Raw genomic sequence first — 55,265 nt, 5'->3', positions numbered from 1 at the left:
GAGGAGAGGACGAGCCGCCCGGAAGCGCCGCGCGCGGCAGATCAGATCCGGACCGTCACCCGCGCCCCGTCGTCCTCCAGGTGAACCGAGTCGATGAACCGCACCACCCGCGTGGCGTACCCCATGACCAGCGTGTGCGTCCGGGCCCCACCACCGAAGCGGCGCACGCCGCTCAGCAGCTCGCCGTACGTGATGCCGGTCGCGCTGAACACCATCTGCCGGCCCGGCGCGAGATCGTTCGTCCGGTACACCCGCTTCTCGTCCACGCCCATCGAGGCGAAGCGTTCACGCATGGCGTCGTCCTCCGCGATGAATCGCCCCTGGATCTCCGCGCCCAGGCACTTCATGGCCGCCGCCGACAGCACGCCCTCGGGCGCGCCGCCCGACCCCATCAGCGCGTGGACGCCGGTGCCGCGCACGCCCACCTGCAGGCTGGCGACCACGTCGCCGTCCCCGATCAGTTTCACGCGGGCGCCCGTCGCCCGTACCTGCCGGATCAGGTCCGCGTGCCGCTCGCGGTCCAGGATGGTGATCATCAGGTCGTCCACGTCACGTTCCAGGCTCTGGGCCAGCACGTTCAGGTTCGCCTCGACCGGCCAGTCCAGGTTCACCTTCCCGGCGGCGGGGGGCGGCACGACCAGCTTGTCCATGTAGCAGTCCGGCGCGTGCATCAGCCCGCCCCGTTCGGACAGGGCAATCACGGCCAGCCCGTTCGGGAGGCCCTTGGCAGTCACGCTGGTGCCCTCGACCGGGTCCACGGCGATGTCCACCTCGTACTGCCCGGTGCCGACCTTCTCGCCGATGTACAGCATGGGCGCCTCGTCCATCTCGCCCTCACCGATCACGACCGTGCCGCGGATGTCCAGCGAGTTCAGCAGCTCGCGCATGGCCTCGGTGCCGGCGCCGTCCACGGCGTTCTTGTCGCCCATGCCCATGAAGCGGCTGGCAGCCAGTGCCGCGCCCTCGGTGACGCGCGCCGTTTCCAGCACCAGCGCATGCTCGAAATGATTGGTGTCCGTGCGCCCCTCGGCGCTCCGCTCGCTGCCCTTGTGCCGTTTAGCCGTCATGCTCCGAACGTAACACGAGTCACCGGAACCCGCCGCCGGGAGCGGTTCCACCCCCCCCTGCTTCGTGTCACCCGCCGGGGGAGCGGTCCCCGGCCACCCGCTACCTCAGCACGGCAGCTACCTCAGGACGCCCGCCCACACCAGCAACCCCCACAGCACCACCGGAATCGCCAGCGACCCCACGATCAGCTTCAGCAGCCGCCACCAGTCGTTCAGGAACTCCCTCATGCCGCCCAGCGTAGCAGCCGCCCGCTGCCGCGACCGGGTCACCCGTCACCTGGAGGTCCCGCTGCCGGAAGGCACTTCACGCTGTCTTACCGCAGGCGCCCGCACGGGGGCCGCACTCCGTACACTGGGCGGCATGACCATCAGCGAACTGGCCGGTAAACGCGCTCCCCGGAGCCTGCTGACGAACATTCCCCGCCTGGTGGCGCACTACTACGAGACCCGCCCGCTGCCCAGCGACCCGCTGCAACGCGTGGCGTTCGGCACCAGCGGCCACCGCGGCAACAGCCTCGCCGGGACCTTCAACGAGACGCACATCCTGGCCATCTCGCAGGCTGTCGCCGAGTACCGCGCGCAGGCCGGGATCACCGGGCCGCTGTACATGGGCCTGGACACCCACGCCCTGTCCGAACCCGCCTGGATGACCGCGCTGGAGGTCCTGATCGCCAACGGCGTGCGCGTGCGCGTCCAGCCCGGTCTGTTCACGCCCACCCCGCTGGTCAGCTACGCCATCCTGGAACACAACCGCACCGGAACGGACGGTGTGGCGGACGGGATCGTGATCACGCCCAGCCACAACCCCCCGCAGGACGGCGGCTTCAAGTACAACCCGCCCAGCGGCGGCCCCGCCGACACCGACGTCACGAAAGTCGTGCAGGCCCGCGCCAACCAGATCATGGAAGACGAACTGCGCGACGTGCAGCGCGTGTCCCTCGAAGACGCCATGGCCGCCCTGGAGGAATTCGACTTCATCACCCCCTACGTCACGCAACTGCCCGACGTGATCGACCTGGACGCCATCCGCGCCAGCGGCGTGCGGATCGGCGTGGACCCGCTGGGCGGCAGCAGCCTCCCGGTCTGGCAGGCCATCGGGGCGGCGCACGACCTGAACCTGACCATCGTGAACGACGTCATCGACCCCAGCTTCGCGTTCATGAGCGTGGACCGCGACGGCAAGATCCGCATGGACTGCTCCAGCCCCCACGCCATGGCGGGCCTGCTGGCCCTCAAGGGCGACTTCGACGTCGCCATCGGCAACGACCCGGACGCCGACCGGCACGGCATCGTCACCACCGACGGCCTGATGAACCCCAACCACTACCTCGCGGTGATGATCGAGTACCTGTTCCAGCACCGCCCCGGCTGGCGCGCGGACGCCGCCATCGGCAAGACGCTGGTCAGCAGCGCCCTGATCGACCGGGTGGGCGCCAGCATCGGCCGCCGCGTCGTGGAGGTGCCGGTGGGCTTCAAGTACTTCGTGGCGGGCCTCCAGGACGGCTCCTTCGGCTTCGGCGGCGAGGAGAGCGCCGGCGCCAGCTTCCTGCGCCGCGACGGCCGCGCCTGGAGCACCGACAAGGACGGCCTGATCCCCGGCCTGCTCGCCGCCGAGATCACCGCCCGCACCGGCCAGACCCCCAGCGCCCGCTTCGCGGACCTGAGCGCCCGCCTCGGCGCGACCGCCTACGACCGCCAGGACGCGCCCGCCACGCCCGACCAGAAACGCATCCTGGGCAGCCTCTCGCCCGAACAGGTCACCGCCACCACCCTGGGCGGCGACCCCATCACCGCGAAACTCACCCGCGCGCCCGGCAACGACGAAGCCATCGGCGGCCTGAAAGTCACCACCGACGAGGCCTGGTTCGCCGCGCGCCCCAGCGGCACCGAGGACGTGTACAAGATCTACGCCGAGAGCTTCCGGGGCCAGGAGCACCTGCAACAGGTCATGAACGAGGCGCGCGACGTGGTCGCCGCCGCGCTGGGAGGGCAGTGACCATGAGTCGCGCCCCCACCGACCCGGACAGCACCGGCACCCCCCTGACACAGGAGGAACTGCTGCAGGTCGTCATCACCCGCGAGGAAATCCGGGACGTGGAATTCGACTGGTTCGCTGCCGACACGCGCGGCCACGTCGCGCAGTTCCTCGCGGCCGGGGACGACACCGTGCCGGAAGCTGCCCTGCAGAGCGAGGGCCTGCTGGAACGCACGCACGTCTGGATCGACGTGCGCCCCGAAACCGAGGACCCCAACGCCCCCGCCGGCGGGTTCGACGAGCACCTGACCCCCGCCCAGCGGCGCGGCGCGTTCGTGTACGACCGCATTCCCGGCAGGGCGGGCGTGTACCGCCTCGTGGCCGCCCCCCGCACCCCCTTCACCCTCAGTGACATGCCCGCCAACCTCCAGGCATACCTGAACACCCTGCGGCTGAACGTCACCTTCGGCGCGCCGCACCTGTTCATCGGACCGGACGGCCGCGCCCACGAGGTCACCCCCGACCCGGAAACGCCACCCGCCACCTGAACGGCCCGTGAAGGCCGGGCGGGACGGGCGGTACAGTGACCCCGTGAGTCTCCCGCCGTCCGGTCCGCCCCCCGCACCCCCCGAACTGAACATGTCCTTCGAGGACGCCGGACCGCCCGACGCCCCCCCACCCGCCAACCCGAAGAAATCGCTGCGGGCGAACACCCTCATCGTCATGCTCGGCACGCTCGGCTCCCGCCTGAGCGGCATCCTGCGCCAGATGGCCCTGAACAACCTGTTCAGCGTGACGCTGGTCGAGGCGTTCAACACGGCCGTCACCATTCCCAACCTGCTGCGCGAACTGCTGGCCGAGGGTGCGCTCGTCAACTCGTTCATCCCGGTGTACAAGACCCTGGACGATGCCGAGCGCAGAAGGCTGGCGCAGGCGTTCAGCGGCGTGCTGATCGCCGTGAACCTGCTCCTGATGGCGGCGGGCATCCTGGCCGCGCCGTACCTCGTGGACCTGCTGCTGGCCGGGCAGTCGAACATCGACCGGGAACTGGCGCTGTTCATGACCCGCATGGTCATGCCGTTCCTGATGCTGATCAGCCTGTCCGCCATCGCCATGGGGTTGCTGAACGCCGACGAGCACTTCCGGGAAAGCAGTTTTGCGCCCGTGGCGTTCAACATCGCCAGCATCGCGGCGCTGGTGCTGCTGCCCAAGCAGGCCGAGTGGCTGGCCTTCGGCTGGCTGATCGGCGGGGTGGCGCAGCTCGTGGTGCAGCTCCCCGCCCTGAACCGCTTCGGGCTGCTGCCCACCCCGGCCCTGATGGGCCACCCGGCGGTGGGCCGCGTGATCCGCCAGATGGCCCCGTTCACCCTGACGGCCGGGGCGCGGCAGTTCCTGAACGTGTACGTGCTGCGCCTGCTGTCCGACGCGCGGCTGTTCGATTCCGGCACGCAGGCCGGGTACTTCAACGCGCAGGCGCTGTTCACCACCGTGAACGGCCTGTTCGTCGTCTCACCCGTCCTGGCGGTCTTCCCGCGCTTCTCGCAGGCCGCCGCCGGGAAGGACTGGCCGCAGTTCCGCGCACTCACCGCCAGCACCATCCGCACCACCACGTTCCTGGCCGCCCCCATGAGTGCCCTGATCATCGCGCTGTCCCCCTACGTGATCAGCGTCATCAACACCCACGCCCCCCGCACTGCCAAGGAAACCGTGAAGTTCCTGGCCGGAGCGGGCATCCTGAGCAGCTGGTCCCTGGCCCTCGTGCCGTGGGCGCTGGTGACGGTGCTGCTGCGAACCTTCTACGCCCGTGAACGCACCCGTGAGGCCGTGACGATCAGCGCCATCGGCTTCGTGCTGGAGGTCGGCCTGTACCGCCTGCTGGTGCCGGGCCTGGGATTGATCGGCTTCGGCCTGAGTACCACCATCAGCGGCCTGCTGATGACGGCCGCCCTGATCGTCCTGTACCGCCGCGCCGTGGGCTTCCCGGCGCGCGAGGTGACGGGCCACCTGCTGCGCGTCGTGCCGCTGGCGGCCGTCTCGGGCGGCGTGGCGTGGCTGATCGCGCGGGCCGTGCCGATCGAACCGGGTTTCATCCTGACCAGCATTCCCGTGCTGGCCCTGGCGGGCGGAGTGGGCCTCGCCGTGTACCTGGGCGGCGCACTCGCCCTGAAACTGCCGGAAGTGGCGGCGGTCACCCGGCGACTGAAACGCTGATCCGTGGGGGACGTGGGGTGTGGGTCGTAGGGGGGTTCTCCCACGACCCACACCCCACGTTCCATCCCCCGGCTACAGCCGGATGCCGATCAGGGCGTAGGCGACCAGGGCGACTTTCTCGCGCAGCAGGTACGAGCGGTCCACCTGGGGGCTGAGGGGGCTGGCGCTGACGTTGGCGTTCAGGCCGATGGCGCGGGCCAGGGCCAGGGCGCGGGGGGCGTGGGCCTCGTCGGTGACGAGGGTCAGGGGCGTGTGGGGGGGCAGGGTCGCGCGGGCGTTCTGCAGGTTCTGCACGGTGGTGCGGCTGCGTTCCTCGGCGATCACGTGGCCCGCGGGGACGCCGTGGCGGGCGAGGTAGGTGGCGCCCACGCCGCCTTCGGTGTAGGGATCCCCGGCCCGGCGGCCGCCCGTGACGACGATCCGCTGCACGCCCCCGGCGCGGTACAGGGTCAGCGCGTGATCCAGGCGGCGCTGGAAGGCGGGGCTGGGTTTCCCGGCGTACTGCGCGGCGCCCAGGACGACCAGGGTGGGGTTCGGTGTGCTGGCGTTCGGGACGCGCAGGTTGGGGGTCAGCACGAAACCGGCAACGAGCAGGGCTGCCACGGCCAGTGGCAGCAGGGTGAGGGTGGCGCCCCGTGAACGCATCGAGCGCAGCCTAGCATGAGGGAAATGACAAGCCTGAGCGGCGTGCGGGCCGTCGGGTGGGAGGCTGGCGGGGGGTGCCGGGCCGGGGCGTAGAGTGGGGGACTTGTACCGGAAGGTGTGATGGGGGCGTGCTACGCTCGGCCCATACCTCCGTTCCGGGGGAGAGACCTTACTTATGCCCAGAACCCTTGTCATTGTCGAGTCGCCCGCCAAAGCCCGCACCATCGAGAAGTACCTCGGAAAGGGGTACGCGGTGGAGTCTTCCATCGGGCACATCCGCGACCTGCCGAAAAGTGCGGCGGACATCCCGGAAAAGTACAGGGGCAAGGCCTGGGCCCGCCTGGGCCTGGACGTCGAGCATGACTTCCAGCCGCTGTACGTCGTGTCGCCCGAGAAGAAGGCGCACGTGGCGAAACTGCGCAAGATGGCGGCCGAGGCCGACGAGATCATCCTGGCGACCGACGATGACCGCGAGGGCGAGAGCATCGCGTGGCACCTGTTTCAGGAACTGAAACCGAAGGTGCCGGTCAAGCGGATGGTGTTCCACGAGATCACCAGGGAAGCCATTCAGGCCGCGATTGCCGCGCCGCGTCAGATCGACACGAACCTCGTGGAGGCGCAGGAGGCCCGCCGCGCCCTGGACCGCCTGTACGGGTACGAGGTCAGCCCGGTCCTGTGGAAGAAGGTCAAGCCGAAACTCTCGGCGGGCCGCGTGCAGAGCGTGGCGACCCGCATGCTGGTGGAACGCGAACGCGAACGCATGCGCTTTGTCAGTGCGTCGTGGTGGGACCTGCTGGTCACCGGGAAGACGGCGGACGCGCAGACCTTCCCGGCCCGCCTGACCGACGTGTCCGGCCCCGACGGACAGATGCAGAAGCTGGCGCTGGGCCGCGACTTCGACCCGCTGACCGGGCGGCTGAAGAGCGGCGTGACGGCCCGCCTGCTGACCGAGGCCGAGGCCCGCGCCCTGGCCGACGGCCTGACCGGTCAGCCCCTGACCGTCACGAGTGCCGAGGAGAAACCCTTCACGCAGCGGCCGTACCCGCCGTTCATCACCTCCACGTTGCAGCAGGAGGGAAGCCGCAAGCTGGGCTTCGCCGCCACGCGCACCATGCGGGCCGCGCAGCGCCTGTACGAGCAGGGCTACATCACGTACATGCGTACCGACAGCACCAACCTGAGCACCGAGGCAGTCACGGCGGCCCGCACGCAGGTCACGCAGATGTACGGCCCCACTTACCTGTCGCCGCAGCCGCGCGTGTACGCCAAGAAAGCCAAGAACGCCCAGGAGGCCCACGAGGCGATCCGCCCGGCCGGCAGCGCCTTCCGCACGCCCGAGAGCCTGCGGGGCGAACTGAGCGGCGACGAGTGGCGCCTGTACGACCTGATCTGGAAACGCACCGTCGCCTGCCAGATGGCCGACGCACGCGGCCGCAGCCTGCGCGTCCGCCTGGGCGGCCAGACGAGCGCCGGCGAGCAGGTCGCCCTGAGCGCCTCGGGCCGCACCATCGACTTCCCCGGCTTCCTGCGCGCCTACGTGGAGGGCAGCGACGACCCGGGCGCCGCGCTGGAAGACCGCGAGACGCCCCTGCCGCCCCTGAAGGAAGGCGAGCGCGTCACCGCCGACAGCGTCAAACCCGAGGGCCACGACACGCAACCCCCCGCCCGCTACACCGAGGCGTCGCTGGTGCAGGCGCTGGAAGGCGCGGGCATCGGGCGCCCCAGCACGTACGCCAGCATCCTGGGCACCATCCAGGACCGCGGGTACGCCATCAAGAAGGGGCAGGCGCTGGTGCCGTCCTGGACGGCGTTCGCGACCAGTGCGCTGCTGGAACACCACTTCTCCTCGCTGGTGGACTACGACTTCACCGCCCGGATGGAAGAGGACCTCGACGACATCGCGGGTGGCCGCGCCCAGCGCGTGCCGTACCTGCGGCGCTTCTACCTGGGCGACCACGGCGAGGGCATGGCCCTGCGGCCCCTGATCGACCGGCAGATGGGCGAGATCGACGCGCGCAGCATCGCCACCATCAGCGTGCCGCGCCTGGAAGGCACCGGCATCGAGGTCCGCGTGGGCCGCTACGGGCCGTACATGGAACGCGGCGAGCAGAAAGCCAACCTGCCCGAGGACATGGCCCCGGACGAACTGACCGCCGGGAAGGCCGAGGAACTCCTGAGCCGTCCCAGCGGCGAGCGGCCCCTGGGCACCGACCCCGACACGGGTCTGCCCGTCGTGGCCCGCGCCGGACGCTACGGCCCGTACGTGACGCTGGGCGACACGAACCCCCCGGTGCGCAGCGCCAGCCTGTTCCCCACCGACGACCTGGACACCCTGACCCTGGAACGCGCGCTGAAACTCCTGAGCCTGCCCCGGCTGGTCGGCACGAGCGGCGGCGAGGAAGTCTGGGCGCTGAACGGCAAGTTCGGCCCGTACCTCAAGCGCGGCAGCGACAGCCGCAGCCTGACCAGCCACGAGCACCTGTTCGAGGTCGGCATCCAGGAGGCCGAGGCGCTGTTCCTGCAGCCGCGCTTCGGGAAGGGCCGCGTGGCCGCCCCGCCCCTCCAGACCTTCGAACTGGAGGGCCGCGCGCCCATCCTGCTGAAATCCGGCCGTTTCGGCCCGTACCTGACCGACGGCGAACGCAACGCCACCCTGCGCAAGGGCGAGGACGACGGCACCCTGAGCGCCGAACGCGCCCTGGAAATCCTGGAGGAACGCGGCAAGGAACCCAAGAAGAAACCCGGCAAGGCCAGCCCGAAGAAAGCGGCCGCCAAGGCCCCGGCCAGGGCAGGTGCGAAGAAGCCCGCCACCAGCAAGGCCAGCACCAGCAAGGCCAGCACCGGCAAGACCGCCACCAAGAAACCGGCGACCAATACAGCTGCCAAGAAAGCTGCCGCGCCCGCCAGGGCGACCTTCACCTGGGCGCAACTCAAGGCCCACCTGGGCGTCCTGAGCAGCCAGGAACAGCAACTCGTGACCGCCACCCGCGAACAGGGCCGCAAGGTCGAAGAGGTGGCGCCCGAACTGGGCCTGGACGTCAAGAAGGCCAAGGGGATGGCCCTGCAGGCCAGCAAGAAACTGAACCAGGCGGCGCGCGGAGAGTAACGTGCCGACCCGCGCCCGCCCCGACACCCCCCAGGCGCTGCACCTGCCCCGGCTGGCGCAGGGCACGCCCGGCGAGTGGGTGCGGCTCCCCGGCGGAAACGTGCGGGTCGTGACCCTGAGCGGCACGCTGACCGGCCCGGCCACGCCCGGCTGGCTGGTGTGCCTGACCGGCGAGGCGGTCGTGGACCTGCCCCTGAACAACTTCGTGCGCCTGCGCCCCGGCGAGGGCTACCACGTGACCCCGCAGCAGCCCTGGACCGCCTTCGGGACCCGCGACGGCACCACGCTGCTCCTGAGCGCCGCGGAGTCCGGGTGACCCGCCCCGTTCCGCACACCCGCGCCGAGTACCCGTACCACCACCCCACCCCGACCCGCTGGGCGGACAACGACGTGTACGGGCACGTGAACAACGTGACGTACTACGCGTACTTCGACACGGCCGTGAACGCCTACCTCGCCGCCCGGGGGGCGCTGGATATTCACGCGGGCGCGGTGATCGGACTGGTCGTCGAGAGTGGCTGCGCGTACTTCGCGCCCGCCGCGTTCCCCGAACCCCTCAGCGTGGGCCTGCGCGTGGGCCGCCTGGGCCGCAGCAGCGTCCGCTACGAACTGGCCGTGTTCCGCGAAGGGGACGACGCGGCCTGCGCGCAGGGGCATTTCGTGCACGTGTACGTGGACCGCGACACCCGCCGCCCCGCCCCGCTACCGCCCGCCCTGCGCGCCGCGCTGGACGCCCTGCGCCCCGGCTGACGGCCATACAAAAGGCACGCGCCCCGCACGGAAGCTGCGGGGCGCGCTGCGTGGCTCGGTTCAGCGTTTCTTCTTCGCGGCCTTCGCCGCTTCCTTCGCGGCTTTCTGCTCGGCCTTCTGGCGCTCCTGCATCTCGCGGCCCATGTCCTCGAGCAGTTGCGCGCCCTGGGCGTCCACGCTGCGCTGCAACTCCAGCAGGGTCGTGGCGACCATGTTGTGCAGCACCCGCTCGACGGGCGTCCTGATCCACCGGTACATCACGCGGGCGTTCAGGGTCAGGGTCACCTCGGTCCCGCCGGGCATGGGTTTGAACGTCCAGCCCTGCGTGAGCTTCTCCAGCGGCCCCACGTTCCGCACGCTCTCCCAGCCGCCCCGCTGCGGCGCCTGCAACTGCCCGTACTTCGCGGTGAAACTCAGGCCCAGCAGGCGGCGCGTGAACTTGAAGCGCACCAGCGCGTTGTTCGCCAGCCGGGCGTTCTCGCCCTCGTACTCGGCTTTCGCGAGGTTGGGGTCCCACTTGACGCGCCGCCTGGGTTCCAGCGCCAGCCGGTACAGCACGTCCGGACGGGCCCTGACCACGATGGTCTGCTTGATGCTGATGGACTCGGACATAGTAACCGTCACTGTAGCGCGAAGCGGCCCGCACCCGCACCGGGACAGGCCTCTCTGCTCGGCCTGAAAGCGGGTGCAGCCCCCTTCACCCGGAGTCCGGATCAGTCCAGGTAGGCCCGCGCCGGCAGCTGCGACACGCGCAGGTTGAACCGCTCGGCGTACCGCACGCCCGCCAGCCGCCCCACGCCCGCGCGGCCCTCCAGGAACTGCTCTTTCGTCCACTGCCAGCGGTAGAAGTCGTGGTAGTACTCCATCACGCGGCCCGCCACGTCAATGGTGTCCGTGATGTCCACGCTGACCTCCGGGTACGGACTGGCCGGCGCGTGGTACTGGTAGAAGCGCACGGGTTCCCGCCACGCGTCCAGGCGGCGCACGTCCTCACCACTCTCGATGGCGTGGTCGCCACTCAGGTCCGGGGCGGGCGGCATGGCGGCCCCGCCGCCCACCTCGTTCACGATCTTCGGAATGCGGGCCAGCGTGATCGCGTCGAAGGCGATCTTCGCGGTCATGCGGTGATCCGGGTGCGGGTGATCGTCACTCCAGGTGATCACGGCGTTCGGCCGGAACCGCGCGTACAGCCGCGCCAGTTGCAGCGCCTCGCCGCGCCCGCCCGTCATGCGGCTGTCCCCCATGTCGAAGAAGTGATGCTGCGCCCCGATCTGCGCCGCCACCCACGCGCCATGCTCGCGGCGCACCCGCGTGACCTCCGCGTGCGGCGCGTCCCCGAACTGACTGGCCAGTTCGCCCAGCGTCGTCCAGACCAGCATGACCTCGTCGCCACGCGCCGCGTGCTTCGCCAGGGTCCCCATGCACCCGATCTCGTCGTCCGGGTGCGCAAACACAGCCATGATCCGCATGCGCCCCAGCATACGCGCCCGCGCCCGGATGCCTCATACGGACTCCGTCTGTTTCGTTGACAATCCGGAAGGGCGCCGGGTTGCCAACTCCACGTCCGGAACCCGCTTCTCTCCTTCTCTGCGGAGCAGCTCTCCGAGTCGCATCCGCTCGGATTGAACGGCTCTGCAAGCCATTCAATCGGAGTCCGTTTCAGCGCAGGAAGCGGATGCTCAGCGGGTACCGGTAAGGCTGCCCCGCACTGACCCGCACGACCGCCACGATCATGAACACGAACGGCACCAGCCCCAGCACCGCCATCACCGGCAGGAAGAACAGGAAGAACGCTCCGAACGTCCCCAGGAACGCCAGCGCCCCCAGGTCCGGCGTGCCCGCCGCCGCCCCCACCGCCCCACCGATCAGGCCCGCGCTGAACAGAATGAACGCCAGCACCCCCACCACCAGTCCGTACAGCCAGAAACTCAGCTGGAAGTTCAGGGCTTCCTTGCCCTGCTCGTCCAGCGCACCACTCCGGTCCCGGAACGCCAGCCACGCCACCAGCGGCCCCAGCACGTTCCCCAGCGTCGGCAGCAGCAGGCCCGCCAGCGGCGACAGGTGCGTGATGATCGCCGGAGTGCGGTCGGGTTCCGGAATGACAGGCAGGGAACGGCTCATGCTTGACAGTACGCCCCGCGCCTCCCTACAGTTCCCGGACAATGACCCGCCCCCGCCCCGCCCCCCGCAAGTCCCCCGCCCAGAAAGCGCAGGACGCCGCGCGCGACCGCCAGGCCCTCCCGGCCGGCATCCAGCCCGCGCAACCCGTGGTGGGCGACCACGTCGAACTGTACAGCGACGGCGCCTGCGACACCCAGGCCGGCCACGGCGGCTGGGCCACCATCCTCAACTGCAAGGGCCGCGAACTCGTCCTCAGCGGGAACGAGGAAGGCACCACCAACAACCGCATGGAACTGCGCGGCCTGCTCGAGGGCCTGAAAGTCCTCAAACGCCCCTGCCACGTCACCGTCGTCACCGACAGCCAGTACCTCCGCAAGGCCTTCACGGACGGCTGGATCCTGAACTGGCAACGCAACGGCTGGAAAACCGCCGCCAAGGACCCCGTGAAAAACCAGGACCTCTGGGAAGAACTGATCGCGCAAGCCAGAACGCACGCCCTGACCTTCGTGTGGGTCAAGGGCCATGCCGGGCACGGCGAGAACGAACGCGTCGACGAACTCGCCGTGCAGGAACGCAAGAAACTCCGGCAGAAGTAGCTCAGCGCGTGAGCGCGCAGCGGGAGCGGCGCAGCATGCCCGGCAGGGTAGTGGTGAGGGGCGCGGGGGTGTATCGGCCAGTGTGCGGATTCGCGGCGGTGGGCGCTGCCCTACGCTGGGCGTATGACCCTGCCGCCTGCTGACTCCCTGCCCGACCCGCCCGTCCTGTCGGACGCGGCCCGCTGGCGGACGTTCCTGTGGCTGTGGGGGTCGCAGGCGCTGAGTGTGCTGGGGGGCGGCCTGAGTGCGTTTGCCATGAACATCTACCTGACGCAGTCGCGTTTTCCGCTGGAGGCGCAGAAGCCGGAGCTGGCGGCGGCGCTGGCCCTGACCGGGCTGGGGTGGGGCGCGGCGGCGATTCTGGGGGCGCCGCTGGCGGGGGCGCTGGCGGACCGCTGGAACCGGCGGCGCATGATGATCACCTGCGACCTGCTGGGGGCGCTGCTGCTGGCGCTGGGCGTGCTGATGGTCACGCTGGGCACGCCGCCCGTGTGGCTGCTGACGCTGTTCACGGCTGCGCTGGGTCTGGTGGGTACGTTTCACGGGTCGGCGTTCGACACGAGTTACTCGTCGCTGGTCACGCGCGACCGCCTGCCGCGCGCGAACGGCCTGATGCAGACCCTCTGGAGTCTGTCTGGGCTGCTCAGTCCGGCGCTGGCGGCGCTGCTGATCGGACTGCCGGCCCTGGCGCGGCAGGGAGAGGGGCCGGGCGTGCTGGCGGGAGCGCTGGCGGGCCTGCCGGACGGCGTGCCGCTGGCGCTGGGCATCGACGCGGCGTCGTTCCTGCTGGCGGCGGCGGTGGTGTCGCGCCTGCACTGGCCGCAACCGCCCCGCCGGGACGGGGGGCGCGGCCGGCCCTCGCTGGCGCAGGACATGCGTTTCGGGTGGTCGTTCATCGGGCGGCGGCCCGCGCTGCTGCACCTGCTGCTGACCTTCGCGGGCGTGAACCTGCTCACCAGCGGCGTGGGCGTCCTGCATCCGCTGCTGGTACGGTTCACGCTGGGCACCCCCGCCGACGGGACCGGCGCGGCCCTGGCGACCCTCTGGACGGCCCTGAGTGCCGGGGGGCTGCTGGGCGGCCTGCTGGTCAGCGTGACGGGCGGCCTGAAGCGGCGGCGGGTGCTGGGCGTGCTGCTGCCCATGATCGCCGCCGGAACCGCGCAGGCCCTGAGCGGCGTGGCGGGCAGCCTGCCCCTGACGGCCGCGTGCGTGCTGTCGTTCGGGGTGATGACGCCGATCATGAACGCGCACTCGCAGAGCATCTGGCAGGCGCAGGTCTCGCCGGAACTGCAGGGCCGGGTGTTCAGCGTGCGCCGCCTGATCGCGCAGTTCACCGCGCCCCTCAGTACCGCGCTGGCCGGGCTGCTCGCCGCGCGGGTGGGGGCCGGGTCGATCCTGCTGTGGTCCGGAGTGCTGATGGCCGTCCTGGCGACCGCGCAACTCCTGAACCCGCACCTGCGCCGCGTGGAGGACCCGCTGCCCGAAGCGCCGCCCCTCACGGCCTGAATCCGGCAGCAGTGGGGGGACGCCACCGGTCGGCGTCCCCCTTCATGGTTCGTGCGTCATACGGATTCCGTCTGCTTCGTTAGCAACCCAGGACAGCACCGGGTTGCCAACTCCACGCCCGGAACCCGTTTCTCTCCTGCTCGCGTCCGCTCGGATGGAACGGTTTTTGCAAACCATTCCATCGGAGTCCGTATCAGCCCTGCCGGTCGAGCCACCCGGCCAGCCACGGCAGTTTCGTCTGCACCTTCTCTCGCAGGCCGTTCCAGTAACGGTGGGACCAGCCTTCGAGGTTGCGCTGCTTGCCGCGCGCGACGGCCAGGGCTCCCTCGGGCACGTCGTCGTGGACGGTGCTGCCGCCCGCGATGAACGCGGCGTCCCCGATCACGCGGGGCGCGACGATGGTGGAGTTACTGCCGATGAACACACCCGCCCCGATGCGGCTGGGGTGTTTGTTCACCCCGTCGAAGTTCGCGATGATGGTCCCGGCCCCCACGTTCGTCTCGTCGCCGATGCTCACGTCACCCAGGTACGCGAGGTGCCCGGCCTTCACGCCCTGCGCGAGACGGGCGTTCTTGGTTTCCACGAAGTTCCCGATGTGCACCGCCTCGCCCAGCACGGTGCCGGGGCGCAGGCGCGCGAACGGCCCCACGTCACTGCGCGCACCCACCTGCGCGCCTTCCAGCACGCTGTGCGGCTTCACGACCACGCCCTCAGCCAGCACGCTGTCCGTGACGACCGAGTACGCGCCGATCTGGGCGCCGTCCGCGACGCGCGTGTCGCCGCGCAGGATCACGCCGGGTTCCAGGGTCACGTCGCGGCCCAGCACGACCGTGTCCTCGATGTACACCGTTTCCGGCATGTGGATGGTCACCCCGGCCCGCATGTGCGCCTGCGTGATGCGCGCCCGGATGATGTTCTCCGCCTCGGCCAGCCCCGTGCGGTCGTTGGCGCCCATGACCTCGTCCGGGTCGGTCAGGCGGAAGGCGTGCGCCTCGGCACCCTCGGCGCGGTACAGGCCCAGCAGGTCCGTCAGGTAGTACTCGCCGCTGGCGTTCTCGTTCGTGATGCGGTGGGCCAGTTCGTTCGCGCGGGCGTCCATCAGGTACACCCCGGAGTTGAATTCCTGCACGGCGCGTTCCTCGGGCGTGGCGTCCTTCTGCTCCACGATGCGTTCCACGTTCCCCTGCGCGTCCCGGATGATCCGGCCGTACCCGGTCGCGTCCGGCAGCACGCCGGTCAGGACCGTGAAGGCCCCGCCCCGCGTGCGGTGGTCGGCCAGCAGGTCGCGGAGCGTCTCGGTGCGCAGCAGCGGCGTGTCGCCGTACAGGACCAGCACGTCCGCGTTCTCGTGGTCGTCCAGGGCGTCCATGCCCGCCAGGAAGGCGTTCCCGGTGCCCAGCTGCTGCTCCTGCCGCGCGAACACCACGCCGCTGCCGGCCAGGGCCGCCTCGACCGCCCCGGCGCCGTGTCCGGTCACGACGACCACGTTCCGCGCGCCGAGTTCCTGCGCGGCCTTCACGGCCCACGCGACCATCGGGCGGCCCGCGACCGGGTGCAGCACCTTGGGCAGCGAGGATTTCATGCGCGTTCCCTGACCGGCGGCCAGGATCACCACGTCCAGCGGACGGTTCGTATCAGTCATACCGCCCCGAAGTGTACCAGCGCCCTGTCGCGCGCGCCGTCAGGGCAGGGCCGCCTGCCACGGCAGCGGGGCCACCACGCGCTTGACGTGGCGGCCCCGGCAGGTGGGCCCCGGCAGGTGCGTGGATCAGGAAGGCTTGAGGGTCGAATCCGGCGCGGGCGCCGCCGGGACGCCCTGACGGCGCAGGCGCACCAAGAAGTAGATGCTGGCCAGGATCAGCGGAATGCTGATCAGCTGCGTTTCCGTGAACAGGCCGATGCCCGCCTTGTCGAGACCCTGGCTGAGGTACACGTCCGGCAGCAGCGGGTTCAGGCGGAAGGTCTCCTCCCACCCGGCACGCAGGATGGAGTACCACAGCCAGAACTGCCAGAACGCCCAGCCGGGAATGCGGCTGCGCAGCCAGAAGTACGACGCGACCGACAGGATCACGCCGATGATCACGCCGTACATCTGCGTGTAGTGCACGGGCGCCGTCATGACGAGCTGCCCGCCGATCTGCTGGCAGTACTGCGAGAGGTCCAGATCCGGATTGGGATTCCGGATGCACATGCCCTCGTGGAATGCGCGGGCGCTGTCCGGCCAGCGGTACCCGACGGCCCAGCCGGTCACGCGGCCCACGGTGTCCGTGCCGTTCATGATGTTCCCGATGCGCCCGCCGATGATCCCGAACGCCACGCCGGGCACGCACAGGTCCGCGTAGCGGTAGAAGTCCATGCCCTTGCGCCGCGCGTAGTACAGCATGACCAGAATCCCGCCGATCAGGCCGCCGTGAATGCTGATGCCGCCCTGCCGGAGGTTGATGATGTCCAGCAGCACGCGCGGGAAAGGAATGTTCTCGAACTGATGCCAGGAGGTCGCCACGAACACGATCCGCGCGCCCACCAGCCCCCAGATGATCATCCAGAGAATCATGTCGTTGAACAGGTCCACGTTCAGGCCGCGTTCGCGCGCCATTTTCGTGCCGACCCACACGCCCGCCACGATGCCGAGCGTGATCAGCACGCCGTACCAGGCAATCGTGAAACTGCCTATCTGAAGAAATACAGGATCCATATGTGCCTCGCAGTCTAGGGCTTTCTGCCGGGCGGGGTTCGGGCCGACGCGCCCGGCATCTGCCCGGCATGAAGAGGCGCGTCCGGCTGCTGCGAGCCTGAACGCGCCAGGGAGAGGGGGCGGTGGGGATTACAGACCCAGGGCGGGCGTCTCGTCGGTGCTCTCCTCGATGGGCGGCAGGCGGAACGCGCGGGACAGGACCACGCCCAGTTCGTACAGCACGTACAGCGGCACGGCCACGATCAGCATGCTCGTGGGGTCCGGGGTGGGCGTGATGATCGCGGCGAACACCATGATCACGACCAGCGCGACCCGCCAGCCCTTGCGCAGCAGCACGTGGTTCACGATGCCGATGCGGGTCAGGATCACGGCCAGGATCGGTAGTTCGAACGACAGGCCGAACGCCACCAGGAAGGTCGTGACCGTCCCGATGTAACTGCCCAGACTGAGGATCGGTGTGACCGCGCCGTTCAGGAAGTCCAGCAGGAAGCGCACCATGGTCGGCAGGACCAGCGTGTACCCGAAGATCGCGCCCACGATGAACGAGAAGCCCGCCCCGATGATGAACGGCAGCGCCCAGCGGCGCTCGTGGTCGTACAGGCCCGGCGCGATGAACGCCCACACCTGCGACAGGATGAACGGCAGCGCGATCGCCAGTCCCGCCCAGAACGAGAGGTTCAGGCTCAGGATGAACTGATCGGTCAGGTTCAGCGTGACCAGCTGCACCTTGTCCTGCTGGTACAGCACCGAGGCGTTCAGGGGCACCTTCACCAGTTCCAGCAGTTGCAGACGGTACTGGAACGCGGCAATCATGCCGATCACCAGGAAGACCGCGCTGATCACGATGCGTTTACGCAGTTCCTCGAGGTGGTCGAACAGCGGCGCGCTTTTCAGGTTGGCGTTCGGATCGGCGGTCATGGTCCGGTCCTCAGTTGCGCCGTTCGGTGACGGGCGCGGCCTGCTCGGTGACGATGGGCGCGCCCGTCACGGGATCCAGCTGACGCGAGGCGACGTCCGTGACGGGCGCGACCGGCTCGTGCGTTTCCTTCTTGAATTCCTTGATGCCCTGCCCGAGGCCCTTGCCGAGTTCCGGGAGTTTGCGGGCGCCGAAGATCAGGGCGATGACGACAACGATCAGGATGATTTCGAGGGGTCCCATGATGTGGCTCCTTGCGGGCCGGGCTGCTGCGCGGCCACGGGGTGAATAGAGGTCGGGGGGGTGGGAGGGAGGTCCGGGTTCCGGCCGGGGGGCCGGACGGGAACGCTTCTGACATGAAGGTATGCGATGGCGCCGGAATCGGATCAGGCGCAGCTCACCTATCAAACCTTAATGGGGGCCGGTCAGCGGAGCGTGAAAGCCGTGCAGGGCGGAGCGTGTGGTTGGCGTCAGATGCTCCAGCCGCCGTCCACGAGCAGTTCCTGCCCCGTCATGTACGCGGCTTCCTTTGAGGCCAGGAACGCCACGGCCGCCGCGACCTCGTTCGGCTCCCCGAAGCGCCGGGCCGGGATGCGCGCCGCGAGCTTCTTCGCGTCCTGCGGGTCGGCGTGCAGCTGCCGCAGGCGCTCGGTGGCGGTGTAGCCGGGCGCGACCGTGTTGCAGGTCACGCCGTCGGCCGCGACCTCCAGCGCCAGGGTCCGCAGGTAGTTGGTCACCCCGGCCCGCAACGCGTTGCTGACCGGCAGGGTGGGGGAGGGCCGGCCCACCGTCAGGCTGGTGACGGCGATCACCCGCCCCCACCCGCGCGCACGCATGGCCGGCACGGTCGCGTTCGCCAGCCGCACGGTACTCATGAAGGTCGTCTGGAAGCCCTGCGCCCAGGCGTCCTCGCTGACGCCGCTGGGCAGTCCGGCCGCCGGGCCGCCCGCGTTGCTGACCAGGATGTCCACGTCACCGGCCGCCGCCACGGCCGCCTGCACGCCCTCCGGGGTGCTGACATCCGCGACCACCCAGCGCGCCCCGATCGCGTCGGCGGCGCGTTTCAGGGCGTCCTCGCCGCGCGCCGCGACCGTCACGTGCGCCCCCATGCGGATCAGGTCGTGCGCCGCCGCCAGCCCGATGCCCTTACTGCCACCCGTCACCAGCGCGCGCCTGCCGTCCAGTCGAAACAGCGTCATGCCCACCAGGGTACACCCGCCCCCCACGCGCCCGCCGGGCACGCGTTACCCTGCCCGCCATGACCCACCCCGATGCCCATCCCGCTCCCAACCCACCGGCCGCGCTGATCGTGGTCGCGACGCCCGGCGAGGCCGCGCACCTGAGCGGCCTGACCGACACGTACCGTCAGAGGCTGCGCGTGCAGGTCACGGTGAGCGGCGTGGGGCCGGTCGCGGCGGCCCTCGCCACGCAACGTGCCCTGCTGGCCGCCCCGTACGCCCTGGCGATCAGCGCCGGGATCGGCGGCGCGTACCCCGCCTCGGGCCTCGCGCCGGGCGACCTGGCGGTGTCCAGCCGCATCATCCAGGCGGACCTGGGCGCCTGGGACGACGGGCAGTTCCTGAACTTCACGGCGCTGGGCCTGTCCGCCCTGCCCCCCGCGCCCGAGGGGGCCGGTCCTCCTGCCGACCCGGCCGTGACTGCCGGGGACTTCCCCGCCTGGGTGCGGGCCGCGCAGGTCGCGGCGCGCGCCGGGGCGCGGCTGGGACCGCTGCTGACGCTGGGCAGCGTCACGGGCGATCACCGGGCCGCGCGGCACCTGGAAGCCCGACACCCCGGCGCCCTCACCGAGGGCATGGAGGGGGCCGGGGTGGCGCACGCCGCGCTGCTCGCGGGCGTTCCCAGCCTGGAGGTGCGCGGCGTGAGCAACCCCGTCGGTCCCCGCGACCGCGCCGCGTGGCGCATCCCGCAGGCCCTCGCCGCCACCCGCCGGGGCGTGGAGGCCGCCCTGCTGACCCTGCTGGACTGAAGCGCGCCGCCCCCGGTCCAGCGGGGCGGCGCAAGGTCGGCCAGTCCGTATCATACGGACTCCGATTGAATGGGCTACAAAGACTATTCAATCCGAGCGGATGCGACTCGGAGAGCTGCTCCGCAGAGAAGGAGCTGGGCGGGTTCCGGATGTGCAGCTGGCAATCCGGTGAACTTCCGGATTGTCGGCGAAACAAACGGAATCCGTATCAGTTGGGATTCATCAGGGACTGGATGGGCGTCACCTGCGCGGGGAAGTTCACGGTCACGTTCACGGTCGTCCCGGCGGGCGTGGCGGGGTCCACGTTGATCCAGTGGCTCGCCAGGACCGGCGGGTTCGGCTGCGGGTCGATGGCGCGCACCAGAACCCGCCCCCTCGCGGGCACGAACGCGCACCAGCTTTCCGGCGCGGCCGTGAACGCCCGCACGGGCAGCACGCTCTGCAGGGTCAGGTCGTCTGGGGTGGCCCAGTACTCGATCAGCAGGCTGGCCTGCGTGCGGCCCAGGTCGCCCTTCGCGACGTCCAGCTGGATCTCCACGGCGTCCGCGTGTCCGGGGACGAGGTTCATCCAGCCCGGCACGACCAGGCGACCACTGCTGGCACTCTTGAACTGCTGCGGGGCGGGATCAGTCATGCCCGACAGAGTAGCGTCTCCCGGTCCCCGCCGTGGACACCGCCGCGGTCCCCCGCGCCCCCCCGCGGAACGGGAAGCGGCCACCGGAGGCCGGTGTCAGCCGCGCAGCGCCGTGCGCAGGATGGCCTGCACGGCCAGGAAGCCCACCACGAAGAACAGCAGCGGCGTGAGGTTCACGCTGAGTTCCGAATCCTTCTCTGGTTCCAGGGGGTTCTGACGGCGGTACTTGATCATGCCTCCCAGCCTACGGCACCCCGGCCCCACGCGTTCCCGGCGGTCTTAAGCGACACTTGTGACTCCTGGCGCGGCCGCTCCGTCCGGCCCAGGCGACCCCCCTGTGAGCGGCGGCATTGCGTCCCCTGTCCGCGCGGGGTAGAACTGCGCCCGTGACCCCCGCCACTGAACCGTCCGCCACCGCGTCCGCCGACACCGCGCTGCCCGGCACGATGCGCGCCCTGAGCAAACTGCACGCCCAGCCGGGCATCTGGATGACCGAGGAACCCGTTCCCACCCCCGGCCCGAACGACCTGCTGATCCGCGTGCGCAAGGGCAGCATCTGCGGCACGGACGTCCACATCTACAAGTGGGACGAGTGGGCGCAGAAGACCATCCCGGTCCCCATGGTCGTGGGACACGAGTACGTCGGGACGGTCGCCGCCATCGGCAGCGAGGTCCGCGGGTTCCAGATCGGGGACCGCGTCAGTGGCGAGGGGCACGTCACCTGCGGCCACTGCCGCAACTGCCGCGCCGGCCGCCGCCACCTGTGCCGCAACACCCTGGGCGTCGGCGTGAACCGCCCCGGCTCCTTCGCGGAGTACCTCGTGCTGCCCGCCTTCAACGCCTTCAAACTCCCGGACGACATTCCCGATGACATCGCCGCGATCTTCGACCCGTTCGGGAACGCCGTGCACACCGCCCTGAGCTTCGACCTGGTGGGCGAGGACGTCCTGATCACGGGCGCCGGACCCATCGGCGTGATGGCCGCCGCCGTCGCCCGGCATGTCGGGGCGCGCAACGTCGTCATCACCGACATCAACGACTACCGCCTGGATCTCGCCCGCCGGATGGGCGTCACCCGCGCCGTGAATGTCGCCCACGAGGACCTGCGCGCCGTCATGACGGAACTCGGCATGACCGAGGGCTTCGACGTCGGCCTGGAGATGAGCGGGTCGGGCCCCGCGTTCGCGCAGATGGTGGACGTCATGAACAACGGCGGCAAGATCGCCCTGCTCGGTATCCCCGCTGGCCGCGTCGACATCGACTGGAACGGCGTCATCTTCAAGATGCTGACCATCAAGGGCATCTACGGCCGCGAGATGTTCGAAACCTGGTACAAGATGGCGGCCCTCATCCAGTCCGGCCTGGACCTGAGCCCCATCATCACCCACCACTACCCCATTCAGGACTACCAGCAGGGCTTCGACGCCATGCTCGGCGGCCAGAGCGGCAAGGTCATCCTGAACTGGGAGTAACGGGCGCAGGAGGCAGGAGGCGGGGCGCGGTGACCAGCTTTTGCCCGCGCATTGCCTCCCGCGCACCACTTTCCCTTCGCCATCTGGCGGATGCTTCCCGTTCCCCCCGTGCGGCATGCTGCGGGGCATGAGCGTTCCCGTGCAGGTGTGGTGGCCCGGTGATCCGGGTGCCTTCGCCTGCTGACGTTCATCGTCGCGCCGCGCCCGGATTCAGTGTCCGGGCGCGGCTTTTTTGGGTCTCTCGTGGAGGTCGGATGATGAAGACAGCAGATGGAGTAGGGGAGAGGCCGCGCGTGCTGACCGGGGATCGCCCGACGGGTCGGCTGCACCTGGGGCACCTGGCGGGGTCGCTGCGGTCGCGGGTGGCGCTTCAGGACTCGCATGAGGTGTTCGTGCTGGTCGCGGACGTGCAGGGCCTGACGGATCACTTCGATAGACCGGAGGTGCTGCGCCGCAACGTCCCGGAGGTGATGCTGGATTACCTGGGCGCGGGGCTGGACCCGGCGCGGGTGACGTTCGTGCGGCAGTCGGGCGTGCCGGAACTGACCGAACTGACCGTGTACCTGCTGAACCTCGTGACCGTGTCGAAGCTGCGGCAGAACCCGACCGTGAAGACCGAGATCGCGCAGAAGGGCTTCGGCGAGGCGGTCCCGGCGGGGTTCTTCATCTACCCGGCGGCGCAGGTGGCGGACATCACGGCGTTCGGCGCGCAGGTCGTGCCGGTGGGCGAGGATCAGTTGCCCATGCTGGAACTGACGCGCGAGGTGGTGCGGCGCTTCAACGGACTGTACGGGCCAGCCGCCGACGGGACGGACGTGCTGGTGGAGCCGCAGGCGCTGCTCTCGGCGTCGCCGCGCCTGCCGGGTCTGGACGGGCAGGCAAAGATGGGCAAGAGCCTCGGCAACGCCGCGTACCTGAGCGACCCGCCCGACGAACTGCGGGAAAAGGTGATGGGCATGTTCACGGACCCGGCGCACCTGCGCGCCAGTGACCCCGGACAGGTGGAGGGGAACCCGGTCTTCGCGTACCTGGACGCCTTCGACCCGGACCCGGCGCGCGTGCAGGCCCTGAAGGACCACTACCGCGCCGGGGGCCTGGGCGACGTGACCGTCAAACGGCACCTGCTGGACGTGCTGGACGCCGAACTGACCCCCATCCGCGAACGCCGCGCCGCGTACGCGCAGGACCCGCAGGCGGTCATGACGTTGCTGCGCGAGGGAACGCAGCGGGGCCGCGAGGTCGCCGCGCACACGCTGGCGCAGGTGCGGGCCGCGCTGCACCTGGCGGAGTAGGCAGCCCGGCTGCAGCAGGGAGGGAGCGGGGAGTGGATGGGGGGCCACTCCCCGCTCCCCCTGCCCCCCACCGTGTGCTCCCGTGCCTACTTTTCCTGAGTGTGGTCGTGTTAACCTGCTTGCTGGAGGCCCGGCACCCGGTCCTGGCGGCGTGACGGCCGCCGTGGGAGTCTGGTGGGTGCCGAGGCGATAAACGACTCATGGACTACTACGAACTGCTGGGCGTGGCCCGTACGGCAAGTGCCGATGAAATCAAATCCGCTTACCGCAAACTGGCGTTGAAGTACCACCCGGACCGCAACAAGGAAGAGGGCGCGGCCGAGAAGTTCACGCAGATCAACGAGGCGTACGCGGTTCTCAGTGACGCCGAGAAACGCGCGCACTTCGACCGGTACGGCAGCGCGCCGGGCGCGGGGATGCCGGGCGGCGATCCGTTCGGCGGGATGGGCGGCGCGGGCTTCGACCCGATGGACATCTTCGAGCAGCTGTTCGGCGGCGCGGTGGGCGGCCGGGGTGGCCGCCGTGGCCCGGCGCGCGGGGACGACCTGGAAACCGAGGCGCACGTGACGCTGGCCCAGGCCCGCGCGGGCGAGGAGATTCAGGTCAGCGTGGACCGCCTGACCGCCTGCGATCACTGCCACGGCACGAAAACCGAGCCGGGCGGGAAACCCCCGAAGACCTGCCCCACCTGCGGCGGTGCGGGCGCGGTGCGGGCGCAGGCGCGCACGATCTTCGGCGTGGTTGAGACGCAGCAGGCCTGCCCCACCTGCCGGGGCGAGGGTCAGACCGTTCAGGATCCCTGCACGGTCTGCAAGGGCCGGGGCCGCACCCTGAAGAGCGAGAAGGTCAGCGTGAAGCTCCCCAGGGGGATCGACGAGGGTTACCGCATCCGCGTGAGCGGCATGGGCAACGAGGGTCCGGGCGGGAACGGCGACCTGTACGTGCACATCGAGATGGAGAAACACCCGGAGTTGCGCCGCGAGCAGGAGCACCTGATCCACACGGCGAAGATCGGGTTCGCGAAGGCCGCGCTGGGCGGGCAGGTCACGGTCCCCACCCTGGACGGCCCGCAGGTGGTCGAGGTGAAGGCCGGCACGCAGCACGGCGAACTGCACCGCCTGCGCGGTCAGGGCATGCCGCGCCTCCAGGGGTCCGGCACGGGTGACCTGATCGTCGAGTACGACGTCATCGTGCCGAAACCCGGCCAGCTGACGCCCGAGGCGCGCGAGGCCCTGCACGCCTACGCGCGCGCGGTCGGGGACGAGGTGAACGAGCGGCACGAGGGCCTGCTCGGCAAGGTCGGGAAGATCTTCCGGGGAGAGTAGGCGAAGAGAGTGGATGGTTGAACGTTGATGGTTGATGGAGTCAAGCCCCGTCAACCATCAACGTTCGACCTGCAACCTGAACTCGTCTTTCAGGGCGGCCAGCGCCGCGTGGTGTCCGGCCATGCCGTGAATGCCGCCGCCGGGCGGCGTGGCGCTGGAGCACAGGTACACCCCTTTCACCGGCGTGCGGTAAGGGGTGGGCGTGGGCACCGGGCGGGCCAGCAGGCCGCGCAGGTCGCCGCGCCCGCCGTTCACGTCCCCGCCGTGGAAGACCGGACTGAACGCCTGGAGTTGCGGGGCGGTCGTGCGGGTGCGGGCCAGGATCAGCCCCTCCCAGCCGGGCGCGAAGCGGTCGATCTGCGCCTCGATCTGCGCCCTGACGTCCTGGTCGCGGCCGTTCGGGACGTGCGCGTATGCCCAGAAGGTGTGCCTCCCGGCGGGGGCGCGGCTGGGGTCGAACAGGGTGTGCTGCGCGGCCAGCACGTACGGGCGCGGGTGCAGGCGGGTCTGCGCGGCGGCCTCGGCGGCGGCGATGTCGGCCGCGTGCCCGCCGATGTGCACGGTGGCGGCGCGGGCCACGCGCGGGTCCTGCCAGGGCATCGGGCCGGACAGGGCGTAATCGAACTTCTGGATGCCCGGACCGTAGCGGTAGCCTTCCAGCGCGGCGCGGTAGCGGGCGGGGGCGCGGTCGCCGAGGATGCCCAGCAGCACGGCGGGGCTGCTGTCCACCAGGGTCACGCGGGCGGGCGGGAGGTCGCGGGCGTCCGCGACGGTCACGCCGGTCACGACCGTGCCTCCCAGGTACTCCAGGTAGGCGCGTAGCGCGTCCGCCAGGGCCTGCGCGCCCCCGCGCGGGAATGGCCAGCCGACCGCGTGGCCCAGCAGCGCCAGCACCAGCGTCATGGCGGACGTGCCGGGCGTGCCCAGCGGCAGGGTGCTGTGCGCGGCCAGTCCGGCCCACAGCGCGCGGGCCTCGGGCGTGCGGAACAGGGTGTCTCCCAGCAGCGCGGCGGGCGGCAGGCCCCGCAGCCCGAAGCGGGCCAGGGTCAGCGGGTGCGAGGGCACGCGCGGCAGCGGGCGCAGGATGTCGTCCAGCAGGCCCTCCCAGTCGGCCAGCAGCGGGGCCATCAGGCGCACCCAGGCCGGGCCGTCGCGGCCCAGGGCGTCGGCGGTGGCGTGCAGGTCGCGTTCCAGCGTCACGCTGCGCCCACCCGGCAGCGGGTGCGCCACGGGGGCGTCCGGGTGAACCCAGTCCAGCCCGAAGGCATGCAGCGGCCACTGCCGGAACGCGGGGCTCGCGGCGGCCAGCGGGTGAATGGCCGACCCGAAGTCATGCACGAAGCCGGGCAGGGTCAGGGGCGCGCTGCTCAGGCCGCCCCCGACCCGGTCGTGCGCCTCGATCACCTGCACGCGCAGGCCCGCGCGGGCCAGGGTCACGGCCGCCGACAGGCCGTTCGGTCCGGCCCCGATCACGACGGCGTCCAGCGCGGGGGGCGGTCCTGCGGGGGGAGCAGTCATGCCCGCAGCGTACCGCCCGGCGCGGGCCGTCCCTGTTGAACAGACGTTCATGCGGCGTGGAGCGCGGCGCGGCCCGGTGTTCCCCGCCCGGGCACGCCCCCGCTCCATGACACCCGTGGGGGCGGACGGGTATGCTGCTTGCCGGTCGGTTCCGCGCCGGGAGGCTCTCTCTTCCGGCGGCGTTCACGGGAACCGCGTTGCGTGCCGCCCCACCGCCCCCCCTTTCCTCCGGAGGATCACCCCTTGTCCGTTCCCCACCGCGCCCCGTCCGAACCGCTTCAGAGTCGCCGTTCCCCCCTGCTGGTCTTCGCCGGTCAGAGCAACCGCCGCCTGGCCCAGTCCATCTGCGACCACCTGGGCGTGCCGCTGGGACGCAGCAAGACCGAGAAGTTCACGAACGACAACCTCATCGTGCACTACGAGGAGTCCCTGCGCGAAGGGGACGTGTTCATCGTGCAGACCTTCAGCACGCCCGTCAGTGACGCCATCATGGAACTGATGCTGATGATCGACGCCGCCAAGAGCGCCAGCGCCGGGCGCGTCACCGCCGTGATCCCGTACTACTCGTACGCGCGCAGCGACAAGAAGGACAGCCCCCGCATCTCCATCGCCGGGCGCCTCGTCGCGGACCTGCTGCAGGAGGCGGGCGCGGACCGCATCCTGACCATGACGCTGCACGCCCCGCAGGTCCACGGCTTCTTCAAGGTGCCGGTCGATCACCTCTCGGCGGACCTGGTGCTCAGCCAGCACTTCAAGAAGTGCGTGCCGGACGCGCACAACGGCGTGGTCCTCGCGCCGGATGCCGGCAGCATCAAGCGCGCCAGTCAGATCGCGCGCCGCCTCGACAGCGGCCTGGCCATGATCGACAAGGAACGCATCTCGGACACCGAGGTCCGCCCGCGCGCCCTGATCGGTGACGTGGACGGCAAGACCGTGTTCATCGTCGACGACGAGATCAGCACCGCCGGTTCGCTGGTGGAGACCGTGAACATCGCCCGCAGCATGGGCGCCAAGGACGTGTACGTGGCCGTCACGCACGGCGTGTACACCGGTCCGGCCATCCAGCGCATCGCGGGGCTGGACGTCACGCAGGTCGCCAGCACGAACACCGTGCATGTCAGCGAGGAGAAGATCGAGGCCGCCAACGGCAAGCTGGCCGTGCTGGACGTCGCTCCGCTGTTCGCGGACGCCATCACGAACATCCACACCGGCGCGAGCGTCAGCACCCTGTTCACCTGATCACAGCGGCGGGGAAGGCGGGAAGGCGATCACGCGGTCACCTTCCCGCCTTCCTTGCCGTTTACGGGCTGGCCGGGGCGAACCGGCGGGCGCGTGGCAGGAGCAGCAGCAGCGTGGCGGCCAGGACGGTGACGAGCAGTCCGGCGTGACCGCCGGTCAGGAAGGCCAGCGGGAGGGCGGCGCAGGCGATCAGCGGAAGCAGGGGCGTGCGGGCCTGCCGGGGGCCGCCCAGGATCACCCAGGCGAGGGCCGCGCCGAGCAGGCTGCCGAGGATCTCGGCGAGCAGCAGGGGGAGGTACGCGGTCAGCACGCCGCCGAACGTGAAGCCCAGCGCGAGGCCCAGCAGCGCGCCGCCGAGCGTGAGGGGCGACAGGGGCGTGCGGCGCGTGACGGCCCACAGGGGAATCAGGAGGGCGGCCAGCACGACGGCGAGGCCCTGCATGAGGTGCACCTTGGTGAGGGTCTCGCGGACGCTGCCCTGCGTGAAGACCACGGCGACGTCCTGCGCGGTCACGGCGTTCTTCAGCTGCCAGCGCAGCGTGGCGGGGCCGCCCAGTGCGGGTCGGGTCTGGCTGGTGGGGAACAGCGAGTACCGCTGGAACCTGGCGGGGCGGTCGGCGGTGACGGTCACGTCCAGGTCGCGGATGGCCTCGCGGCGGCTGAGCTGGTAACTCCAGGCGCGGGAGCCCTGGTGCGCGTAGGCGACCTGCACGTCCACGCTGCCCCCGGCGGGCACCTGTCCCTCCCAGACGCTGCCGCTGAGCAGATCGCTGGCGCTGAGCGCCTGTCCGTTCACGGTCAGGGTGAAGCCGCTGAGGGTGCCGCTCCCGCCGGGCAGCGGGAACGCGAAGCGCAGCGTGGCGGGCGTGCCCAGGGGGTTGCGGAAGCGGTAGCTGGCCTGGAAGGCGGCGTGGTAGTACGTGCCGCGCCCCCCGGCGGGCTCCACGAAGCGCAGGTCGGCGCGGACGACGCTGCGGTCGAAGTCCAGCGGACGCTCGGACTGCATGAGCACGGTGCGGGTGTAGCGCAGGCCCGCCGGGGTGCGGGTGAAGGTCTCGCGCAGGTCCTGCACGGTCTCGCCGGGATTGCCCAGGTACGGCAGCAGGCCGTCCAGGCTGTTGTCCACGCGGACGCGCGTGGCGACGTCGCTGGGCAGCAGGAGGCTGCGGGTGTACGTGTGGCTCTCGAGCAGGGCGGCGCTGGGTGCGACCTGCACGGTCTGCCCGCCGTCGGGGTCGGCGGCGTTGGCGTAGCGGGCGCTCTGCTGCGCGGTGATCCGGGCGTCCACGGCGCGGCGCGACACGTTCAGCATGAGCAGCGCCCCTCCCAGCAGCAGCGCGGCCAGTGCCCACCCGCCGAGGTGCGGCGCGCGGGTGGCCAGCCACCCGAGGGCGAGGCGGGCGCGCTCCCGGTCGATCAGGGCGAGGCCCCCGAGGGCCAGCGCGAGCGCGGCCAGCACCAGGGTGGCGGGCAGGGCGAGGTCGAGCAGGGCGCGGAGTGCGCCGAGCAGGGCGGTCAGGGCGGTCTGAACCATATGGCCTCCGGGAGATGGGGGAGAGGTTGTGGTGGATGTTGCTCCCAGGAGTACATCACTCACGCGGTTCGTGAAGCGTCCCTCTTTGGTTGCAGCGGGCCGGGCGCGGCACGATGGAGCATGACGCTCCTCGAACTGCCCGTGCGGCCCCTGGCCCCCCTGCTGGAGATGCACCTGGGCGCGGGCATCCGCGCGGCGCAGCGGCTGCATGGCGGGGACATCAGCGACACCTTCCGGCTGGACACCACGCGCGGCCCCTTCGTGCTGAAGACCTCGCGGCAGAACGCGGACTGCCGCCTGCCGGACGGGTTCTACGCCGCCGAGGCGCACGGCCTGAGCCTGCTGCGTTCCGCGCCGCTGGTCACCCCGGAAATCATCGCGCATGGCAGCGGTCCCGCCGGGCAACCGTACCTGCTGCTGTCCTGGCTGCCGCCCGGCGACGACACGCCCGCCACGCAGGACGCCCTGGGGCGGGGACTGGCGGCGCTGCACGCCCGTCCTGTGCCGGGGTTCGGGGGCCTGCCGGACAATTATTTCGCGTCCCTGCCGCAGCGCAACCCGCCCGCGGCGAGTGCCGCCGGGTTCTTCTGGGCGGCGCGGCTGGAACCGCTCCTGACCCGTGAGCGGCGGCACCTGACGCCCCGCGACCGCGCGGGCTTCGACACGCTGCGGGGGCGCCTGCCGGCCCTGATCCCGCCCGGGCCGCCCGCGCTGGTGCACGGGGACCTGTGGCACGGGAACGTGCGTTACACGCCGCGCGGCCCGGCCCTGATCGACCCGGCGGTGCGGTACAGCCACCGCGAGGTGGACGTGGCGGCCCTGCGGCTGTTCGGCGGGGTGCCGCGCCGGGTGTTCCAGGCGTACCACGAGGCGTTCCCGCTGGCGGACGGCTGGGAGGCCCGCGCGGCGCTGTGGAACCTGTACCCGCTGCTGGCGCACCTGCTGATGTTCGGCGAGGGATACCTGGGCCGCACGCGGGAGGCGTTGCACGCGGCCCTCGACCTCCGTTAGGTGCGTATTGTAAACCGGTTGATTTATCAAAGCTGAGGGGTCACACTGAGACATGACCACCTCCGTCCTGCCCGCCAGCACCCACGTCGGCGCCGTCCACCTGAACGTCCGCGACCTGGACGGCACCGCCGCGTTCTACGCCACCCTCCTGGGCCTCAGCGCCACCACCCGGACCGACAGCGTCACCCTGGCCGCCCACGGCACGCCGCTCCTGCACCTGCACGCTGCGCCGGACCTGCCCCGCGCGCCCGTCAGCCGACCCGGCCTGTACCACACCGCCTTCCTGCTCCCCACCCGCGCCGACCTCGGCCGCTGGCTGGCGCACGCCGCGCGGCTGGGCCACCGCATCGGCAGCGGCGACCACCTCGTCAGCGAGGCCTTCTACCTGAACGACCCCGAAGGGAACGGCATCGAGGTCTACGCCGACCGCCCCCGCGACACCTGGACATGGCGCGGCGGGCAGGTGCAGATGGACACGAAAGCCGTGGACGCGGCCGCCGTCCTCGGGGCCGCCGGGATCGACCCCGATGGCCTGGACGGTGCGTCGCCCTTCACCGCGCCGCCCTACACTGCGCCGCAGGGCACGACCGTCGGGCACGTCCACCTGAAGGTCGGCAGCGCCGGGGAGGCCGCCCGCTGGTACGCGCACACCCTGGGCCTGGACATCGTCGCGGACCTGGGCAGCGCCGCGTTCCTCTCGTGGGGCGGCTACCACCACCACGTCGGCCTGAACGAATGGCACAGCGCCGGGCAGCCCGCCCCCACCGCGCCGGCCGCCGGACTGGCCGGCGTGACCTTCCACACCCCCGACCTGGGCGCCCTGCGCGCCCACCTCGCGGGCCGCTCGGACGTGCAGGACGCGGGCGACCACCTGACCCTGCGTGACCCCTGGGGCAACCGCGTGACCGTCACCCGGCACTGAACGGGTACGCTGTGGCATGCGCGCCCCCCTCCGAACGCTGCTCCTGGCCCTGCTGACCGGCGCGCAGGCCGCCGCGCCCGCCGGACTGCACCCGGTCCTCGCCACGCTGCCCGGCCGCACCGGCACGTACCTGCTGGGCGGCTGGCAGGACGGACAGTGGCTGACCGGTGCCCAGACCCGGACCCGCCTGAACGGAGGGGAGACGTACACCCGCCTCATCCCCGGCGCGGCCCCCACCCGCGTGCAGGGAGGCCGACCCGCCTCGCTGGGCCAGCCGTGCGAGGACACCTTCGGAGTGAAGGTCACGCCCGAGCGCGAGGGGCTGGCCATCCTGACCTCGGCCCGGCTGAACGCCCAGCCGCGCCCCGTCACCGCGCTGCCCACCCGCAACGCCCCCTACGAGGCCGCCGTGCGGGACGAACTGAAGCGGCTGGGCCTGCCGAATCCACAGGTGAACCTCACCCGATTGATCCGCGCCGACCTGGACGGCAACGGCACGCAGGAAGTCATCATCGAGGCCCGCCGCTTCCAGAACGGCCGGGACGACTTCCCACCGCCCGTCGGGCAGCCCGGCGACTACAGCCTCCTGCTGCTGCGCGCCGTGGTGGGCGGGAAGGTCGTGACCACCGTGCTCGGCGAACACATCGCGCCCCAGACCCCCTGGGACCCCGGCAGCAGCGACCCCATGCCCATGGCGACCCTCCACCGGCTGGCGGGCCTGGCCGACCTGAACGGCGACGGCCGCATGGAACTCATCCAGTACGGCGCGTACTACGAGGGCTCGGGCTTCAGCGTGCAGCAATGGACGCCCGCCGGGCTGAAGGGCACACCGCTGGAAAGTGGCTGCGGCGTCTGAACCTGACCCGGACAGACGCTACACTCGCGCCTGATGAGCGACACGCCCGCCCGCACCCTCGTCGGCCCCGCCGAAGCCCTGCCCGACGGTCAACAGACTGCCGTGGACGTTGGTGGGACCAGCGTGGTCGTCGTGAACTTCGAGGGGCAGTTCTACGCCCTGCGCAACAACTGCACCCACAAGGACTTCCCGCTGCTGGGCGGGGACGTCAGCATGGGCCGCATCACCTGCGAGAAGCACGGCGCCAAGTTCGAACTCGCCACCGGGAAGGCCAGGACGCTGCCCGCCGTGAAACCCGTCAAGCTCTACCGCACGCAGGTCGAGGATGGCCAGCTGTACGTCTCCGAGCTGTAATACGGACTGCCGTTTGTTTCGCCGACAATCCGGAACTTCACCGGATTGCCAGCTCCACGTCCGGAACCGGCTTCTCTCCTTCTCTGCGGAGCAGCTCTCCGAGTCGCATCCGCTCGGATTGAACGGCTTTGTAAGCCATTCAATCGGAGTCCGTATCACCACACATCAGGAGGGGGACGCCGTGACCGTCACGGCGTCCCCTTTGCCTGTTCAGCTCAGAAGCCGCGTTCCGTGTCGCCGTGCACCTGATGCTCCAGTTCGCTCGGCTCACCCTCGGGCAGGTCGCCCGGGCGCTGGCTGACATGCGGCGGCCCCTGCTCACTGGGCGGCGTGTAGCCGGGATTGGGATCCACGGCCGCCTGACGCGACTCCAGCGCCGTCACCGTGGACGCCGTGATCCCCACCCCCGCCGTCGGAACGATGGTGTCGAGATGCTCGCCGCCCAGCCCGGCCACCGTCTGCGCCCCGGCAAACTCGGCGTCCTGCGGCGTGTGCTCCATGGACTGCGGGTCCCGCGTGGCGAGGTGATCGAACGCCCCCGTCACCTCCCTCGCGCTGGGCGGCGCGACCGGCTCGTACCGGCCGTGGTCGGCACTGCCCACGCGGTCCCCGGCGGGCGTGGTGGTGTACGCGCCCTGATGATCGTCCTTCGGGTCGGGCGTGTCGAAACCGGTCTTCGCGCCTTGCTCGCCCGTCACCGGAGCGTTCCCACTACGTTCGTTGTCCATACCTGCCAGTCTGCGCCGTCCCGGTCCGCCCGCGCATTCCGGCTTTCTTCAGGCACCCGAACGGAACTGTTCAGGAACACTCACGCCGGCAGCGGGTCCTCCAGCGAATCGGCCAGCGCCGCGTGCCCCTCCTCACGCGCGAAGTCCGCCGCGCGGCGACCGTCCGCCGTCCGGACCTCCGCGTCCGCGCCCCGCTGCCGCAGGAACAGCACCAGTCCCGCGTCGCCGTTCTGCGCGGCCGCCATCAGCGGCGTGAACCCGCCCTGCTGCGTGGCGTTCACGTCCGCGCCCGCCATGACCAGCGCCCGCGCCAGCGCCCCGTGCCCGCCCGCCACCGCCGAATGCAGCGGCTGCACCCCCATCGCGTTGCGGCTGACCGCGTTCACGTCCGCGCCGCGCGACAGCAGCACCTCCGCGACCCCCGCGTGCCCGAAGAACGCCGCGAGGCCCAGCGGACTGAACCCGTCCCCACTCACGCCATGCACCAGCGCCGGGTCGGCGTCCAGTTCGCGCGTCAGGGCCGCCTCGTCCCCCAGCGCGGCTGCCTCGAACACATCCAGCGGCGCGCCCAGCTCCACCAGCACGCGCGCCATGTCCGCCCGGCCGTAGTACACCGCGAACAGCACCGGACTCACGCCCATCGGACTGGGCAGGCCCAGCAGCCCCGCGTCCCCGTCCACCAGGGCGCGCAGCAGCGCCTCGTCCCGCGTCTTGATCGCCAGGAAGAACGCCGCCTCGCGGTCCCCCACTGTTGCTCCGTCAGTCATGCGCCCAGGGTAGAGGCTCGGGCACTCAGCGTGTGGCCCTCGCCGTAATGCGGGGCGCACAACTCCACGGTCAGGGGCGCATCCGGGGCGGGCCAGCGCACCTCCCAGCGGGCGCCATCCTCGATCAGCAGCAGCGTCAGGGCCAGCGTCCCGTCCGCCTGCCAGCCCGCCCGGACGGTCAGGGCGACGGTGGTGCCCCAGGTGTCCAGCGTCTGCTCCTCCCAGGCGTTCAGGGTGAAGCGGACCGTGTTCGGCGTCCGCCCGTCGAGGACCAGCGTGCCGCGTTCACCCGTGACAGTCAGGGTCGCGGCCTCCAAACCCTCGTCGTTCGGGTCGAAGGTGAAGTGCGCCTGCACGTCCCGCAGCGGGGGCGGATCAAGGAGCTCCGGGACGGGCAGTGTGAGGGTTTCACAACGCACCCGCAGCGCCTCTGTGTCCGCACCGGGCGGCAGGGGAGAGGACTGCGCCGCGCCCAGCAGGGACGCCCAGGTGTGATCCAGCACGCGCTGCATGTCGCCCACGCCCGCCGTGACGGCCAGCACCATGTCCTGCTCCGGCATCACCACGCAGAACTGCCCGAACGCCCCGTCCGCGCGGTACGCGCCGTGACGGCAGCGCCACAGCTGGTACCCGTACCCCTGCGCCCAGTCGCTGATCTCATCGCCGGGGTTCGTGCCGGGCGGGACGTGCGCCGTACCCATCGCGTCCACCCACGCCGGAGCCAGCAGCGTTCGCCCCTGCCACACTCCCCGGTTCAGCAGCAGCTGCCCGAACCTCGCCACGTCCCCCGTCCGCAGGTGCAGGCCCCACCCGCCCAGGTTCACGCCCCCCGCGTTGCTCACCCAGCGCGCCCCCCGAAACCCCAGCGGCTCCAGCAGGCGCGGCGTCAGGTAGTCCAGCAGCGTCTCCCCGGTCGCGCGCTGCACCAGCGCCGACAGCAGGAACGACGCGCCACTGTTGTACACGAAGTGCGTGCCCGGCCTGAACGCCACCGGCTGCGCCAGGAACGCCGCCGCCCAATCCCCGTCCCCCGCTGCCACCAGCGCGTCCGTCACGTCCGCCGCGTGTCCCGTGCGCATGGTCAGCAGGTCCTCGACCCGCATGGCCCGCAGGTGCTCACCTACCACCGGCGGCAGGGCGTCCGGGAAGAGGTCCACCACCCGGTCCTCCACGCTCAGGCGACCCTCCTGCACCAGCAGCCCCACACCCGCCGCCGCGAACGCCTTGCTCATCGAGTACACGTGATGCACCCGCCCCGGCCCGTACGGGAACCAGTGCCCCCCGGCTACCACCCGACCCGAGCGCCGCAACGTGAACCCATGCAGCTCCAGCCCGTCCGCCGCCAGGGCGTCCAGCCACGCCAGCACCGCCCCGGACGGCAGACCCAGCGACTCCGGCGACACCTGAATCATAGAAAGAGGCACGCCTCACGCTACGGGACGTGCCACTGCGGCGGCATCCGCCAGTTGGCGCACCTACCGGTGAATTTCCGTACTGGGCACGCGGCGGCCTGCTCATCGTTGCCCTGCGCCCGTCCACACCCGCAGCCTCTCGATCCCGCTGTTCATGCCAGGATGCCGCATGCACTCCCCAATTCGGCTCCTGAACGAGGCCGGTGTGACCTTTCATGCCCCGGCGACGGCATCGGAGATCAGCGCAGCGGAAATCCAGATCGGACAGCCGTTACCGGACGACCTCAGGAACCTCTACCTCGACCACAACGGCGAAGAGGGGAGTGAGGAGCCGGTGCTCATGGCGCGGCTGCAATCCCTGGAGGAACTGATCGAGGCCTGCCGGGTGTCGGACGAGTTCTGGGAAGACGAGTGTCCGTTCTTCCGTCACCGGTTCCTGCCGGTGTGGGCGGATGGCGGGGGGAATTACTTCGTCGTTTTCGTCCAGGGCGAGGAACGAGGACTGATCGGGCGAATCAACCACGACTGGCCGTATTTCATCGAACCTCACTACCGAGATGCGAACGGGCTGTACGCGGCTCTGCTGGACGCGTATCGCCGTGACGACTTCGACCTGATGCGGGATTACACGGGCGATTCCGGCATGGGACAACAGGAGAGGCAGGTGTTCGACGCGCACCTCGCCACGTACAACCCTGCCCTGGACGCGCCGATCAGGGAGTACCACGGGGCGTTCCTCCTGACCCTGTGCCCCCTGGGCCGTGAGCAGGAGCTGCTGCCCCTCCTCCGTGATGATGGCCTGGCAGTGTTCACCAGTCGCCTTCTGGTTCGCCGGAAGTGTCACTGGGCATTGCCAGCCCTGACTGACGCCGCGCGGGAGCATGCCCCGAATAGCTCCATCGTGTTCAATCTACTGAACGCCATCACCGACCTGGACGCCCCGAACACCGGCGAGGCGCTGGTGAAGCTGGCGCGCGACTTCCCCGTCACCTTGAGCGTGCACTATTTGATTGAGGCGCTACAACGCCATGGCTTCAGGGTGGAGCGTCCGCAGAATGCACAGCAGGCCCGGATCAGGGTCGAGACGGAACCGGACGGTTGGCTGGTTCTGGCGTGGGCAGACAGTTGATGGACGTGGGGTCTGCGCAGGGACGCTAAGCGGTATGTGAAAGACACGCCCCCACTTCTGGGGACGTGCCTCTGCAGCGGAATCCGCCAGTTGGCGTGGCGTTACGCCCGCGCGCGCACCACGACGGCGATGCCCATGCCGCCGCCGATGCACAGGCTGGCGACGCCGGTTTCCTTGCCCAGGCGGCGCAGCTGGTGGATCAGCGTGACGAGCACGCGCGCCCCGGAAGCGCCGATGGGGTGCCCGAGGGCGACGGCGCCGCCCGTGACGTTCACGCGGGCGGGGTCGGCGTTCAGGTCGCGCATGACGGCGAGGGACTGCGCGGCGAAGGCCTCGTTCAGTTCGAACAGGTCCACGTCGGCGACGCTCATTCCGGCGCGGGTCAGGGCGACGGGGACGGCCTTGGCGGGGCCGATGCCCATGATGGCGGGGTCCACGCCGATGGCGGCGTAACTGGCGATCTCGGCCAGGATGGGAAGGCCGTGCGTCTGCGCGTACTCCTCGCTGGCGACCAGCAGCATGGCGGCGCCGTCGTTGATGCCGCTGGCGTTCCCGGCGGTGACGGTCCCGTCCTTCTTGAAGGCGGGTTTCAGTTTGGCGAGGGCCTCGGCGGTGGTGGCGCGCGGGTACTCGTCGGCGCTGAAGGTCGTGGGGCCTTTGCGGCCGGGCACCTCCACGCTGACGAGCTCCTCCGCGAAGAAGTTGCCCTCCAGTGCGGCGGCGGCGCGGGTCTGGCTCTCCAGCGCGAAGGCGTCCTGTTCCTCGCGGGTCAGGTTCCACGCCTCTGCGATGTTCTCGGCGGTGATGCCCATGTGGTAGTTCCCAAACACGTCGGTCAGGCCGTCCGAGAGGATGGAGTCCAGCGCCTGCGCGTGCCCCAGCCGGTACCCCTCACGGGCGCGGGGGAGGAGGTACGGGGCGCGGCTCATGCTCTCGGTGCCGCCCGCGAGGTACAGCCTCCCGTCCCCGGCGCGGATGCCCTGCGCGGCGCTGATGACCGCCTGGAGGCCGCTGCCGCACACGCGGTTCACGGTGAGACCCGGCACGTCATTGGGGAGGCCCGCGCCGATGCCGACCTGACGGCCCACGTTCATGCCGCTCCCGGCCTGCAGGACGTTCCCCACGATCACGTCCGCGACATCCGCGCCGCTGACGCCGTCCAGCACGGCCTTCGCTGCCGTGACGCCCAGGTCGGCCGCCGAGACGTCCTTCAGGCTGCCCATGAAGCTTCCGATCGGCGTGCGCTTCGCCGCCACGATCACCAGTTTGTTCATGGGCCGAGTCTAACGGGCGTTAGGTGTCCGGGCCGGTCACCGGACCGGGAACGGCCCGGTAACGCACCCGTAATGCCCGGCGTGCACGCTCGGGGAGTCGCGGCCCTGGCTGTCCGGGAGCCGCCGGGAGGTCCCTATGAGCACTGCCCTGAGCACGCCGGTTTCCGCCCCGAACGACCCGTCCGCCCCGCGTGAGCACCGCCTGTCACACCTGCTGTTCGCGGACACGCGCCTCGCGCCGCTGTGGGCCGCGCTGCGGGTCTACGTGGGTTACGAGTGGCTCAGCGCCGGCTGGCACAAGCTGACGGGGGGCGGCTGGGTCGGCGCGGACGCCGGGGGGGCCGTCAGCGGTTTCCTGAAGGGCGCGCTGACCCGGACGGGTGGGGATCACCCGGACGTGACCGGCTGGTACGCGTGGTTCATCGGTCAGGTGGCCCTGCCGAACGCGGCGCTGTTCTCGCACCTCGTGACGTTCGGGGAGCTGGCGGTCGGCGTGGCGCTGATCCTGGGACTGTTCACGGGCGTCGCCGCGTTCCTGGGCGGGTTCCTGAACGCGAACTTCCTGCTGGCGGGCACGGTGAGCGCCAACCCGGTGCTGTTCATCCTGGCGACGTGGCTGGTGCTGGGCTGGCGCGTGGCCGGCTGGCTGGGCCTGGACCGCTGGGTGCTGCCGCGCCTGGGCCAGCGGTCCGGCCCGGACGCCCGCGGGCGGGGCGTGGTCCGGCCGCCGCCCGCTCCGCTGTGAACTGCCCCCCGGCCCGGACCCGCCGGGATCCCCCGCGCGGTTCAGGGCCGGCGGGTGCGTCCGGCCCGCCAGACGGCCCACATCAGCAGCGGTTGCAGCGGCAGGCGCGCCCAGAGGGCCCAGCCGGGCAGCCCGAACTGCTGCGGGTGCTGCGCCATGTTCACGTTCGCGGGGAAGACCGCCAGCAGCAGGGCCAGCAGGGCCCAGCGGGCGGCGGGCCGGGTGGCGGGATGCAGCAGGCCCAGGCCGCCCAGCAGTTCGGCCGCGCCGCTGAGCAGCGTGGCGGTGCGGGCCGGCAGCGGCACCCACGCCGGCACGATCTGATCGAACACGCGCGGCGTGACGAAGTGAAACGCGCCCGCCGTGACGAACAGCGCCGTCAACAGCAGGACGCCGGGGGTGGGCCTGCGGGATTCCATGCACGCAGCGTCGCGCATGCAGGCGCAAAAGAAAAGGAGCCCGCAGGCTCGCTGGCCGCGTGGCTCCTGCCGGGTCCGGTTCAGCCGTGATCGGCGGGCACGTTGCGTGCCTCGTCCCGGTCCCGGCGTTCCTTGTCGCTCAGGCCGTCGTCGGTGTTGCGGGGGGCCTGGGCCTCGCGGTCGTTCGCGCTTTTCAGGGACGGCTGGTGGCCGTCCGCGATGTCATGCACTTCCTTGCTGTTGCGGTCGAACTGCTCGGGCTGGCTGGTGTGGCCGCTGTTCTTGTCGTCTTTGTCGGGCATGTCCTTACCCTGACAGGTCCGGTTCCGGGCTTCCTGCGGACGCCGTGAACGGCGCTTGATCTCTGAAGTGACGCTCAAGACCACGTGCCCGCCTCAGGGGGGCGCGGCGGAACGTACACCCGCACCCACGGGTGCGTGCCGTCCGGGTCGGTCCAGGTGGCGCGCGTGCATCCGGCCAGCGTCCACCCGGCGCGTTCGTACAGCCGCACGGCGGGCAGGCTGCGCCCGTTCACCTGGAGGACTGCCCGCGCGCCCCGCGCCTGCGCCCGCTGCAGCGCGTGGTCCAGCAGGGCGCGTGCCAGTCCGCGCCCCTGTGCGTCCGGATGCACGAACAGCCGCTTGACTTCCAGCAGTGGCGCCGGCCCGGTCAGCGGGGCCGCCCAGGCCGGCGCGGGTTCCGGCAGCGGGGTCAGCACCACCTGCCCCGCCACCTGACCCCCGTGTACGGCCACCCACGCCTCGCCGCGTGCGGTCACGAAGGCCGCCGGGTCGTCCGGCCACACGGAAGGGTAGCCGCGCTGTTCGTGCACGGCGCGCAGCGTCGCCGTGAGGGCCGGCAGGTCGCGGGGGTGGCGCCGACGGATCAGCGGTCGCAACGGGGTCATGCCGGTCAGTGTAGGGGCCGCGTGGCAGGCGCTACCCTGCGCCACATGAGGGCCGCAGTGATCAGTGATGTCCACGGAAACGCCTTTGCGCTGGAAGCCGTCCTGCGTGAGGTGCGCCGCCACTCGCCGGACCTGATCGTGAACCTGGGGGATCAGGTAGAGGGGAGCGCCGACCCGGCCCGCGCCCTGATGCTGCAGGCGGAACTCGCCGCGGCCGGGACGCTGGAGGTGCGCGGCAACAACGAGGAGAAACTCTGGCCGGGGGGCCGCCGCTCGCCGCTCTCCATGTCGTACGGGGCGTGGCTCGCGGCGAACACCGACCCGGCGCTGCTGGCGCGCGTGGCTGCCCTGCCGCTGACCGCGCGGTCCGGGGACCTGCTGGCCTTTCACGGCACGCCGCAAAGCGCGTGGGACAGCCTGCTGTGGGAGTGGGACGCAGGCGGGTACTACCGCGCCCGTGACCCCAGAAGTCTGCGCGCCCAGGTGGAACCCCTGAACGCCGCGGTGGTCGTGTGCGGGCACACCCACCGGCCCGGCGTGACCCGCGTGGGCGACACGCTGGTCGTGAACGCCGGGGCGGTCAGCGATCAGGTGGACGGCGATCCGCGTGCCCGCTGGACGCAACTGGACCGCGTGAACGGTCACTGGGCCGTCACCTTTCACGCCGTGCCGTACGACATAGACGCGGCGGTCACCTGGGCGGCCACGCACACGCCCTTCGGGGACGGGGAGGCCAGCATCCTGAGGACCGGCACCATGGACGCGCGCGGGGACGGCGTGTGGGAAGGCCCGCCGTCCTGACGGTGTACGCTGCGCGCATGTTGAGATGGATGTTCACTGCCGCGCTCGTCCTCGGCGCGGGCGCGCAGGCCGCCGGGTGCGGCGGCACCGAGGGGCAACCCGACTGGGCGCGCGCCGGGACGTTCCGGGGGACCCTCGGCACGCTGCCGGTCGCGCTGAGCCTCGATCCCCGCGGTGAATCCCGGTACTTCTACGAGGGCCGCAGCCTCGACCTGTTCCTGGAGGTGCGCCGCAGCGGGAACGCGCTGGTGCTGGAAGAAAGCGTCCGCCGTGACCATGGTGACCGCGTGCTGACCGGCTGTTTCACCCTGATGCCCACTTCCGGCGGCCTGAAGGGAACGTGGCAGGCGCCCGGCGCGGCCAGGGCGCTGGAGGTGAACCTGACACCGCTGGACGCGGCGCGCCTGCCGCTGCGCCTGCCCCTCTCGCCGGGCCTGGGTGCGCTGCGCCGCGACGACCCGCTGGCGTTCCTGAAACTGAACCGCCCCTGGGTCACACTCCCCGGGGGGCGCGCGGTGCGCGAGCCGCTGTCCGGCGTGACGTACCCGCGCGTGCCCGGCGCGAGCGGCGCGCTGAATGCCGCGCTGCAGGACCGCCAGTTGCGCCACGCGGCGGACGCCCTGGACTGCCGGGCCATGCTGCCCGAATCCGCCCAGAAGGACCCGCAGGGGGGCTACAACCTGAGTGCCGGGATCACGCTGTCGAACGCCCGTCTGCTCAGCCTGCGCGACGACGTGGACTACTACTGCGGCGGCGCGCACCCCTCGTACTGGACCGAGGGCGTCATCCTGGACCGTGTCACGGGCCGCGCCGTCCCGCTGACCACCCTGTTCCCGAAACTGGGCGCGGCGCGGCAGAAGACGCTGTACCTGTCGGCGGTGAAGGCGAAGGTGGACCCGGAGTGCCTGAACGTCCTGCGGGACAGTGCCGGGGACTTCACCGCGCACCTGAGCGCCGCCGGGGTGAACCTGACCCCCAGCGACCTGCCGCACGTCGTGGGCGTGTGCGCCGAGACCGTCACGCTGCCGTACGCCACCCTGCGCGGCGACGCGAACCTGAACAGTCCGCTCGTGAAGACGCTGTACCCGAAATGAGCTGAACAGGAAAAGCGCCCCCGCCGAGCCACTGGCGGGGGCGCTTTGCGGGTTGAGCGGTCAGTCGCGGCTGCCGCCGATCCCGAACAGACGCAGGATGAACAGGAACATGTTGATGAAATCCAGGTACAGCGCCAGCGCGCCGTTGATGGAGGCCCGCTCGGCCATCTCGCCCTGCACGCCGCTCAGGGCGAGGTTGCGCAGCATCTGGGTGTCGTAGGCGGTCAGGCCCGCGAACAGCAGCACGCCCACGACGCTGATGCCCAGCGTCAGGGCGCTGCTGGCGACGAACAGGTTCACGATCATCGCGACGAACAGGCCGATCACCGCGAACATGAAGAAGCGGCCCATGGCGCTCAGGTCACGCTTGATCACGAAGCCGGCCACGCTCATCAGGCCGAAGGTGCCGGCGGTCGTCGCGAACGCGGCGGTCACGGCACTCATGTCGTAGGCCAGCAGGATCGAGGAGAAGGTCAGGCCGGTCAGGGCAGCGTACACGATGAACAGCACCCCGGCCAGGGCGCTCGGCAGGCGCTGCGCACCGAGGCTCAGGACGAACACCAGGGCCAGCTGCGCGAGGATCAGCGGCATGCGCAGGTTCAGGACCTGCAGGGCGAGGACTTCGTTGCTGGCGGTCAGCCACGCCACGCCGGCCGTGAGGGCCAGACCGGCGGCCATCCACGAGTACGTGCGGGCCATGAACGTCCGGACGATGTCCGTGGTTCTCGACTGGGTGGGAGTGAAGGTCTGCATACACCAAGGATACGCGCCCGGCCTGACGGGAGTTCCCGCCGCGCCGGGCGCGCCCTTGAGCGAGCCTTGAGGCGCCGCTACTGGCGGACCAGCAGGGCCAGCGGGAAGTTCTCCAGCACCTTCGCCAGGGGCGTGCGGGCCGCGCGGACGCGCAGCGTCTCGCCGGTCAGGGCGTTCGTGTACGTTCCGGCCGGCAGGGTGATCTGCCGGTTCCCCCACGCCTCGGCGGTCGCCCAGGGCCGCTGCTCGCGCGTGAGGGTCAGGGTCAGGCGCGGCGCGACCGTCACCGCCAGCTGCCCGGCGTGTTCGCGCCGGAACGCCACGATGTGCCGCCCGGCGTCCACGCCCTGGTACGTGCCGTGCCGGAACAGGTCCGGGTGTTCGGCGCGGGCCTTCAGGGCGGCCCAGGTGACCAGCACCTTCACGCTGCCGTCCCCGAAGGTATCCAGCAGCCGCCCGGCCAGCGCGGTGCCTGCCCCGCGTTCCAGGCGGCCCAGCGTGCGGTTCAGCGCGCCGTAATCCACGGGGCGGCGGTTGTCGGGGTCCACGAGGCTCTGGTTCCAGCCCTCGCTGCCCTGGTAGGTGTCGGGCACGCCGGGCGCGCTCAGGCGCACCAGCGCGGCGCTCAGGCCGTTCTGCGCGCCGTACGGACTGATCCGGCCGTGCAGTTCCCGCAGCGAGTCCATGAAGGCGTCGTTGCCCAGCAGGCCGCGCACCAGGGCGTCCAGCGCGGCCTCGTAGTCGCTGTCCGGCGCAGCCCAGCTGGTCCGGAGTTTCGCCTCGCGCGCCGCCTTGAGCATGTAGGCGCTCAGGCGGTCCGCGAAGTCCTCCGTGCGTCCGTCGAGCGGGTAGGCCCCCAGGGCGTTCTGCAGCAGCACGAAGGCGTCCAGGGTGGTGGGAGCGCGGCCCAGGTCCAGTTCGGTTTCCAGCGAGCGGATCAGCGGTGACCAGCGGCTCAGGTACGCCGCCCAGGTCTGCGGGATCTCCGACAGGACACTGATGCGCGCGCGGGTGTCCTCGCCGCGTTTGGTGTCGTGCGTGCTGCCGCCCAGCATCGCCTGCGGCCAGTGCGCCGCCCGCGCCGCGGCGGCCGCGTGGAAGGTCCGCAGCGGCGTCCCGAACAGCGCCGGGTCGCCCCCCACCTCGTTCAGGGACAGCAGCCGGGCGTAGCGGTAGAAGGCGGTGTCCTCGGCGCCCTTGGCGGTCACGGGGCCGGTCAGCTGCTGGAATTTCAGCGTGAAGTCCGCGTACGCGTCCCGCGTGCCCGCGTCCGGGGCGTTCAGGGTCAGGACCGCGTGCAGGTAATCGAACACGCTGGGGTCCAGCGGCGCCCCGGCGCGGCGGTTCTGGGTTTTCGCGTCGCGGATGGCGTGCGCGATCTTCGCGTCGTCACCGGGTTCCCGCGCGCCGTCCGCGCGGATGTACGTGCGGTACACCGGGAACGACGCGATCACCTCGCGGATCGCGGCGCGCAGGGTACTCAGCGTGAAGTCCCGCGCCCGCAGGTCCGCCTCGGCCAGCCGCTCGAGGTGTTCGGCCAGGACGTTCACCTCGCCCGGCAGACTGACCCGCTGGATCAGGTGCTTGCCGCGGTACAGGTGCTCGCCGTACGAGGAGCGGTCCCCGGTGAAGCGGCGGTACACGGCGCTGATCTCCTCCTCGTTCGTGCCGTCCACGAACACGCCGTTCAGCTGCGCCAGGAAGTCGTACCCGGTCGTGCCGTGGATCGCCCAGGCGTCCGGGAGGACCTCGCCGGGTTCCAGGATCTTCTCGGCCACCACGTACAGCGGCAGCGGCCCGTCCCGCAGCGCCGAGACCGGGTCCAGGCCCAGCGCGTTCGCCGCGCCGGCCTGCAGGGCCTGGAAGTACCCGGCCGGGTCGAACAGGCCGTCCGTGTGGTCGAGGCGCACGCCCTGCACCAGCCCCTCACGCAGCAGTTCGAACAGCGTGGCGTGCGCCCAGGCGAACACGCGCGGGTCCTCCATGCGCAGCGCCGCGAGGTCGTTGATGTCGAAGAAGCGGCGGTAGTTGATCTCCTCGGCCGCGACCTTCCAGAAGGCCAGCCGGTAGTTCTGCTCGCTCACCAGCGCGTCCAGACGGGCGGGGTCGGCGTTCACGGCCTTCACGGTCGCGTCCAGCGCGGCGCGCACCGCGCCCGACGCCTCGGCCAGCGCCTGCACACGCCGGGTCATGACCTCGACCTCCTGCGCGCGGATCACGCGGTCCGTGTCGGTCAGGTCCGCGGACGTGCTGCGCGGCAGGTTGTCCACGCTGCGGCGGATGCTCGCCAGTTCCGCGCGGGTGGCGGTGTCCGTCCCGGACGCAAGGGCCTCCTGCACCCAGGCGAGGATGCGGGCGACGGACCGTGGGGACATCGGCAGCGCCCGCTCCCAGTAACGCAGGCTGAACACCCCGCCCTGGCGTTCCAGCTGCAGTTCGCCGCGTTCCAGCACCCGGCCGTACTGGTCGCCCAGCACCGGCAGCAGCACCCGGCCCTCCAGCGCGCGTTTCAGCGGGTGCCACGAGATGTCGAAGAAGTGCGCGAACCGGCTGGCCTGCCCGTGGCGCAGCACGTCCTCCCAGTAGGGGTTGTGCCCGCCCTGGATGCCCATGTGGTTCGGCACGAAATCCACGATCAGACCCAGGCCCAGTTCACGCGCCCGTGCGGACAGGCGGCGCAGTCCCGCCAGGCCGCCCAGTTCCGGGTTGACCTGCGCGTGGTCGGTCACGTCGTAGCCGTGGGTGCTGCCGGGCGTGCTGGTCCAGATGGGCGACAGGTACACGTCGGTCACGCCCAGCCGTTTCAGGTACGGCAGGGTGCGCCGCGCCGCCGCGAAATCGAAGTCGCGGTGCAGCTGCAGGCGGTACGTGGCGGCCGGCAGGTGCGGCGTGAAGCCGTCCGGGACGGCCCCGTTACTCACGGACGTGCCGCTCACGCCGGGTCTCCCAGCAGCAGCGCCTCGCCCGGTGCCAGCGGACGCGCGCTCAGCGGTGAGCCGTCCGGGTCCTCCGAGCGCAGCAGGACCGGCGCGCCGGACGGAACCGGCAGCGCGGCCAGGTCCTGCAGCGGCTGCGAACCCAGGTTCCACAGCAGCGTCCGTTCCCCCTGCGGGGTCCGCCACTGCACCCACAGCACCCGGCCGTCCCCGCTGCTGCCGGCCGACAGGAAGCGCCGGGACCGCTGGCACAGCACCGGGTCGTGCCGCCGCAGGTGCAGCAGGCGGCGGTACAGCGCCAGCGTGCGCGCGTGCTCGCCGCGTTCCAGTTCGGACCAGTCGAGTTTCGCGCTCAGGAACGTGGCCTCCGCCTGTGGGTCCGGGATGTTCGCGCCACTGAAACTGGAGAAGTACGCGAACTCCCGGCGGCGGCCCTCGCTGACCAGCGCTCCCAGCTCGCCGTGATGGTCGCTGAAGAACGGGAAGGGCGTCCCGGCCGCCCACTCCTGCCCCTGGAAGATCAGCGGCGTCATGGGCAGCGTCAGCAGCAGCGTGCCGGCCCCCCGGTACTCGGCGAGGGTCACGCCGTCCGTCTGGTGCAGCCGGTCCCCCAGTGCCCGGTTCCCGATCTGGTCGTGGTTCTGGATGCAGTACACGAAACTCGGGGCTTCCAGCGCGTCGGCCGGCCGTCCCCGGTGGTGTTCCTCGCCGGTCACGTCCCAGAACTGCCCCTCGTACTGCCAGCCGCGGTTGATGACCTGCGCCAGTTCGGCCGCGCCGCCCCGGAAGCCCCCGTAGTAGCCTTCCTGCTCGCCGGTCAGGGTCACGCGGACCTCGTGATGGAAGTCGTCCACCCAGATGCCGTCCAGGCCGTCGTCGGTCACCAGGGACGGTTCGTTGCGGTGATCCTCGGCCAGCAGGACGTGACGGCCCCCCAGCGCGTGAACCTCGCGCGCCAGTTCCCGCAGGATGTGCAGTTCGCTGTCGTCCTGCATGGCGGCCGTGGCGTCCAGCCGCAGGCCGTCGATGCGGTACTCCTGCAACCACAGCCGGGCGTTCCCGGTGATGTAGCGCCGCATGTGCTCCTCGGCGTAGTCCAGGCCCTGCCCCCACGCGGTGTGGAAGCGGTCCGTGAAGTACGACGGGCTGTACGACAGCAGGTAGTTCCCGTCCGGCCCGAAGTGGTTGTACACGACGTCCAGGAACACGGCCAGCCCCAGCCCGTGCGCGGCGTCCACGAAGGCCATCAGGTCCTCGGGCCGGCCGTACGGCGCGAACGGCGCGTACATCGCCACGCCGTCGTAGCCCCAGCCCCGCTGACCGGGAAAGGCGGCCAGCGGCATCAGCTGCACGGCCGTCACGCCCAGGTCCCGCAGGTACGGCAGCCGCTCCTGCGCGGCCCGCAGCGTGCCCGCTGGCGTGAAGGTACCCACGTGCAGCTCGTAGAACACGCACTCCGGCAACGGCAGGCCGTTCCAGTCGGTGTGCTGCCACTGGTACGTTCCCAGGTCCACGACCTCGGCCTCACCGTGCACGCCGTCCGGCAGGAACAGCGCGTAGGGGTCCGGGGTGGGTTGACCGTCCAGTTCGAACAGGTAGCGGCTGCCCGCCCCGACCGGCAGGACCAGCTCGAAGTACGCACCGGGAAGCGCTTCCATCGGGTGACGTTCGCCGTTCACCCGAACGGTCACCTGCTGCGCGCGGGTACTCCACACCCGGAAGCGGGTCTCCCGGCCGCCCGGCAGCAGGTGCGCTCCCAGCCTCGACCTCACCTGATCCTGCGGACTGTCCCGACGGGCCGCGTATTCCGAGTCACTCATGCTCTCACCCCTTGCAGGCCACCCGAAGCGGCGTGGCAGTGGCTTCAGGCTAGTGGCCCCCCACCCCCCCACCATGAGAACGCCCTCAACCTGCCCTCCATACCCGCCCCGTCGCACCCACCGCCACACCACAGGTCAGCGCGGCCGGAAGGGGAAGCCCCCTCCACGGCCGCGCCGGTCCACCTGCCGACTGGTTGTGCCGGTCAGCCCTGCGGGGTACCGCCACTGCCGTTGCCCCGCCGGCCCCGGCGGCGGCGGCGGCGTTTGGCATCGTCCGCGCTGCCGGCCGCGGCCGTCTCGGGCACCTGCGCCGTCACGGACTCCCGCTGGGTGTTCTGCGCGCCGCGCCCACCCTGCGGCCCCTGACGGCCGTTCACGCGCTGCACCGCGCCCCGGTCGCTGCCGCCACGCGTGAACCCGCGCCCACGCTCCGCGCCACGCTCGCCTCCGCGCTCACCGCGCCCCGGCGGGCGACCGCCACTGCGGCCACCCTGGCCGTCCTCGGGCGGCATGTTCTCCAGCGTCCAGTCCCCGAAGTACATCCGCTGCACCGTGATGTTCACCGGGCGCAGGTGCTCGTTGCGCGGACGCTCCAGCGTGATCACGCGCCGGGAACGCCCGCCCATGCTCACGCCGCCGAAGGTGCGGCCCGGCGCCCGCCCCTCCCGCGCACCCTCACGGCCGCGGCCACGGCCGCCCCGCTCCGGAGCGGGCGACAGCGCAGGCCGGTGCGAGGGATCGTCCAGCGTGAACTTCTTGGGTTCACTCACGGGCACGCTCTGCAGCTTCTCACGTTTTTCCTGCTCACGGTCTTCGCGGCGCCGGGCGCGCGGTTTAACGGGTGAATCCATATCGGTCTCCTGATGAATGTCGCCCGGTCGGTAGTCCGGGCTGGTCGGATCGGCCAGCGTGAAATCCGTCTGGCGGGCCAGCGGGTTCACGGTACTGATGGTCACGTGCACCGGGTCACCCAGGCGGTACGAGCGGCCCCGGCTGCGGCCCCGCAGCATCTGCGCGTCCTCGATGAACGCGTAGTAATCGTCGTCCAGGTTGCTGATGTGCAGTTTGCCTTCCACGCCGTTGTCCAGCGCCACGAACAGCCCGCTGGCCACCACGCCCGACACGTTCCCGGTGAAGCTCTCGCCCAGGTGCTCCTGGGCCCACTTCGCCTGGTAGTACTTCGTCAGATCACGCTCGGCCTCGCTGGCCGTGCGCTCACGGTCACTGGTGTGGTCCCCCATGGCCGGCAGGCGACCCTGCAGCTTGGCGACCTCGCGGTTCCCGGCTTTCAGTTCCCCGCTCAGCATGCCCTTGAGCACGCGGTGCACCAGCAGGTCCGGGTAGCGGCGGATGGGAGAGGTGAAGTGCAGGTACTCGTCGAACGCCAGCCCGAAGTGCCCCAGGTTCTCCCCGGCGTACTTCGCCTGCTGCATGCTTCGCAGCAGCAGCGTGTTCACCACGCTCTCGCGCGGCGTGCCCCGCACCTGCTTCAGGACCGCCTGGTACGCCTGCGGGGTCGGCTCCCCACCCGGGAACGAGAAGCCCAGCCGCCCGATGGCGTTCGTCACGTCCTGGAAGCGCTGCAGCGTCGGTTCCTCGTGAATGCGGAACAGTGCCGGAATCTCCCGTTGCAGCAGCTCGTGCGCCACGACCTTGTTCGCCAGCAGCATCAGGTCCTCGATCATGCCGCGCGCCGTCTCCTCGCGGATCGGGATGAGTTCCATGCGGCCGTCGGCACCCACGTCCACCTTCACCTCGCGCAGCTTGAAGTCCAGCGACCCCTCACGCAGACGCTTCTGGCGCAGCTTGGTCGTGATCTTCAGCAGCAGGTGCAGGTCCCCCTCGAGCTGACGGGCCTGCTCGGGCAGCGGGGCGGTCGCCTCGCTGTACGCCTGCACCTCGTCGTACGTCAGGCGGGCCTTGGAGTTGATCACGCTGGGCGCGATCTGCACCTTCAGGATCTCACCCTCGGCACTCAGTTCCACCATGGCCGTCATGGTCAGGCGGTCCTCGTACGGCACCAGCGAGCACACGCCGTTACTCAGGTGCTCGGGCAGCATCGGCAGCACCCGCCCCGGCAGGTACACGCTGGTCGCGCGGGCGTACGCCTCTTCGTCCAGCGGCGTGCCCTCGGTCACGTAGTGGCTCACGTCCGCGATGTGAATGCCGACCACGAACGTCCCCTCCGGGGTCGGCTGGATGTGGATCGCGTCGTCGAAATCCTTCGCGTCCCGGCCGTCCACCGTGAAGATGTTGAACTCCCGCAGGTCCAGGCGGCCCTTCAGGGCCTCCTCGGGAATCCGCGTGGGAATGGCGTTCGCCTGCTCCTCGACCTCGGGCGGGAACTCGCCGCGCAGCCCGAACTTCACGATCACCGCTTCCGTCTCGGTCACGGGATCGTCCTCGGCGCCCAGCACCCGCGTGACCTGCCCGAACACCTCGTCCTCGCCGGTGTTCTCCGGCCAGAACAGTTCCGTGACCACGCGCGCGCCCGCCTCCAGCTCGTCCAGACCGTCGGGCAGCACCAGGATGCGGTGCCGCGCCCGGTGATCGTCGGGTTTGAGGATCGGGTGCCCGTGATGGAATTCCAGGGTGCCCACCAGCTGCTTGTACGCGCGCTGCACGATCCGCACGACGCTGGCGCGCGGGTTCCCGTCGCCCTTCTGCCCACGGCGCGGCCCGCCGCCCCGGCCCGTGTCGCCGCGGCCCTCCATGCGGACCAGCACGATGTCGCCGTTCCAGGCTTCCATGGTCTGCTCGGCCGGGATGTAGAAGTCGTCGCCGCCGCTGTCGGGAATCACGAAGCCGAAGCCCGCCGCCGACGCCTGGAACCGCCCGCGCACCAGGCTCATCGCCTCGGGCAGACCGTACGTCTTCTTGCGCGTCCGGATGACCTGCCCCTGCTCGACCAGCGATTCGAGCAGGTCGGTCAGGTCCCGCCAGTTCCCCAGGCGTCGGATGGTCTGCCGCGTGAAGGTCCGCTCCAGGTCCTTGACGTGCACCGGGCGGCCCAGCTTGCGCAGCTGCGCGACCACGATGTCACGCGCCGGATTCGCCTCGAGCAGCGAGGTGTCCCCGTCGCCGTCCTGCGCCCCGCTGTCCAGCAGCCCGTCCTCCGGCAGCCCGTCGTCCGGCAGCGCCGTGTCCGGGTCGGCGCGGTCCACGTCACCGCTCTCGCCGCTCTGCTCCGCCTGGGGCGCGGGGGCCGCCGTGGCCGCGCGCGGCTTGCGGCCCCGACGCGCCGGTTTCTCGGCCGTCTCCACCGTCGCCGAGGCCGACGGAACGCCGGCGGCGTCCACCTCATCCACCTGCGCGGGAATGGCCTCCACGCCCGACAGCAGGTCCGGCAGCGTCTGATCCGCCGCCAGCGCCGGGCGGCGACCACGGCCGCCCCGCTTCTTCGGTACTTCCAGGATCAGCGGGCTGGACTGGGCTTCCAGTCCGGCATCCTGCTGATCTGCGGTCGCCTCCGCCCCTGCCGGAGAGGTCACGGGACGCCCGGCGTCCCCGCCGGGCGTTTCCGTGCGGGGCTTGCGGCCACGGCGAACCGGGCGTGCCGTCGCCTCGGCCGCGGCCGGCACCGCCGGGGCCTGCTTCCCGGTGCGGGCTGCGCGGCCGCGGCGGGCCGGGGCGTCCACGGCCGGCTGGTCATCCGCCGGCATGGCGGGCGCCGGCGCAGCGGCCTCCTGAACAGCGGCCACTTCGGGACTGGCCACTTCGGGACTGGCCACTTCGGGACTGGCCACTTCGGGAACGGCCGCTTCGGGAACCGAGACTCCGGGCGCGGCGGGGAACGCCGTTTCCGCGCGGGGTTTCCGGCCGCGGCGGGCCTTCACGGGCTGCCCGGCGGGGTCCGCGGCGGGGCTGGCCCCCTGCGCTTTCCCGGAGCGACCCGCCGCGGTCCGGCGACCCCGTCCGGCGTCCACGGCAGGCGCCGGCACCGGAGCGTCCGGAGCGGCGGCCGCGCCGTCGTTCAGACCCTCGGCGGGCGGCACGTCGGCGGTCAGGTCGGCAACCACGTCGGCCGGAACGCGCCGGCCACGCCCACGTTTCACCGGGCTGGCGGGCGCGTCCGTTCCGGGCGTGGCGGCCACCGGCGCGGCCGGGGGCGCGGCGTCAGCCAGGCCTTCGCGGCTGGCTGCCCGGGTGGTCCGGGCCGCCTTCCGCGGTTTCGCGCCGGGGGCGGCCGTCTCGGCCTGGACGGCAGCGGCCGGCGTGGCCGCCTCGGGGCCGGTGTCGGGCGTGCTGTCGGGGGTGGAGGCGGTCCGGCGGGCCGCCTTCCTGGGAGTGGCTGCCAACGCACCTGCCTCGGCGGGGCGGGCGGCGCTGCGGCTGCCGCGGCCCGCTCCGGCAGGCTTCCGGGCCGCGCCGGATGAACCGGGCGCGACCTGCGCGTCCGGCTGGCTGGTCGTGGAATTCGTGGCGTCCGCCACGGTCTGGGTCGCGGTCACGTCCGGCCGCTGTTTCTGCTTGCGCTGCGCTGTCTTGGTGGGCTCGGTGCCGGCACTGGGGGTGGCTGGCACCGCTTCCGTCTTCTTCATTTTCGGCATGTAACGTACCTGGTCAATCAGGACGCGCCCGTGGGGGTGAACTCGTTTGGGACGCGGTCAGTCTGCCTGCATCTGGCACGCGGAACACGCGCGCAACCCGCCCACGGGAACTGGTTTTCGCTTCCTCGGGTTGCGCCGTGAACCCACCGCCCGAACTGGCGAATGCCCTGAGCAGGCGTGATGGGGGCGCTGTCCTGAACCCGGCAGCACGGTCAGCATAACACGCGCTGGCCCGCGCTCACCTGACCGGGCCTTCACCTGCCGGCCCGCACCCAGCCGCTCAGCGGCGCGTGGTCGCTCAGGCGCGCGTCCCGGCCCACCCGCACGTCCTGCACGTCCACGCCCGAGGCCAGCAGGTAATCGATGCGCCACCCCACGTTGTTCGCGTAGGCGTTCGCGCGGTTACTCCACCAGGTGTACTCGGCCTGCTCGCCCAGGCAGGCGCGGTGCGTGTCGGTCAGGCCCGACGCGAGGTGGCGGGTCATCCACTCGCGCTCGTGCGGCAGGAACCCGCTGTTCTTCTGGTTGCCCCGCCAGTTCTTCAGGTCCACCTCGCGGTGCGCGACGTTGTAATCCCCGCCGATCACGACCGGCGTTCCCTCGGCCAGCAGCGCGTCCGTCCAGGCCTGAAAGTCACCCAGCACCCGGTCCTTGAACTCCTGACGCTCCGGGCCGCTGCTGCCGCTCGGCAGGTACACGCTCACGAAGCGCACCCCCCGCACCACGGCGCTGACCACACGCCCCTCGGCGTCCATCTCGGCGTGCGCCATGCCGGCCCGCACGTCCTCCAGCGGGTGCCGCGCCAGGACCGCCACGCCGCTGTACCCGGCCTTCCCCGCCGGGAACCACGCGCCCTGATACCCCAGGTGCGCCAGCGCGTCCGGCATGGGATCGGCCCGCACCTCCTGCAGCAGCAGCACGTCCGGCCGCTCACGCTCCGCCCAGTCCGCCAGCCCCTTGCGCAGCGCGCTGCGCAGCCCGTTCACGTTCAGGGTCGTGACCTTCAACCCGCCCGCCCGGCCCACTGCCACGTCCGTCATCACGCCATCCGTCATCGCGCCGGAGCATACCGCGCTCCACCCGCACGCGCCTCAAGGGACGCTCAGCGCCGTTCGTGTCCCCGCTCCGCGGCCAGTCTGTTACGCTACACGCACCATGGTCGAGATCAAGTTCCGCAACGAGGCAGACGGCAAGGAATTCGAGATGACCCACCCCAGGGCCGCCCGAGTCCTCACGGACATTCAGGTCTGGGCCCAGAAGAACGCCTTCGAGCATGTCTGCTTCTGGCGCGACCCCGAAGACGAACATAAATTCTGGGTGCAGCTCGGTGACGACCGCCTGAACTACTGGATTCACGACAGCACCTTCACCGAGGGCAAGCACGACACCGTCGAGATGCAGATGGACTACGCCCGCGGTGCCCAGCGCCGCAGCGCCGCCGGCTACGGCAAGTTCGACAAGTAATACGGACTCCGATTGAATGGGCTGCAAAGCCCGTTCAATCCGAGCGGAGCGAGACGGAATCCGCACGGGGGAGGCGGGGCGCGGGACGCGATCAGGGCGTCCTGCGCCCCGCCTCCCTTCAGCTGACCGGCACGGACCCCAGCGTCCGCGCCGCCGCGCGCAGCACCTCGGGCGGCTGCACCAGCGCGAAGCGCACGAAGCCCTCGCCACCCGCCCCGAAGGCCGCGCCGGGACTGACCGCCACGCCGGTCCGCTCGGCCGCCCGCACCGCGAACGCCACGCTGTCGCGCAGCCCCGGCACGCGCGCCCAGGCGTACATGCTCGCCTGCGGCGTCTCCACCTCCCAGCCCAGCGTCCGCAGCGCCGGCACCAGCGCGTCCCGCCGCGTCTCGAACACCGCCGCGCCCGCCCGCCCCACCGCGTCCGGCAGTAAGAGCGCGTACGCCGCCGCCCGCTGAATGCCCAGGTACGGGTGGAAATCCACGGCGCCCTTCACGCCGGCCAGCGCCGCGACCGCCCCGGCGTCCCCCGCGGCGAAACCCACCCGGAACCCGCCCATGTGGTGCGTCTTGCTCAGCGAGTGCAGCTCGATCACGCCGTCCAGCCCGGCCTCCAGCGCACTCGGCGCGCGGTACTCGCCGAAGGTCAGTTCCGCGTACGGGTGATCGTGAATCAGCAGCGTGCCCCGCGCCCGGCACCACGCGGCTGCCTTCCGGAAGAACGCCGCGTCCGCCACCGCCGACGTCGGATTGTTCGGGTAGTTCAGCAGCAGCGCCCGCGGCCGCACGCCCGGCGGCACGCTGTCCAGGTCCGGCAGGAACCCCCGCTCGGCGCGCAGGGGCAGCGTCACCACGTTCAGGCCCGCCACGGCCGCCGCCCCCAGGTACGGCGGGTAGCAGGGGTCCGGCAGCAGCAGCGTGTCGCCGGGGTCCGTCACGGCCAGCAGCAGGTGCGCCAGGCCCTCCTGCGCGCCGATCAGCGGCAGCACCTCTGTCTGCGCGTCCACCGTCACGCCGAACCGGCGGGCGAGGTAGGCGGCCGCCGCTTCCCGCAGCGGCGCCGTGTCGCTGAACAGCGGGTAGCGGTACGTGCCGGGATCCCGCGTCGCGCCGCGCAGCACCTCCAGCACCACGTCCGGCGGGGGCAGGTCACTGCTGCCGATACTCAGGTCCACCACTGCCAGCCCCGCCGCCCGCGCCCGCTCCTTCGCGGCGTCCATCAACGCGAACACGCTTCCCGGTACCGCCCCTGCACGCACTGACCGCCACATGCCTGCCAGCCTAGCGCGCCCGGCCGGAACGCGCGCACGGGGCGGGGGGGACCTTCCCTCTCCCAGGAAGATCCCCCCGCCCCGGCGTTCCCTGGCCGGGCGTTACTGGCTGGCGCCGAACACCGGAATGCTGACGGTCGTCAGCGCGCGGTCCCCCGACTTCACCGTGATCTGCGCCAGATCGTTCACGTTCACGCCCGTGTCGGCCCGCTCGACCGTCACGTACAGCAGCGCGTACTCTCCCTGACGGTCCACGCGGTCCAGCGTGATCGTCGTGCCGTCGCTCAGCCCCGCCGCGTCGATGCTCAGGTCAGAGGGCACGGTGTAGCCCAGGTCGGCCAGCGGCACCTCGATCGCCATCCAGCTCGACTCGGTGTACAGCCCCACGTACTGCTGCCCGTTCCCGTCGGTGGCGTACGCCGTGAACGGCGCGGCAAAGGCACTCCCGGCGGTGAAGGTCAGGGCGAGGGCAGCGGTCACGGTCATCAGGGTCTTTTTCATGGTCGTTCTCCTTAGGTGGCGGGTGCGCCTCGTGGCTGCCTCCCGTCTTGAGACAGAGAATGCGTCCGGGCCGTGCAGGGACCATGCAGGGAATGTGCAGATTTGTCGAAGGCCGCGCCGGGCGACGCGGCGCCCCCCGCGTTACCCTGAAGGCATGGCAGATTCCGGCCTTCAGGTTCTCACCGCCATGATCACCCCGGCCGTCCTGATCAGCGGGGCGGGCACGCTGCTCATGAGCACCAGCAGCCGCCTGGGCCGCGTGACCGACCGCGTCCGGCAACTCACGGCGCGCTTCAAGGAACTCGTGACCGAGGACGGCCGCCAGGAGGGCCTGGCCCGCGAGGAGAAACGCCTGATCGTGCAGCAACTCCCACGACTGGCGCGGCGCAGCCGCATCATCGTGCGGGCCATGACCTCGCTGTACCTCGCCGTGGCCCTGCTGGTCCTGACCAGCATCCTGATCGGCAGCAGCGCCCTGCTGAACCAGGCGGCCGGCCTGCTGCCCGTCATGATCGCCATTGCCGGGTCAGCCAGCCTCGCGTACGGCGCGCTGCTCCTGAGTTTCGAGACGCGCCTGAGCGCCAGCACCACCCGCGAGGAAATGAAATTCCTCGTTGCCCTCGGCGAACACTACGCCGGGCTGTACGACGAACGCCTCATGAAAGAGGTCGGCGAGAAACTCGACGTGTAATACGGACTGCCGTTTGTTTCGCCGACAATCCGGAACTTCACCGGATTGCCGACTCCACGTCCGGAACCCGTTTCTCTCCTGCTCGCATCCGCTCGGATTGAACGGGCGTTGCAGCCCATTCAATCGGAGTCGGTATAACGCGGACTCCGGTTGAAAGGGTAGTTGGCTGGAACTATGCCCGACACCACTGAAATGGGAGCGTCCGGGGCCTATCCCCGGACGTGTCAAAAGAGCTCCCACTCGAGAGTTTCGTCTGTCAGAACCCCGCCTGT

Annotated in this window: 51 protein-coding genes; 23 read left to right on the top strand and 28 right to left on the bottom strand. The window is 71.1% G+C overall.

Features of this window, described 5'->3' with window-relative positions; all coding sequences use genetic code 11:
• Positions 1–41 precede the first annotated feature (41 nt).
• Positions 42–1,067: a class II fructose-bisphosphatase gene (gene glpX / locus ABDZ66_RS11865; protein ID WP_343759126.1), complete on the bottom strand. Its 1,026-nt coding sequence runs from the start codon at positions 1,065–1,067 to the stop codon at positions 42–44.
• A gap of 361 nt (positions 1,068–1,428) precedes the next feature.
• Between glpX and pgm the strand changes: the two genes are divergently transcribed.
• From pgm to murJ, 3 genes are all read left to right on the top strand, one after another.
• Positions 1,429–3,063 (top strand): phosphoglucomutase (alpha-D-glucose-1,6-bisphosphate-dependent), encoded by a 1,635-nt coding sequence (pgm, locus tag ABDZ66_RS11860; protein WP_343759124.1) that lies wholly within the window; start codon positions 1,429–1,431, stop codon positions 3,061–3,063.
• A gap of 2 nt (positions 3,064–3,065) precedes the next feature.
• Positions 3,066–3,590, top strand: coding sequence for a hypothetical protein (locus ABDZ66_RS11855; protein ID WP_343759122.1), 525 nt, complete (start codon positions 3,066–3,068; stop codon positions 3,588–3,590).
• Positions 3,591–3,681: 91 nt separating this feature from the next.
• A complete protein-coding gene (gene murJ, locus ABDZ66_RS11850) occupies positions 3,682–5,253 on the top strand; it encodes a murein biosynthesis integral membrane protein MurJ (RefSeq protein ID WP_343759187.1) in 1,572 nt (523 codons plus the stop codon).
• Positions 5,254–5,325: 72 nt separating this feature from the next.
• Here murJ and ABDZ66_RS11845 read toward each other — a convergent pair whose 3' ends face one another.
• The gene (locus ABDZ66_RS11845; RefSeq protein WP_343759119.1) at positions 5,326–5,898 is read right to left on the bottom strand and encodes a YdcF family protein; all 573 of its coding nucleotides are present in this window, start codon (positions 5,896–5,898) and stop codon (positions 5,326–5,328) included.
• A gap of 175 nt (positions 5,899–6,073) precedes the next feature.
• Between ABDZ66_RS11845 and topA the strand changes: the two genes are divergently transcribed.
• The 3 genes from topA to ABDZ66_RS11830 are packed head-to-tail and all read left to right on the top strand — an operon-like array spanning position 6,074 to position 9,754.
• Positions 6,074–9,004: a type I DNA topoisomerase gene (gene topA, locus ABDZ66_RS11840; RefSeq protein ID WP_343759116.1), complete on the top strand. Its 2,931-nt coding sequence runs from the start codon at positions 6,074–6,076 to the stop codon at positions 9,002–9,004.
• A 1-nt stretch (position 9,005) separates the two neighbouring features.
• Positions 9,006–9,320, top strand: coding sequence for a hypothetical protein (locus ABDZ66_RS11835; protein WP_343759114.1), 315 nt, complete (start codon positions 9,006–9,008; stop codon positions 9,318–9,320).
• Positions 9,317–9,754, top strand: a complete 438-nt coding sequence (locus ABDZ66_RS11830; RefSeq protein ID WP_343759111.1) for an acyl-CoA thioesterase — start codon at positions 9,317–9,319, stop codon at positions 9,752–9,754. The genes ABDZ66_RS11835 and ABDZ66_RS11830 overlap by 4 nt, the downstream gene beginning before the upstream one ends.
• Positions 9,755–9,814: 60 nt before the next feature.
• Here ABDZ66_RS11830 and ABDZ66_RS11825 read toward each other — a convergent pair whose 3' ends face one another.
• The 3 genes from ABDZ66_RS11825 to ABDZ66_RS11815 all read right to left on the bottom strand — a co-directional run bounded on the left by ABDZ66_RS11825 (position 9,815) and on the right by ABDZ66_RS11815 (position 11,875).
• Complete coding sequence (locus ABDZ66_RS11825; RefSeq protein WP_343759109.1) at positions 9,815–10,366, bottom strand: SRPBCC family protein; 552 nt, start codon at positions 10,364–10,366, stop codon at positions 9,815–9,817.
• Positions 10,367–10,467: 101 nt separating this feature from the next.
• Positions 10,468–11,223, bottom strand: coding sequence for a PIG-L deacetylase family protein (locus ABDZ66_RS11820; protein WP_343759107.1), 756 nt, complete (start codon positions 11,221–11,223; stop codon positions 10,468–10,470).
• 190 nt (positions 11,224–11,413) lie between these two features.
• Positions 11,414–11,875, bottom strand: a complete 462-nt coding sequence (locus ABDZ66_RS11815; RefSeq protein ID WP_343759105.1) for a DUF4870 domain-containing protein — start codon at positions 11,873–11,875, stop codon at positions 11,414–11,416.
• Positions 11,876–11,916: 41 nt separating this feature from the next.
• Here ABDZ66_RS11815 and rnhA point away from each other — a divergent pair, with 41 nt between their 5' ends.
• Positions 11,917–12,471 carry a ribonuclease HI gene (gene rnhA, locus ABDZ66_RS11810; RefSeq protein ID WP_425544428.1) on the top strand — a complete coding sequence of 185 codons (555 nt, stop codon included), beginning with the start codon at positions 11,917–11,919 and terminating at the stop codon, positions 12,469–12,471.
• Between the two features lie 123 nt (positions 12,472–12,594).
• Positions 12,595–13,977, top strand: a complete 1,383-nt coding sequence (locus ABDZ66_RS11805) for an MFS transporter (protein ID WP_343759103.1) — start codon at positions 12,595–12,597, stop codon at positions 13,975–13,977.
• Between the two features lie 193 nt (positions 13,978–14,170).
• Here ABDZ66_RS11805 and glmU read toward each other — a convergent pair whose 3' ends face one another.
• The 5 genes from glmU to ABDZ66_RS11780 all read right to left on the bottom strand — a co-directional run bounded on the left by glmU (position 14,171) and on the right by ABDZ66_RS11780 (position 18,787).
• Positions 14,171–15,619: a bifunctional UDP-N-acetylglucosamine diphosphorylase/glucosamine-1-phosphate N-acetyltransferase GlmU gene (gene glmU, locus ABDZ66_RS11800; RefSeq protein ID WP_343759101.1), complete on the bottom strand. Its 1,449-nt coding sequence runs from the start codon at positions 15,617–15,619 to the stop codon at positions 14,171–14,173.
• A 126-nt stretch (positions 15,620–15,745) separates the two neighbouring features.
• Positions 15,746–16,672 carry a prolipoprotein diacylglyceryl transferase gene (locus tag ABDZ66_RS11795; protein ID WP_343759098.1) on the bottom strand — a complete coding sequence of 309 codons (927 nt, stop codon included), beginning with the start codon at positions 16,670–16,672 and terminating at the stop codon, positions 15,746–15,748.
• Positions 16,673–16,801: 129 nt separating this feature from the next.
• On the bottom strand, positions 16,802–17,590 hold the full coding sequence (gene tatC, locus ABDZ66_RS11790) for a twin-arginine translocase subunit TatC (RefSeq protein WP_343759096.1): 789 nt from the start codon (positions 17,588–17,590) through the stop codon (positions 16,802–16,804).
• A gap of 10 nt (positions 17,591–17,600) precedes the next feature.
• A complete protein-coding gene (locus ABDZ66_RS11785; RefSeq protein ID WP_343759093.1) occupies positions 17,601–17,831 on the bottom strand; it encodes a twin-arginine translocase TatA/TatE family subunit in 231 nt (76 codons plus the stop codon).
• Positions 17,832–18,058: 227 nt separating this feature from the next.
• Positions 18,059–18,787 carry an SDR family oxidoreductase gene (locus ABDZ66_RS11780; protein ID WP_343759091.1) on the bottom strand — a complete coding sequence of 243 codons (729 nt, stop codon included), beginning with the start codon at positions 18,785–18,787 and terminating at the stop codon, positions 18,059–18,061.
• Positions 18,788–18,846: 59 nt separating this feature from the next.
• Between ABDZ66_RS11780 and mqnB the strand changes: the two genes are divergently transcribed.
• Positions 18,847–19,575 carry a futalosine hydrolase gene (gene mqnB, locus ABDZ66_RS11775; RefSeq protein ID WP_343759088.1) on the top strand — a complete coding sequence of 243 codons (729 nt, stop codon included), beginning with the start codon at positions 18,847–18,849 and terminating at the stop codon, positions 19,573–19,575.
• Between the two features lie 208 nt (positions 19,576–19,783).
• Here mqnB and ABDZ66_RS11770 read toward each other — a convergent pair whose 3' ends face one another.
• On the bottom strand, positions 19,784–20,209 hold the full coding sequence (locus tag ABDZ66_RS11770; RefSeq protein WP_343759086.1) for a uracil-DNA glycosylase: 426 nt from the start codon (positions 20,207–20,209) through the stop codon (positions 19,784–19,786).
• Positions 20,210–20,305: 96 nt separating this feature from the next.
• Positions 20,306–20,443: a hypothetical protein gene (locus ABDZ66_RS11765; protein ID WP_343759084.1), complete on the bottom strand. Its 138-nt coding sequence runs from the start codon at positions 20,441–20,443 to the stop codon at positions 20,306–20,308.
• A gap of 212 nt (positions 20,444–20,655) precedes the next feature.
• Between ABDZ66_RS11765 and tdh the strand changes: the two genes are divergently transcribed.
• The 3 genes from tdh to dnaJ all read left to right on the top strand — a co-directional run bounded on the left by tdh (position 20,656) and on the right by dnaJ (position 24,298).
• On the top strand, positions 20,656–21,681 hold the full coding sequence (gene tdh / locus ABDZ66_RS11760; RefSeq protein WP_343759181.1) for an L-threonine 3-dehydrogenase: 1,026 nt from the start codon (positions 20,656–20,658) through the stop codon (positions 21,679–21,681).
• 257 nt (positions 21,682–21,938) lie between these two features.
• Complete coding sequence (gene trpS, locus ABDZ66_RS11755; protein WP_343759082.1) at positions 21,939–22,973, top strand: tryptophan--tRNA ligase; 1,035 nt, start codon at positions 21,939–21,941, stop codon at positions 22,971–22,973.
• Between the two features lie 200 nt (positions 22,974–23,173).
• The gene (dnaJ, locus tag ABDZ66_RS11750) at positions 23,174–24,298 is read left to right on the top strand and encodes a molecular chaperone DnaJ (protein WP_343759080.1); all 1,125 of its coding nucleotides are present in this window, start codon (positions 23,174–23,176) and stop codon (positions 24,296–24,298) included.
• Positions 24,299–24,355: 57 nt separating this feature from the next.
• On the opposite strand, the gene ABDZ66_RS11745 is transcribed toward dnaJ, so the two are convergent.
• Positions 24,356–25,816: a phytoene desaturase family protein gene (locus tag ABDZ66_RS11745; RefSeq protein ID WP_343759078.1), complete on the bottom strand. Its 1,461-nt coding sequence runs from the start codon at positions 25,814–25,816 to the stop codon at positions 24,356–24,358.
• 243 nt (positions 25,817–26,059) lie between these two features.
• On the opposite strand from ABDZ66_RS11745, the gene ABDZ66_RS11740 reads away from it, so the two are divergent.
• On the top strand, positions 26,060–27,055 hold the full coding sequence (locus ABDZ66_RS11740; protein ID WP_343759076.1) for a ribose-phosphate diphosphokinase: 996 nt from the start codon (positions 26,060–26,062) through the stop codon (positions 27,053–27,055).
• Positions 27,056–27,116: 61 nt separating this feature from the next.
• On the opposite strand, the gene ABDZ66_RS11735 is transcribed toward ABDZ66_RS11740, so the two are convergent.
• Positions 27,117–28,589: a hypothetical protein gene (locus ABDZ66_RS11735; RefSeq protein WP_343759074.1), complete on the bottom strand. Its 1,473-nt coding sequence runs from the start codon at positions 28,587–28,589 to the stop codon at positions 27,117–27,119.
• 120 nt (positions 28,590–28,709) lie between these two features.
• On the opposite strand from ABDZ66_RS11735, the gene ABDZ66_RS11730 reads away from it, so the two are divergent.
• Genes ABDZ66_RS11730 through ABDZ66_RS11715 form a run of 4 tightly spaced genes read left to right on the top strand, consistent with a single transcriptional unit; the run spans position 28,710 to position 31,732 of the window.
• Entirely contained in the window at positions 28,710–29,600 is an 891-nt protein-coding gene (locus tag ABDZ66_RS11730; RefSeq protein WP_343759072.1) for a fructosamine kinase family protein, read from the top strand.
• Positions 29,601–29,652: 52 nt separating this feature from the next.
• On the top strand, positions 29,653–30,522 hold the full coding sequence (locus ABDZ66_RS11725) for a VOC family protein (protein WP_343759068.1): 870 nt from the start codon (positions 29,653–29,655) through the stop codon (positions 30,520–30,522).
• Between the two features lie 16 nt (positions 30,523–30,538).
• On the top strand, positions 30,539–31,378 hold the full coding sequence (locus ABDZ66_RS11720; protein WP_343759065.1) for a hypothetical protein: 840 nt from the start codon (positions 30,539–30,541) through the stop codon (positions 31,376–31,378).
• A gap of 33 nt (positions 31,379–31,411) precedes the next feature.
• On the top strand, positions 31,412–31,732 hold the full coding sequence (locus ABDZ66_RS11715) for a non-heme iron oxygenase ferredoxin subunit (RefSeq protein ID WP_343759061.1): 321 nt from the start codon (positions 31,412–31,414) through the stop codon (positions 31,730–31,732).
• Between the two features lie 215 nt (positions 31,733–31,947).
• On the opposite strand, the gene ABDZ66_RS11710 is transcribed toward ABDZ66_RS11715, so the two are convergent.
• From ABDZ66_RS11710 to ABDZ66_RS11700, 3 genes are all read right to left on the bottom strand, one after another.
• Positions 31,948–32,460, bottom strand: coding sequence for a hypothetical protein (locus ABDZ66_RS11710; RefSeq protein ID WP_343759059.1), 513 nt, complete (start codon positions 32,458–32,460; stop codon positions 31,948–31,950).
• A gap of 80 nt (positions 32,461–32,540) precedes the next feature.
• Entirely contained in the window at positions 32,541–33,227 is a 687-nt protein-coding gene (locus ABDZ66_RS11705) for an ankyrin repeat domain-containing protein (protein WP_343759055.1), read from the bottom strand.
• Positions 33,224–34,639, bottom strand: coding sequence for a serine hydrolase domain-containing protein (locus ABDZ66_RS11700; protein ID WP_343759053.1), 1,416 nt, complete (start codon positions 34,637–34,639; stop codon positions 33,224–33,226). Before ABDZ66_RS11700 ends, ABDZ66_RS11705 begins: the two co-directional genes overlap by 4 nt.
• A gap of 205 nt (positions 34,640–34,844) precedes the next feature.
• On the opposite strand from ABDZ66_RS11700, the gene ABDZ66_RS11695 reads away from it, so the two are divergent.
• Entirely contained in the window at positions 34,845–35,768 is a 924-nt protein-coding gene (locus tag ABDZ66_RS11695; protein WP_343759051.1) for an SMI1/KNR4 family protein, read from the top strand.
• Between the two features lie 101 nt (positions 35,769–35,869).
• Here the strand turns inward: ABDZ66_RS11695 and ABDZ66_RS11690 are convergent, their stop codons facing one another.
• Positions 35,870–37,042, bottom strand: a complete 1,173-nt coding sequence (locus ABDZ66_RS11690; RefSeq protein WP_343759049.1) for an acetyl-CoA C-acetyltransferase — start codon at positions 37,040–37,042, stop codon at positions 35,870–35,872.
• Positions 37,043–37,178: 136 nt separating this feature from the next.
• Here ABDZ66_RS11690 and ABDZ66_RS11685 point away from each other — a divergent pair, with 136 nt between their 5' ends.
• Positions 37,179–37,787, top strand: a complete 609-nt coding sequence (locus ABDZ66_RS11685; protein WP_343759047.1) for a DoxX family protein — start codon at positions 37,179–37,181, stop codon at positions 37,785–37,787.
• A 41-nt stretch (positions 37,788–37,828) separates the two neighbouring features.
• Here the strand turns inward: ABDZ66_RS11685 and ABDZ66_RS11680 are convergent, their stop codons facing one another.
• The 3 genes from ABDZ66_RS11680 to ABDZ66_RS11670 form a co-directional block, all read right to left on the bottom strand.
• Entirely contained in the window at positions 37,829–38,206 is a 378-nt protein-coding gene (locus ABDZ66_RS11680; RefSeq protein WP_343759045.1) for a DoxX family protein, read from the bottom strand.
• Positions 38,207–38,286: 80 nt separating this feature from the next.
• Positions 38,287–38,508 (bottom strand): hypothetical protein, encoded by a 222-nt coding sequence (locus ABDZ66_RS11675; RefSeq protein ID WP_343759043.1) that lies wholly within the window; start codon positions 38,506–38,508, stop codon positions 38,287–38,289.
• 74 nt (positions 38,509–38,582) lie between these two features.
• Positions 38,583–39,113, bottom strand: coding sequence for a GNAT family N-acetyltransferase (locus ABDZ66_RS11670; protein ID WP_343759041.1), 531 nt, complete (start codon positions 39,111–39,113; stop codon positions 38,583–38,585).
• Positions 39,114–39,158: 45 nt separating this feature from the next.
• On the opposite strand from ABDZ66_RS11670, the gene ABDZ66_RS11665 reads away from it, so the two are divergent.
• Both ABDZ66_RS11665 and ABDZ66_RS11660 read left to right on the top strand, forming a co-directional pair.
• Positions 39,159–39,914, top strand: coding sequence for a metallophosphoesterase family protein (locus ABDZ66_RS11665; RefSeq protein WP_343759038.1), 756 nt, complete (start codon positions 39,159–39,161; stop codon positions 39,912–39,914).
• A 17-nt stretch (positions 39,915–39,931) separates the two neighbouring features.
• Positions 39,932–41,008 carry a polysaccharide deacetylase family protein gene (locus ABDZ66_RS11660; RefSeq protein WP_343759036.1) on the top strand — a complete coding sequence of 359 codons (1,077 nt, stop codon included), beginning with the start codon at positions 39,932–39,934 and terminating at the stop codon, positions 41,006–41,008.
• A gap of 60 nt (positions 41,009–41,068) precedes the next feature.
• Here the strand turns inward: ABDZ66_RS11660 and ABDZ66_RS11655 are convergent, their stop codons facing one another.
• From ABDZ66_RS11655 to ABDZ66_RS11635, 5 genes are all read right to left on the bottom strand, one after another.
• A complete protein-coding gene (locus ABDZ66_RS11655) occupies positions 41,069–41,761 on the bottom strand; it encodes a Bax inhibitor-1/YccA family protein (protein WP_343759034.1) in 693 nt (230 codons plus the stop codon).
• A gap of 77 nt (positions 41,762–41,838) precedes the next feature.
• A complete protein-coding gene (gene treY, locus ABDZ66_RS11650; protein ID WP_343759032.1) occupies positions 41,839–44,697 on the bottom strand; it encodes a malto-oligosyltrehalose synthase in 2,859 nt (952 codons plus the stop codon).
• Positions 44,694–46,517: a malto-oligosyltrehalose trehalohydrolase gene (gene treZ, locus ABDZ66_RS11645; protein ID WP_343759030.1), complete on the bottom strand. Its 1,824-nt coding sequence runs from the start codon at positions 46,515–46,517 to the stop codon at positions 44,694–44,696. The genes treY and treZ overlap by 4 nt, the downstream gene beginning before the upstream one ends.
• A gap of 203 nt (positions 46,518–46,720) precedes the next feature.
• Entirely contained in the window at positions 46,721–51,058 is a 4,338-nt protein-coding gene (gene rnr / locus ABDZ66_RS11640) for a ribonuclease R (RefSeq protein ID WP_343759028.1), read from the bottom strand.
• A gap of 263 nt (positions 51,059–51,321) precedes the next feature.
• Entirely contained in the window at positions 51,322–52,122 is an 801-nt protein-coding gene (locus tag ABDZ66_RS11635) for an exodeoxyribonuclease III (protein WP_343759026.1), read from the bottom strand.
• A 100-nt stretch (positions 52,123–52,222) separates the two neighbouring features.
• On the opposite strand from ABDZ66_RS11635, the gene ABDZ66_RS11630 reads away from it, so the two are divergent.
• Entirely contained in the window at positions 52,223–52,531 is a 309-nt protein-coding gene (locus tag ABDZ66_RS11630; RefSeq protein ID WP_343759023.1) for a hypothetical protein, read from the top strand.
• Positions 52,532–52,649: 118 nt separating this feature from the next.
• On the opposite strand, the gene ABDZ66_RS11625 is transcribed toward ABDZ66_RS11630, so the two are convergent.
• Together ABDZ66_RS11625 and ABDZ66_RS11620 are read right to left on the bottom strand one after the other, a co-directional pair.
• Positions 52,650–53,801 carry an aminotransferase class I/II-fold pyridoxal phosphate-dependent enzyme gene (locus ABDZ66_RS11625; protein WP_343759021.1) on the bottom strand — a complete coding sequence of 384 codons (1,152 nt, stop codon included), beginning with the start codon at positions 53,799–53,801 and terminating at the stop codon, positions 52,650–52,652.
• Between the two features lie 102 nt (positions 53,802–53,903).
• On the bottom strand, positions 53,904–54,302 hold the full coding sequence (locus ABDZ66_RS11620) for a hypothetical protein (RefSeq protein WP_343759019.1): 399 nt from the start codon (positions 54,300–54,302) through the stop codon (positions 53,904–53,906).
• Positions 54,303–54,456: 154 nt separating this feature from the next.
• On the opposite strand from ABDZ66_RS11620, the gene ABDZ66_RS11615 reads away from it, so the two are divergent.
• Positions 54,457–54,993 carry a DUF2721 domain-containing protein gene (locus ABDZ66_RS11615; RefSeq protein WP_343759017.1) on the top strand — a complete coding sequence of 179 codons (537 nt, stop codon included), beginning with the start codon at positions 54,457–54,459 and terminating at the stop codon, positions 54,991–54,993.
• The last annotated feature ends 272 nt before the right edge of the window (positions 54,994–55,265 follow it).

This window comes from Deinococcus depolymerans, assembly GCF_039522025.1.
GTDB lineage: Bacteria > Deinococcota > Deinococci > Deinococcales > Deinococcaceae > Deinococcus > Deinococcus depolymerans.
This window is presented reverse-complemented; position numbering and strand designations above follow the sequence as displayed.

What these genes read in the sequence shown, in the direction of transcription:
- glpX (WP_343759126.1), bottom strand. Translation starts at nt 1,067, where the DNA reads ATGACGGCTAAACGGCACAAGGGCAGCGAGCGGAGCGCCGAGGGGCGC.
- pgm (WP_343759124.1), top strand. Translation starts at nt 1,429, where the DNA reads ATGACCATCAGCGAACTGGCCGGTAAACGCGCTCCCCGGAGCCTGCTG.
- ABDZ66_RS11855 (WP_343759122.1), top strand. Translation starts at nt 3,066, where the DNA reads ATGAGTCGCGCCCCCACCGACCCGGACAGCACCGGCACCCCCCTGACA.
- murJ (WP_343759187.1), top strand. Translation starts at nt 3,682, where the DNA reads ATGTCCTTCGAGGACGCCGGACCGCCCGACGCCCCCCCACCCGCCAAC.
- ABDZ66_RS11845 (WP_343759119.1), bottom strand. Translation starts at nt 5,898, where the DNA reads ATGCGTTCACGGGGCGCCACCCTCACCCTGCTGCCACTGGCCGTGGCA.
- topA (WP_343759116.1), top strand. Translation starts at nt 6,074, where the DNA reads ATGCCCAGAACCCTTGTCATTGTCGAGTCGCCCGCCAAAGCCCGCACC.
- ABDZ66_RS11825 (WP_343759109.1), bottom strand. Translation starts at nt 10,366, where the DNA reads ATGTCCGAGTCCATCAGCATCAAGCAGACCATCGTGGTCAGGGCCCGT.
- ABDZ66_RS11820 (WP_343759107.1), bottom strand. Translation starts at nt 11,223, where the DNA reads ATGCGGATCATGGCTGTGTTTGCGCACCCGGACGACGAGATCGGGTGC.
- ABDZ66_RS11815 (WP_343759105.1), bottom strand. Translation starts at nt 11,875, where the DNA reads ATGAGCCGTTCCCTGCCTGTCATTCCGGAACCCGACCGCACTCCGGCG.
- rnhA (WP_425544428.1), top strand. Translation starts at nt 11,917, where the DNA reads ATGACCCGCCCCCGCCCCGCCCCCCGCAAGTCCCCCGCCCAGAAAGCG.
- ABDZ66_RS11805 (WP_343759103.1), top strand. Translation starts at nt 12,595, where the DNA reads ATGACCCTGCCGCCTGCTGACTCCCTGCCCGACCCGCCCGTCCTGTCG.
- glmU (WP_343759101.1), bottom strand. Translation starts at nt 15,619, where the DNA reads ATGACTGATACGAACCGTCCGCTGGACGTGGTGATCCTGGCCGCCGGT.
- ABDZ66_RS11795 (WP_343759098.1), bottom strand. Translation starts at nt 16,672, where the DNA reads ATGGATCCTGTATTTCTTCAGATAGGCAGTTTCACGATTGCCTGGTAC.
- tatC (WP_343759096.1), bottom strand. Translation starts at nt 17,590, where the DNA reads ATGACCGCCGATCCGAACGCCAACCTGAAAAGCGCGCCGCTGTTCGAC.
- ABDZ66_RS11785 (WP_343759093.1), bottom strand. Translation starts at nt 17,831, where the DNA reads ATGGGACCCCTCGAAATCATCCTGATCGTTGTCGTCATCGCCCTGATC.
- ABDZ66_RS11780 (WP_343759091.1), bottom strand. Translation starts at nt 18,787, where the DNA reads ATGACGCTGTTTCGACTGGACGGCAGGCGCGCGCTGGTGACGGGTGGC.
- mqnB (WP_343759088.1), top strand. Translation starts at nt 18,847, where the DNA reads ATGACCCACCCCGATGCCCATCCCGCTCCCAACCCACCGGCCGCGCTG.
- ABDZ66_RS11770 (WP_343759086.1), bottom strand. Translation starts at nt 20,209, where the DNA reads ATGACTGATCCCGCCCCGCAGCAGTTCAAGAGTGCCAGCAGTGGTCGC.
- ABDZ66_RS11765 (WP_343759084.1), bottom strand. Translation starts at nt 20,443, where the DNA reads ATGATCAAGTACCGCCGTCAGAACCCCCTGGAACCAGAGAAGGATTCG.
- tdh (WP_343759181.1), top strand. Translation starts at nt 20,656, where the DNA reads ATGCGCGCCCTGAGCAAACTGCACGCCCAGCCGGGCATCTGGATGACC.
- trpS (WP_343759082.1), top strand. Translation starts at nt 21,939, where the DNA reads ATGAAGACAGCAGATGGAGTAGGGGAGAGGCCGCGCGTGCTGACCGGG.
- dnaJ (WP_343759080.1), top strand. Translation starts at nt 23,174, where the DNA reads ATGGACTACTACGAACTGCTGGGCGTGGCCCGTACGGCAAGTGCCGAT.
- ABDZ66_RS11745 (WP_343759078.1), bottom strand. Translation starts at nt 25,816, where the DNA reads ATGACTGCTCCCCCCGCAGGACCGCCCCCCGCGCTGGACGCCGTCGTG.
- ABDZ66_RS11735 (WP_343759074.1), bottom strand. Translation starts at nt 28,589, where the DNA reads ATGGTTCAGACCGCCCTGACCGCCCTGCTCGGCGCACTCCGCGCCCTG.
- ABDZ66_RS11730 (WP_343759072.1), top strand. Translation starts at nt 28,710, where the DNA reads ATGACGCTCCTCGAACTGCCCGTGCGGCCCCTGGCCCCCCTGCTGGAG.
- ABDZ66_RS11725 (WP_343759068.1), top strand. Translation starts at nt 29,653, where the DNA reads ATGACCACCTCCGTCCTGCCCGCCAGCACCCACGTCGGCGCCGTCCAC.
- ABDZ66_RS11720 (WP_343759065.1), top strand. Translation starts at nt 30,539, where the DNA reads ATGCGCGCCCCCCTCCGAACGCTGCTCCTGGCCCTGCTGACCGGCGCG.
- ABDZ66_RS11715 (WP_343759061.1), top strand. Translation starts at nt 31,412, where the DNA reads ATGAGCGACACGCCCGCCCGCACCCTCGTCGGCCCCGCCGAAGCCCTG.
- ABDZ66_RS11710 (WP_343759059.1), bottom strand. Translation starts at nt 32,460, where the DNA reads ATGGACAACGAACGTAGTGGGAACGCTCCGGTGACGGGCGAGCAAGGC.
- ABDZ66_RS11705 (WP_343759055.1), bottom strand. Translation starts at nt 33,227, where the DNA reads ATGACTGACGGAGCAACAGTGGGGGACCGCGAGGCGGCGTTCTTCCTG.
- ABDZ66_RS11700 (WP_343759053.1), bottom strand. Translation starts at nt 34,639, where the DNA reads ATGATTCAGGTGTCGCCGGAGTCGCTGGGTCTGCCGTCCGGGGCGGTG.
- ABDZ66_RS11690 (WP_343759049.1), bottom strand. Translation starts at nt 37,042, where the DNA reads ATGAACAAACTGGTGATCGTGGCGGCGAAGCGCACGCCGATCGGAAGC.
- ABDZ66_RS11685 (WP_343759047.1), top strand. Translation starts at nt 37,179, where the DNA reads ATGAGCACTGCCCTGAGCACGCCGGTTTCCGCCCCGAACGACCCGTCC.
- ABDZ66_RS11680 (WP_343759045.1), bottom strand. Translation starts at nt 38,206, where the DNA reads ATGGAATCCCGCAGGCCCACCCCCGGCGTCCTGCTGTTGACGGCGCTG.
- ABDZ66_RS11675 (WP_343759043.1), bottom strand. Translation starts at nt 38,508, where the DNA reads ATGCCCGACAAAGACGACAAGAACAGCGGCCACACCAGCCAGCCCGAG.
- ABDZ66_RS11670 (WP_343759041.1), bottom strand. Translation starts at nt 39,113, where the DNA reads ATGACCCCGTTGCGACCGCTGATCCGTCGGCGCCACCCCCGCGACCTG.
- ABDZ66_RS11665 (WP_343759038.1), top strand. Translation starts at nt 39,159, where the DNA reads ATGAGGGCCGCAGTGATCAGTGATGTCCACGGAAACGCCTTTGCGCTG.
- ABDZ66_RS11660 (WP_343759036.1), top strand. Translation starts at nt 39,932, where the DNA reads ATGTTGAGATGGATGTTCACTGCCGCGCTCGTCCTCGGCGCGGGCGCG.
- ABDZ66_RS11655 (WP_343759034.1), bottom strand. Translation starts at nt 41,761, where the DNA reads ATGCAGACCTTCACTCCCACCCAGTCGAGAACCACGGACATCGTCCGG.
- treZ (WP_343759030.1), bottom strand. Translation starts at nt 46,517, where the DNA reads ATGAGTGACTCGGAATACGCGGCCCGTCGGGACAGTCCGCAGGATCAG.
- rnr (WP_343759028.1), bottom strand. Translation starts at nt 51,058, where the DNA reads ATGAAGAAGACGGAAGCGGTGCCAGCCACCCCCAGTGCCGGCACCGAG.
- ABDZ66_RS11635 (WP_343759026.1), bottom strand. Translation starts at nt 52,122, where the DNA reads ATGACGGATGGCGTGATGACGGACGTGGCAGTGGGCCGGGCGGGCGGG.
- ABDZ66_RS11630 (WP_343759023.1), top strand. Translation starts at nt 52,223, where the DNA reads ATGGTCGAGATCAAGTTCCGCAACGAGGCAGACGGCAAGGAATTCGAG.
- ABDZ66_RS11625 (WP_343759021.1), bottom strand. Translation starts at nt 53,801, where the DNA reads ATGTGGCGGTCAGTGCGTGCAGGGGCGGTACCGGGAAGCGTGTTCGCG.
- ABDZ66_RS11620 (WP_343759019.1), bottom strand. Translation starts at nt 54,302, where the DNA reads ATGAAAAAGACCCTGATGACCGTGACCGCTGCCCTCGCCCTGACCTTC.
- ABDZ66_RS11615 (WP_343759017.1), top strand. Translation starts at nt 54,457, where the DNA reads ATGGCAGATTCCGGCCTTCAGGTTCTCACCGCCATGATCACCCCGGCC.